The sequence below is a fragment of the Streptomyces sp. NPDC059917 genome (assembly GCF_042730635.1).
In the GTDB taxonomy this organism is placed as follows: Bacteria; Actinomycetota; Actinomycetes; order Streptomycetales; family Streptomycetaceae; genus Streptomyces.
In genome coordinates, this window is sequence record NZ_JBHWLC010000002.1 from 168233 (window position 1) to 225455 (window position 57223).

General features: G+C 72.9%; 48 protein-coding genes and 1 pseudogene (2 of these 49 cut by a window edge). 19 read left to right on the forward strand and 30 right to left on the reverse strand.

The annotated features are described in order from the left end of the window. On the reverse strand, positions 1-1167 hold the 5' portion of the coding sequence (locus tag ACFWAR_RS01980) for an alkaline phosphatase family protein (protein WP_385772372.1). The gene continues 900 nt to the left of window position 1, outside the view; the window shows 1167 of its 2067 coding nt (coding positions 1-1167); it begins with the start codon at positions 1165-1167; its stop codon lies beyond the left edge, outside the window. Between the two features lie 221 nt (positions 1168-1388). Beyond that, complete coding sequence (locus ACFWAR_RS01985; protein ID WP_385772313.1) at positions 1389-1793, reverse strand: hypothetical protein; 405 nt, start codon at positions 1791-1793, stop codon at positions 1389-1391. Positions 1794-1952: 159 nt separating this feature from the next. Here ACFWAR_RS01985 and ACFWAR_RS01990 point away from each other — a divergent pair, with 159 nt between their 5' ends. Continuing rightward, a complete protein-coding gene (locus ACFWAR_RS01990; RefSeq protein ID WP_385772314.1) occupies positions 1953-2726 on the forward strand; it encodes an MBL fold metallo-hydrolase in 774 nt (257 codons plus the stop codon). 2 nt (positions 2727-2728) lie between these two features. Further along, on the forward strand, positions 2729-3355 hold the full coding sequence (locus tag ACFWAR_RS01995; RefSeq protein WP_385772373.1) for a DedA family protein: 627 nt from the start codon (positions 2729-2731) through the stop codon (positions 3353-3355). Positions 3356-3405: 50 nt separating this feature from the next. Here the strand turns inward: ACFWAR_RS01995 and ACFWAR_RS02000 are convergent, their stop codons facing one another. From ACFWAR_RS02000 to ACFWAR_RS02010, 3 genes are all read right to left on the reverse strand, one after another. After that, positions 3406-4470: an MBL fold metallo-hydrolase gene (locus tag ACFWAR_RS02000; RefSeq protein WP_385772315.1), complete on the reverse strand. Its 1065-nt coding sequence runs from the start codon at positions 4468-4470 to the stop codon at positions 3406-3408. A 77-nt stretch (positions 4471-4547) separates the two neighbouring features. Continuing rightward, the gene (locus ACFWAR_RS02005) at positions 4548-5765 is read right to left on the reverse strand and encodes an aminotransferase class I/II-fold pyridoxal phosphate-dependent enzyme (protein WP_385772374.1); all 1218 of its coding nucleotides are present in this window, start codon (positions 5763-5765) and stop codon (positions 4548-4550) included. 163 nt (positions 5766-5928) lie between these two features. Further along, a complete protein-coding gene (locus ACFWAR_RS02010; protein ID WP_385772316.1) occupies positions 5929-6513 on the reverse strand; it encodes a TIGR03086 family metal-binding protein in 585 nt (194 codons plus the stop codon). 215 nt (positions 6514-6728) lie between these two features. Here ACFWAR_RS02010 and ACFWAR_RS02015 point away from each other — a divergent pair, with 215 nt between their 5' ends. Then, positions 6729-7556: a class I SAM-dependent methyltransferase gene (locus ACFWAR_RS02015; protein WP_385772317.1), complete on the forward strand. Its 828-nt coding sequence runs from the start codon at positions 6729-6731 to the stop codon at positions 7554-7556. Between the two features lie 45 nt (positions 7557-7601). Here the strand turns inward: ACFWAR_RS02015 and ACFWAR_RS02020 are convergent, their stop codons facing one another. The 7 genes from ACFWAR_RS02020 to ACFWAR_RS02050 all read right to left on the reverse strand — a co-directional run bounded on the left by ACFWAR_RS02020 (position 7602) and on the right by ACFWAR_RS02050 (position 16077). Then, complete coding sequence (locus ACFWAR_RS02020; RefSeq protein WP_385772318.1) at positions 7602-9572, reverse strand: DUF5107 domain-containing protein; 1971 nt, start codon at positions 9570-9572, stop codon at positions 7602-7604. Between the two features lie 65 nt (positions 9573-9637). Further along, a complete protein-coding gene (locus ACFWAR_RS02025) occupies positions 9638-10537 on the reverse strand; it encodes an arginase family protein (protein ID WP_385772319.1) in 900 nt (299 codons plus the stop codon). A 4-nt stretch (positions 10538-10541) separates the two neighbouring features. Then, positions 10542-11168, reverse strand: coding sequence for a GNAT family N-acetyltransferase (locus ACFWAR_RS02030; protein WP_385772320.1), 627 nt, complete (start codon positions 11166-11168; stop codon positions 10542-10544). A gap of 79 nt (positions 11169-11247) precedes the next feature. Next, positions 11248-13269 carry a prolyl oligopeptidase family serine peptidase gene (locus ACFWAR_RS02035; RefSeq protein ID WP_385772321.1) on the reverse strand — a complete coding sequence of 674 codons (2022 nt, stop codon included), beginning with the start codon at positions 13267-13269 and terminating at the stop codon, positions 11248-11250. Beyond that, on the reverse strand, positions 13269-14636 hold the full coding sequence (locus tag ACFWAR_RS02040; RefSeq protein ID WP_385772322.1) for a M20/M25/M40 family metallo-hydrolase: 1368 nt from the start codon (positions 14634-14636) through the stop codon (positions 13269-13271). The genes ACFWAR_RS02035 and ACFWAR_RS02040 overlap by 1 nt, the downstream gene beginning before the upstream one ends. A 1-nt stretch (position 14637) precedes the next feature. Continuing rightward, positions 14638-15471 (reverse strand): M55 family metallopeptidase, encoded by an 834-nt coding sequence (locus ACFWAR_RS02045; RefSeq protein WP_385772323.1) that lies wholly within the window; start codon positions 15469-15471, stop codon positions 14638-14640. A gap of 159 nt (positions 15472-15630) precedes the next feature. Then, a complete protein-coding gene (locus ACFWAR_RS02050; protein ID WP_385772324.1) occupies positions 15631-16077 on the reverse strand; it encodes an SRPBCC family protein in 447 nt (148 codons plus the stop codon). A gap of 250 nt (positions 16078-16327) precedes the next feature. On the opposite strand from ACFWAR_RS02050, the gene ACFWAR_RS02055 reads away from it, so the two are divergent. Beyond that, complete coding sequence (locus ACFWAR_RS02055) at positions 16328-17866, forward strand: alpha/beta hydrolase (RefSeq protein WP_385772325.1); 1539 nt, start codon at positions 16328-16330, stop codon at positions 17864-17866. 24 nt (positions 17867-17890) lie between these two features. Here ACFWAR_RS02055 and ACFWAR_RS02060 read toward each other — a convergent pair whose 3' ends face one another. Continuing rightward, complete coding sequence (locus tag ACFWAR_RS02060; protein WP_385772326.1) at positions 17891-18448, reverse strand: HEAT repeat domain-containing protein; 558 nt, start codon at positions 18446-18448, stop codon at positions 17891-17893. 353 nt (positions 18449-18801) lie between these two features. Between ACFWAR_RS02060 and ACFWAR_RS02065 the strand changes: the two genes are divergently transcribed. From ACFWAR_RS02065 to ACFWAR_RS02115, 11 genes are all read left to right on the forward strand, one after another. Beyond that, positions 18802-20622 (forward strand): 3-hydroxyacyl-CoA dehydrogenase family protein, encoded by a 1821-nt coding sequence (locus ACFWAR_RS02065; RefSeq protein WP_385772327.1) that lies wholly within the window; start codon positions 18802-18804, stop codon positions 20620-20622. 175 nt (positions 20623-20797) lie between these two features. Continuing rightward, positions 20798-21610 carry a TetR family transcriptional regulator gene (locus ACFWAR_RS02070; RefSeq protein ID WP_385772328.1) on the forward strand — a complete coding sequence of 271 codons (813 nt, stop codon included), beginning with the start codon at positions 20798-20800 and terminating at the stop codon, positions 21608-21610. A gap of 397 nt (positions 21611-22007) precedes the next feature. After that, on the forward strand, positions 22008-23345 hold the full coding sequence (ccrA, locus tag ACFWAR_RS02075; protein WP_385772329.1) for a crotonyl-CoA carboxylase/reductase: 1338 nt from the start codon (positions 22008-22010) through the stop codon (positions 23343-23345). Between the two features lie 29 nt (positions 23346-23374). Then, positions 23375-25444: a protein meaA gene (locus tag ACFWAR_RS02080; RefSeq protein ID WP_385772330.1), complete on the forward strand. Its 2070-nt coding sequence runs from the start codon at positions 23375-23377 to the stop codon at positions 25442-25444. Beyond that, positions 25441-26415 (forward strand): HpcH/HpaI aldolase/citrate lyase family protein, encoded by a 975-nt coding sequence (locus ACFWAR_RS02085; protein ID WP_385772331.1) that lies wholly within the window; start codon positions 25441-25443, stop codon positions 26413-26415. Before ACFWAR_RS02080 ends, ACFWAR_RS02085 begins: the two co-directional genes overlap by 4 nt. Before the next feature lie 5 nt (positions 26416-26420). Next, positions 26421-26933, forward strand: coding sequence for a MaoC family dehydratase (locus tag ACFWAR_RS02090; protein ID WP_354383139.1), 513 nt, complete (start codon positions 26421-26423; stop codon positions 26931-26933). A 4-nt stretch (positions 26934-26937) separates the two neighbouring features. Next, entirely contained in the window at positions 26938-28143 is a 1206-nt protein-coding gene (locus tag ACFWAR_RS02095) for an acyl-CoA dehydrogenase family protein (protein ID WP_385772332.1), read from the forward strand. Positions 28144-28330: 187 nt separating this feature from the next. After that, positions 28331-28987 carry a phosphatidylserine decarboxylase gene (locus ACFWAR_RS02100; protein WP_330333490.1) on the forward strand — a complete coding sequence of 219 codons (657 nt, stop codon included), beginning with the start codon at positions 28331-28333 and terminating at the stop codon, positions 28985-28987. Continuing rightward, positions 28974-29864, forward strand: coding sequence for a CDP-diacylglycerol--serine O-phosphatidyltransferase (gene pssA / locus ACFWAR_RS02105; protein WP_385772333.1), 891 nt, complete (start codon positions 28974-28976; stop codon positions 29862-29864). Before ACFWAR_RS02100 ends, pssA begins: the two co-directional genes overlap by 14 nt. Before the next feature lie 405 nt (positions 29865-30269). Beyond that, complete coding sequence (locus ACFWAR_RS02110; RefSeq protein ID WP_385772334.1) at positions 30270-31757, forward strand: AlkA N-terminal domain-containing protein; 1488 nt, start codon at positions 30270-30272, stop codon at positions 31755-31757. Between the two features lie 66 nt (positions 31758-31823). After that, on the forward strand, positions 31824-32366 hold the full coding sequence (locus tag ACFWAR_RS02115; protein ID WP_385772335.1) for a methylated-DNA--[protein]-cysteine S-methyltransferase: 543 nt from the start codon (positions 31824-31826) through the stop codon (positions 32364-32366). A gap of 34 nt (positions 32367-32400) precedes the next feature. On the opposite strand, the gene ACFWAR_RS02120 is transcribed toward ACFWAR_RS02115, so the two are convergent. From ACFWAR_RS02120 to ACFWAR_RS02130, 3 genes are all read right to left on the reverse strand, one after another. Continuing rightward, a complete protein-coding gene (locus ACFWAR_RS02120) occupies positions 32401-32829 on the reverse strand; it encodes a hypothetical protein (protein ID WP_354383135.1) in 429 nt (142 codons plus the stop codon). Between the two features lie 68 nt (positions 32830-32897). Continuing rightward, the gene (locus ACFWAR_RS02125) at positions 32898-33392 is read right to left on the reverse strand and encodes an NUDIX domain-containing protein (RefSeq protein ID WP_385772336.1); all 495 of its coding nucleotides are present in this window, start codon (positions 33390-33392) and stop codon (positions 32898-32900) included. Positions 33393-33436: 44 nt separating this feature from the next. Continuing rightward, positions 33437-35155 carry a BCCT family transporter gene (locus tag ACFWAR_RS02130; protein ID WP_385772337.1) on the reverse strand — a complete coding sequence of 573 codons (1719 nt, stop codon included), beginning with the start codon at positions 35153-35155 and terminating at the stop codon, positions 33437-33439. A 143-nt stretch (positions 35156-35298) separates the two neighbouring features. Between ACFWAR_RS02130 and ACFWAR_RS02135 the strand changes: the two genes are divergently transcribed. Further along, positions 35299-36447 carry a glycerate kinase gene (locus ACFWAR_RS02135; RefSeq protein WP_385772338.1) on the forward strand — a complete coding sequence of 383 codons (1149 nt, stop codon included), beginning with the start codon at positions 35299-35301 and terminating at the stop codon, positions 36445-36447. Positions 36448-36904: 457 nt separating this feature from the next. Here the strand turns inward: ACFWAR_RS02135 and ACFWAR_RS02140 are convergent, their stop codons facing one another. The 3 genes from ACFWAR_RS02140 to ACFWAR_RS02150 form a co-directional block, all read right to left on the reverse strand. Continuing rightward, positions 36905-37420: an O-acetyl-ADP-ribose deacetylase gene (locus ACFWAR_RS02140; RefSeq protein WP_385772339.1), complete on the reverse strand. Its 516-nt coding sequence runs from the start codon at positions 37418-37420 to the stop codon at positions 36905-36907. Continuing rightward, entirely contained in the window at positions 37420-38841 is a 1422-nt protein-coding gene (locus tag ACFWAR_RS02145; RefSeq protein WP_385772375.1) for a phytoene desaturase family protein, read from the reverse strand. Before ACFWAR_RS02145 ends, ACFWAR_RS02140 begins: the two co-directional genes overlap by 1 nt. A gap of 66 nt (positions 38842-38907) precedes the next feature. After that, on the reverse strand, positions 38908-39732 hold the full coding sequence (locus ACFWAR_RS02150) for an inositol monophosphatase family protein (RefSeq protein WP_385772340.1): 825 nt from the start codon (positions 39730-39732) through the stop codon (positions 38908-38910). Between the two features lie 228 nt (positions 39733-39960). Between ACFWAR_RS02150 and ACFWAR_RS02155 the strand changes: the two genes are divergently transcribed. The 3 genes from ACFWAR_RS02155 to ACFWAR_RS02165 all read left to right on the forward strand — a co-directional run bounded on the left by ACFWAR_RS02155 (position 39961) and on the right by ACFWAR_RS02165 (position 42599). Then, positions 39961-41121 carry an alpha/beta hydrolase gene (locus ACFWAR_RS02155; protein ID WP_385772341.1) on the forward strand — a complete coding sequence of 387 codons (1161 nt, stop codon included), beginning with the start codon at positions 39961-39963 and terminating at the stop codon, positions 41119-41121. A gap of 58 nt (positions 41122-41179) precedes the next feature. Continuing rightward, positions 41180-41773 (forward strand): TetR/AcrR family transcriptional regulator, encoded by a 594-nt coding sequence (locus ACFWAR_RS02160; RefSeq protein ID WP_385772342.1) that lies wholly within the window; start codon positions 41180-41182, stop codon positions 41771-41773. A 70-nt stretch (positions 41774-41843) separates the two neighbouring features. Next, on the forward strand, positions 41844-42599 hold the full coding sequence (locus ACFWAR_RS02165) for an SDR family NAD(P)-dependent oxidoreductase (RefSeq protein ID WP_385772343.1): 756 nt from the start codon (positions 41844-41846) through the stop codon (positions 42597-42599). Between the two features lie 20 nt (positions 42600-42619). On the opposite strand, the gene ACFWAR_RS02170 is transcribed toward ACFWAR_RS02165, so the two are convergent. From ACFWAR_RS02170 to ACFWAR_RS02220, 11 genes and pseudogenes are all read right to left on the reverse strand, one after another. Further along, positions 42620-43051, reverse strand: a complete 432-nt coding sequence (locus ACFWAR_RS02170) for an SsgA family sporulation/cell division regulator (protein WP_385772344.1) — start codon at positions 43049-43051, stop codon at positions 42620-42622. 37 nt (positions 43052-43088) lie between these two features. Next, complete coding sequence (locus ACFWAR_RS02175) at positions 43089-43871, reverse strand: L,D-transpeptidase family protein (RefSeq protein WP_385772345.1); 783 nt, start codon at positions 43869-43871, stop codon at positions 43089-43091. After that, positions 43868-44386, reverse strand: a complete 519-nt coding sequence (locus tag ACFWAR_RS02180) for a winged helix-turn-helix domain-containing protein (RefSeq protein WP_385772346.1) — start codon at positions 44384-44386, stop codon at positions 43868-43870. Before ACFWAR_RS02180 ends, ACFWAR_RS02175 begins: the two co-directional genes overlap by 4 nt. A 10-nt stretch (positions 44387-44396) precedes the next feature. Beyond that, positions 44397-45440, reverse strand: coding sequence for an SPFH domain-containing protein (locus ACFWAR_RS02185; RefSeq protein ID WP_385772347.1), 1044 nt, complete (start codon positions 45438-45440; stop codon positions 44397-44399). A 4-nt stretch (positions 45441-45444) separates the two neighbouring features. Next, positions 45445-46296 carry a hypothetical protein gene (locus ACFWAR_RS02190; RefSeq protein ID WP_385772348.1) on the reverse strand — a complete coding sequence of 284 codons (852 nt, stop codon included), beginning with the start codon at positions 46294-46296 and terminating at the stop codon, positions 45445-45447. A gap of 238 nt (positions 46297-46534) precedes the next feature. Continuing rightward, positions 46535-47200 (reverse strand): response regulator, encoded by a 666-nt coding sequence (locus ACFWAR_RS02195; protein WP_385772349.1) that lies wholly within the window; start codon positions 47198-47200, stop codon positions 46535-46537. Beyond that, on the reverse strand, positions 47197-48456 hold the full coding sequence (locus tag ACFWAR_RS02200; protein ID WP_385772350.1) for a sensor histidine kinase: 1260 nt from the start codon (positions 48454-48456) through the stop codon (positions 47197-47199). Before ACFWAR_RS02200 ends, ACFWAR_RS02195 begins: the two co-directional genes overlap by 4 nt. 70 nt (positions 48457-48526) lie before the next feature. Beyond that, on the reverse strand, positions 48527-49666 hold the full coding sequence (locus tag ACFWAR_RS02205) for a peptidoglycan-binding protein (protein ID WP_385772351.1): 1140 nt from the start codon (positions 49664-49666) through the stop codon (positions 48527-48529). Between the two features lie 275 nt (positions 49667-49941). Continuing rightward, positions 49942-50205 (reverse strand): annotated as a pseudogene (locus ACFWAR_RS02210) (LLM class flavin-dependent oxidoreductase); the annotation flags it as partial. Between the two features lie 220 nt (positions 50206-50425). Further along, entirely contained in the window at positions 50426-50884 is a 459-nt protein-coding gene (locus ACFWAR_RS02215; protein ID WP_385772352.1) for a hypothetical protein, read from the reverse strand. Further along, positions 50884-57223: the 3' portion of an RHS repeat-associated core domain-containing protein gene (locus ACFWAR_RS02220; protein ID WP_385772353.1), read on the reverse strand. The gene runs 164 nt beyond the window's last position; 6340 of the gene's 6504 nt are visible here — the last part of the coding sequence; its start codon lies beyond the right edge, outside the window — the gene reads right to left on this strand; its stop codon occupies positions 50884-50886. The genes ACFWAR_RS02215 and ACFWAR_RS02220 overlap by 1 nt, the downstream gene beginning before the upstream one ends.

Genomic DNA, 57223 nt, shown 5'->3' on the forward strand with positions numbered 1-57223 from the left:
GGCGAGCACCTGGTCGGTGTCGTGGCCGTGCGGGCCCGAGTGGTGGGCCACCTCGTCGTAGGCGACCAGGTCGGCGTAGACCGCGGCGCGCCCCGCGAGCATGTCGCCGATCACCGCGGCCACCACCACGTCCCGCTCCACCACCGTCGCGAAGGCCCGGATCACCGGGTACAGGCCGCCGCGCGACACCCGGGGGCCCGCCCCGCGCAGCCGCGCCCGCACCGACTGGCCGATCTCCCGCGCCACCTCGGCGGCGAAGGACAGGAAGGTGCGCACCGCGTTGGCCGGGTCGGAGAAGTAGGCGAAGTACCCGGCCCGGGAGCGGTTGCCGGGCCCGCGCCGGGCCGACACCGACAGGACCAGCGCGAGCTGGTCCGCGCCGCCGCTGAAGAGGTTCCCCCGGCTGGCGCCGTCGCGGGCGAGGAGCCCGCGCCCACCGGTGCGGGCGCTCGCCCGGCGCTCCAGCGCGGCGGCGCTGCTGGGCCGGTTGCAGACCACGACCTCCCCGGTGTCCTTCTCGTACCAGCGGAAGGCGGGCACGTCGAAGGTGGAGCCGTGCAGGATGCCGAGCTGGCTGGCGCCGGTCTGGCTCGACCAGTCGGTGCGCCAGGACGTGACCCGGTGGCTGCGGTCCAACCACCCGGCCACCGTCGGCATCACCGCGGCGCCCGCCGCGCGCCGCAGCACCTCGTACCCGACGCCGTCGAGCTGGAGGAAGACCGTTCCGGGCGCGGATTCGGCGGCTCCGGGCGCGCCCCGGCGCTCCTGGCGGCGGCGCTTGCGGTCGGCCAGCCGGTAGAGCCGTCGGCGGTAGGCCCCGTCGTCACGGACGGCCAGCGCGGTGGAGGTGGCGGAGGCGACCGCGGACATCACGGCGGCCACGACGACCGCGGTCTCGGGGGCGGCCTCGCCGCGGCCGTTCGGGATCAGGTAGAGGGCGAGCAGCAGCAGCGAGCCGTTGAGGAAGAACACCAGCAGGCCGAGCACCAGCGCCGGCACCAGGAGCAGGGCCCGGACCACGACGGGCCAGACCAGCGCGCTGAGCAGGCCGAAGGCTCCGGCGCCCCAGGCGGCGGTGAGCCCGATCCGGGTGATGCTGTCGCCGCCCGCGCCCCCGGGGTCCGGTTGGAGGTGGAAGTCCGGCAGGACCGCGGCCAACACCAGCATGGTCAGGGTGGACACCGCCCAGACGAGGATCACCCGCGCCAGGGCGCTGCCCGCGGTCCGCCATCGGCCTCGCAGCACGCCGTACCCACCTCGTGTCCCGGCCCGCGCCGAGCTCGCGGGCCCCGCCCCAGCGTCGCACAGCGAAGGTGACCGGGTCGGGTGACGCGGGAGGCGTACGGACGTACGGACGGCGGCCCGGGCGCGACGTCGGGCGCCCGGCGTCAGGTGCCGTCGTAGCCCGCGGTCGGCATCGACATCCTGCGGTGCACCTCGGCCTTCATCCCCGAGGTGTACGCGGGCTCCTCGTGCCCGGCGGTCTCCAGCCGGACGCCGCGCCGCTCGCACTCGGCGGTGAACTCCTCGACCGAGCGCAGCGCCCGGCGCAGGACCCGGTGGTTGGGGACGACGAACAGGTCGACCTGCCCGGAGTCGACGTCGGACCACAGCCCGCAGTGATCGGCGCGCAGCCCGTAGACCAACAGTTTCCGGGTCACGACGTAGCCGTGGTCGGCGGCCCAGCGGGCGCACATGGCGTGCTGGGTGCGGGTGTCCACGACGAACGGGTCGGCGTCCAGTTCCTCGAGCGGGGTCAGGCTGGCGATTGCGGCGACGCGCAGCTCATCCATGCCGACCGACCCTACTCCGATCCGGCCGCCACGAGGAGGGGGCCTTCGGCCACTGCGGGCGCGGGAGTGCGGGCGGTTCGGCCGGTGACCGCCTAGGCTCGCGGGGGACGTCCGGGGTAGGAGCCCTCCGGAGCGGGGCCGAGGCAGGGAGGGTCCGGGGTGCCGGTGGAGATCACGTGGTGGGGGCATGCCACCTGCACGATCGAGGATTCCGGGGTGCGGCTGCTGACCGATCCGCTGTTCGCCCGGCGGCTCGCCCACCTGCGGCGCCGGCGCGGCGCGGTGCCGCCGGCGGAGGCGGCCGTCGCGGACGCGGTGCTCGTGTCGCACCTGCACGCCGACCACCTGCACCTGCCCTCCCTGGCCCGGCTGGCGCCGGGGACCCGGCTGGTGGTGCCGCGCGGGGCCCGGCGGGCCGTGCCGGGACTGGCACGGGTCGCGGGGGCGCGCCGGTTGCGGGTCACCGAGGTGGCGCCGGGCGAGGAGACCGCCGTGGGGCGGGTCCGGGTCCGGGCGGTCGCCGCGCGGCACGACGGACGGCGGCTGCCCTTCGGTCCGCAGCTCGCGCCGGCGCTCGGGTACGTGGTGACGGGCGCGGCGACGACGTACTTCGCCGGGGACACCGGGCTCTTCGACACGATCGCCGAGGAGGTCGGACCGGTGGACGTGGCGCTGCTCCCGGTCGGCGGCTGGGGCCCGTACCTCGGGCCGGGCCACCTGGACCCGGGGCGGGCGGCGCGGGCGCTGGCCCTGCTGGCGCCCGCGGCGGCGGTGCCGGTGCACTACGGGACGTACTGGCCGATCGGCATGGACGCGGTGCGCCCGCACGAGTTCCACGCTCCGGGCGAGGAGTTCGCGCGGGCGGCGGGGCTGCGGGCACCGGGGGTGGCCGTGCGGGTGCCGGAGCACGGGGAGCGGGTGCGGCTGCCGTGATCCTGCACGAGGCGGTGCACCAGGTGCAGCAGGTTCCGGCGGAGAGCACCCAGCAGGTGGTGGGCTATCCGGCGCTCTTCGTGCTGGTGGCGCTCGGGGCGCTGGTGCCGGTGATCCCGACCGGGGCGCTGGTGAGTTCGGCGGCCGTGGTGGCCTTCCACCAGCGGTCGCTGCCCTTCGGGGTGGTGCTGGTGTGCGGCGTGGCGGCGCTGGGCGCGTTCCTCGGGGACGTCGCGCTGTACTGGCTCGGGCAGCGCGGGGTCCGCTCGCGCAGCGGTTCGCGGTGGTTGGAGGCCCTGCGCGGGCGGGCCACCCCGGAGCGGCTGGAGCAGGCGACGCGGAAGCTGGACGAGCACGGGGTGCTGGTGCTGGTGGTGTCGCGGCTGGTTCCGGCCGGGCGGATCCCGGTGATGCTGGCGTGTCTGCTGGCCCGGTTGCCGCTGGCCCGGTTCGCGCGCGGGGACGCGCCCGCGTGCCTGGCGTGGGCGGCGACCTACGGCCTGATCGGGATCGTGGGCGGGTCGCTCTTCTCCGAACCGTGGAAGGGCGTGGCCCTGGCGGTCGGCCTCACCCTGCTGATCAGCGCCGCCCCACCCCTGTGGCGCCGGGCCCGCAACACCACGACCTGACCGTCCGGCACCTTCAGCCCCGCCGGCGTTCGAGGCGCCCCCGGAGGGACCTAGAAGGAGCGGGAGGAGCCGATGGGCAGGTCCCAGAGGTCCTCCCGGGGCAGGGCCGCCCGGCTCCAGGCGGTGCGGGCGCGCAGCAGCGGCTCCAGGACCGGTTCGGCGGACAGCACGAAGGTGGCCCAGTGCATCGGGGCCATCCGCCGGGCCCCGAGGTCGAGGCAGGCCCGTACGGCCTCCTCCGGGTCCGCGTGCACGTCGCGCAGCCACCAGCGCGGGGCGTAGGCGCCGATCGGCAGCAGGGCCAGGTCGATCCCGGGATGGCGGCGGCCGATCTCGCCGAACCAGTGCCCGTAGCCGGTGTCGCCCGCGAAGTAGACCTTCTTGCCCGCGGCGAGATCGGTGAGGACCCAGCCGCCCCACAGGGTCCGGCAGGTGTCCAGCAGGGAGCGCTTGGACCAGTGGTGGGCCGGGACGAAGTCGAAGCGCACGCCGCCCAGCTCGACGGACTCCCACCAGTCCAGCTCGGTGACCCGGGTGAATCCGCGGCGGCGGCACCAGCGGGCCAGTCCGGCCGGGACGAACAGGGCGGTGTGCCGGGGCAGCCGTTTGAGCGTGGCCGCGTCGAGGTGGTCGTAGTGGTTGTGGCTGATCACGACGGCGTCGACGGGCGGCAGGTCCTCCCAGCGCACCCCGACGGGGGTCAGCCGGGCGGGCGTGCCGAGGATCCGGCGGGACCAGACCGGGTCGGTGAGCACGGTCAGCCCGCCCAGGCGCAGCACCCAGCTGGCGTGCCCGGCCCAGGTGACGGCGACGGTGCCGGGGGCGGCGGCGGGCAGCGGCCCGGGCTCGTAGGGCAGGTCGGGGATCCCCCGCAGGCCCTCGGGCCGGGGGCGCAGCGCGCCCTCGCGCGCGAGCCGCGCGAAGGCGCGCAGCCCGGGCAGCGGAGTGGTCAGCCGGTCGGCGAAGGACCGCGGCCACCGCCGCACCTCCCCCAGGGCCCGCACGCCGCCGGGCGCCCGCGCCTCCCCCGACGGCCGGGCCCCCCGCGACGGACCCGGCCCGCCGGGGCGCGGGGGCGCGGAGGCGCCCGCGCGGTGTTCCGTCTGATCCCTCATCAAGGATTCTCCGTTCACCGGCACATCGGGTGCGGGGTGGGTCGGTGGCGCGGCGGCGGCCGGTCGGGCCGGTCGGATCAGGTCAGCTCGGCGAGCACCGAGGCGAACCGGTCCAGGGACCGCCGTACGTGCGGGAGCGCGAGGGGGTCGGGGGCCAGCAGGGCGGCCAGCCGCTCCTCGGCGGTGGCGCCCAGCAGCGGGCCGGTCGACAAGCGGAAGCGCAGCGCGCCCAGTTCGTCGTCGAAGCGCTGTCCGCCGGGCGCGGGGGCGCCGAGCCGGGCGCCGAGGTGGTCCTCCAGCTCCATGGCGTCGCCGACGCCGTGCCGGGCGAGTCCGGCGCGCAGCGGGGTCAGGTCGGCGTAGAGGTGGCGCCCCGCGCGCGGGGGCCGGGCCAGGGCCCCGACGGCGAGCAGCTCGCGGTGCGCGGCCGCGGCCACCGCCGCGTGCAGGGCGGCGGCGGAGCGGGTGCGGGCGACGACGGCGGCCGGTTCGTCCAGGGCGTGCGCGGCGGCCACGGCGACGGGACCCGCCACGAGCGCTCCGGTGGCGGTGAGCACGTCGAGCGTACGGGCGCGCAGCCAGGTGCCGCGCGCGGTGCCGGGGAAGCGCACGACGGCCGCGGGCCATCCCCCGGGCAGCAGTGCGCCGGAGAGGTCGAGCAGCACGGCGGCCTGGTCGGGCAGCATCTCGGCGGGGCTGAGGACCGCGTCCTCGTGGGGTCGGTGCAGGGTGTCGCGCCAGGTCTCGTCGCTGATCACGAACAGCCCGGCGGACTCGGCCGCCTCGCACGCCTCGCGCAGGACCTCCGGCGGCGGCACGGTCGCGGTGGGGTCGTCGGCCACCGACAGCAGCAGCACCCGGGGGTCGCCGCCCTCGGCGCGCACCCGCCGTACGGTCTCCAGCAGGGCGTAGGGGTCGGGCACGCCGCCGCATTCCGCCGGGGTGGGCACGTGGTAGGCGCGCCGTCCCAGAAGTCGGATCTGCGGGGTCCACCAGGCGGGACAGGGGCGGGGCAGCAGCACGTCCCCGCCGTACGCGCCGAGCAGCGCGAGCAGCAGCGCGGGGCCGCCCGGTCCGGCGGCCACGGCGTCCGGCTCGACCGGCAGGCCGCGGCGCGCCCAGTGGCGGCAGGCGGCCTCGCGCACGGCCGCGCCGCCTCCCGGGGGCTCGGGGGCCGAGCGGCCCGCGGCGGCCGCGAGGACGGCGGTGAGTTCCGGGAGCACGGGCAGGCCCGGTTCCGGGGCCGGGGGACCGTACCGGACCGGACCACGTCCTTCTGCCGCCGTGCGCCGCATCCCCGCCACCGCCCGCATCACCGCTTCCGTCCGACCTCCGGCGGTCGGCCGCCACGGCCGACCCGACCTTTATACGGTTATTTGACCCGATCTGCCGCTCATCTGGATGTCCCGCCCACCGCGCGCCTCGCGCGCCCGCGCGGTCGGCGCGGCCCGGACCGGTTCAGCCCGCGCGCCCGACCAGCGCCAGCAGCCGCGTCTGGGCGTCCGCGCCCGCCGGCACCTCCAGAGGGGCGGCGTACGCTCCACTGGCCGCCAGCCCGTCGGCGTACGGCATGACCTCCTTGATGGAGAACTCGACGAGGCCGTCCGGGAGCCGGTCGTCGGCCCCGATGCCCCGCGCGAGGTCCCAGGCGTGCACGACGCAGTCGGCGGTCAGCTCCGCGCAGTACGCCGCCGCGCGCGTCGGCCCGTAGGAGAGCAGCACGGTCCGCTCCAGCGCGCCGGGGGCGGTGAAGGCGGCGTGGGCGGCGGCCGCGGCCAGCTCCCAGGCGGCGCCCGGGTCCGCGCCGAGCACGTCACCGGAGAGGGACTCGCCGACCTCCTCGACGGTCCGCCCCTCGGTCACCAGCGGCGGGATCCACAGCTGTTCGCCGGTGACGTGGTTGACCAGCTCCCGCACGGTCCAGTCGGTGCAGGGGGTCGGCGCGCCCCATTGGCCGTCGTCGATCCTGCGCACGTACGCGCCGAAGAGCTCCAGCGCCTTCGCGTGCTGGTCCAGCAGCGCGTCCGGCCGATGTCCTCCCACGGGTCCCACCGTCCTCTCACAAGGCGCTCCGCCTCCTGTGGCCCACTGTCCTCGCACCTCGTTTCCCCGGCTACCGGACCGCCCAATCCCCTTTTCCCACAGGGACCGTGTCCACATGGCAATACGCATATCTCATACTCCGACATGATCCCCTACGGTGGTGACACGCCTTCGCCACCCCTGCGAGAGCGCTTCGACGACGAGGAGTCACCGCCATGGAGAGCGCGCCCGAGGCCGCCCGCGAGAGCGCCGTCTACACCCACGGACACCACGAATCGGTGCTGCGCTCGCACCGCTGGCGCACCGCCGCGAACTCGGCCGCCTACCTGACCGGATCACTGCGCCCGGGCATGAGCGTCCTGGACGTCGGCTGCGGGCCGGGCACGATCACCGCCGACCTGGCGGAGCTGGTCGCGCCGGGCCGGGTCACCGCCGTGGACGCCGCCGAGGACGTGGTCGCCCAGGCCCGGGAGTACGCGCGCGAACGCGGGCTGGACGGCATCGAGTTCGCCACGGCCGACGTGCACGCGCTGGACTTCCCCGACGACTCCTTCGACGTGGTCCACGCCCACCAGGTGCTGCAGCACGTGGGCGATCCGGTCCGGGCCCTGCGCGAGATGCGGCGCGTGTGCCGCCCCGGCGGGATCGTCGCCGTGCGCGACGCCGACTACGCGGCGATGACGTGGTTCCCCGAGGTCGCGGGCCTGGACGACTGGCAGGCCCTGTACCAGCGGGTGGCCCGCGGCAACGGCGGCGAGCCGGACGCCGGGCGGCGCCTGCTGTCCTGGGCCAAGGCGGCCGGATTCACCGACATCACGGCGACGGCCACCTCGTGGTGCTACGCGACGCCGCAGGAGGTGGCGTGGTGGAGCGGACTGTGGGCCGACCGCACGACCGCGTCCTCCTACGCCCGCGTCGCCACGGAGGGCGGCCACGCCACGGCCGCCGGCCTGGCCGGGATCGCCGCGGCGTGGCGCGCCTGGGGCCGGGAGCCGGACGCGTGGTTCTCGGTCCTGAACGGCGAGGTCCTGTGCCGCGCCTGACGGGGCCCGCGGCCGACCCCGCCGGCCGCGGCCCGGCCCCGCCCGTCAGGTCCGCGACGGGCGCATGCGGAAGTCGTAGCGGCGGGGCAGCGGGCGGTCGGTCAGGGCCGTCCACACCTCGCCCAGCTCCTCGTCCCCCTCGCGCAGGTCCGCGACCTCGAAGCCCTCCTCGAAGACCCGCAGCGCCGCGCCCACATGGCCCTCCGCCGCCAGCATCCGGGCGGCCAGCAGCAGGAAGCGGCCCTGTTCGCGCAGGGCGGGGCGCAGCCGCTCCCAGACCGCGCGGGCCCGGGCCGGGCGGCCCGCCGCCAGCAGCGCGGTCATCGCCTCCCGGCCCAGGGCGGCCTCGGCGGCCGTCCAGGCCGCACCGCCCCGGCTCTCCTCCACCAGGTCGTCGAAGGCCTCCGCGTACCGCTGGGCCGCCCGCTCCTTGTCGCCCGCGAGCCGGTCCGCGACCGCCATGCAGCGCAGCAGCGGCCAGCGCGAGGGGGCCAGTGCCAGGCCGCGTTCCCAACTGCGCACCGCCTGGGCCACGTCGCCCGCGTGCCACTGCGCGACGCCGAGGTGGTATTCGGTCAGCGGGTCCGCCGGGGCGGTCTCCAGCATGTCCCGCCAGTGCGCGGCGACCAGGCTCGGCCCGGGCGGTGCCACCCGGCGCGGACTCGGGAACACCCCCGTGCGCCACAGCTGCGACCAGGGTTCCTGGGCCTCCCCCAGGTCCGCTTCGACGAAGGGGGTGCCGGGCAGTTCGTGGCCGCCGCACAGCACCTCCAGCGCGCCCCAGCCCGACCCGGCGGCCAGGCGCTCCCCCGGTTCGTGGTCGGCGTACGGCAGCCACCGCGCGTACGCCGCGTCCACCCGCTCCCGGGGCAGCGCCGCCTCCAGCGCCCGCCCGGCCTCGCCCCGGGCCGCCGCCCAGTCGTCGCCGTGCACCGCCCCGGCCGCCGCGGCCAGTGGCCCGTACGCCTCCAACCAGCTGAACTCGGCGCCGCCCTCCAGCCGTACGTGCTCCAGCTGGGTCCGCGCGAGCCCGGCCTGGATCTCCGCGTACCCCGACGTCCCGGGCTCGGTCAGCCACTCCTGCCAGCGCCGGCCGCCCCGCCCCGCGCCCCACACGAAGAGCTTGCGCCCGCGCAGCCGCGCGGTGGAGGTCTGCGCCAGCCCGTACCCCCCTTCGTCGAGCGACGCGATCCAGGGCCGCTCCCCCTCGGCCACCTCGTAGAAGTAGTCGGCGGGGTACTCGCCGCGCAGCGGGTAGGTGCGGTCCGCGCCCTCCCACCGCGGTACGGGGATCCGGCGCAGCGCGCGCTCGTAGCCGAAGTGCCAGGCCTCGTCGGCCGGAGCGAGCACCCGGGTGCCGGGGTCCTCCGGTACGGCGATGTTGGACCACCAGTACACGGGGGCGGGCCGCTCGTGCGGGTTGCGCACCCGGACGCCGACGAAGAGGAACTCCGAGTCCTCGGGCAGCCACAGGTCCACCTGGAAGGGCAGGTCGCGCAGCCGCTCCCACTCCCACATCCGGACCATGGGGGTGCCGTCGGGCGCGGGGACGAGCGCCGCGTGCAGCGGGGCGCAGGACAAGGTGGTGTGTCCGGTGGCGCCGATGTTCCACTCGATGCCGCCGGAGAACCAGGCCCCGTTGAGTGCGAAGGCCGCGGGCTGGAACACCGGGTTGCGGTAGAGCAGTTCGCGTCCGGTCGCCAGGTGGACGATCGAGTGGACGCGGCCGCCGAGGGAGGGCAGCACGGTGACCCGCAGGTGGGCGTTCTCCAGCACGACGGACTCGAACTCGCCCTGCGCGCGCTCGCGCCGGTAGCCGTCGAGCATCCGGACCGGCAGCAGCGATCTGAGCGGTTCGTAGCCGATCTGCCGCACCATCTCGCGGGGCAGACCGCCCTGGGCGCGCTCGTCGAGCGCGTGGACCTCGGCGGGCCCGCCCAGGGTGGGCAGCGGGTTCTCGGGCCCCAACGGGGCTGCGGGCAGCGTCACTACGGAGCGTCGGACGATCGTGGCCATGAGGGAAATGGAACACGCCACGGCGACCGAAGCACAGCCATACGGAGGATCACACCCGGTCAGGATTACGCAAAGGCCCCGGCCACCAGGTCGGCGAGGAGCGCGCCCGCACTGGCGTCCGGGTCGCGGTCGGGGTCGTAGACGGTGACGTTGAGCCCGACGCAGCGCGGGGACTTCACGAGGACGGCGAGCAGCTCGCCCAGTTCGTCCGGGAGCAGCCCGCCCGGCTCGGGGCTGTCCACGGCGGGCATCACCCCGGGGTCCAGCGCGTCGGCGTCCAGGTGCACCCAGAAGCCGTCGGTGACCGGCGGCCGCAGCCCCTCCAGCGCCACCCGCGCCACCGGCCCGGCCCCGGCCTCCCGGATCTGTCCGACGGTGACGGCCATGATCCCGGCGGCGGCCAGTTCGGGGAGGTCCGCGTCCCCGTCCCGGAGCCCGAAGAGCCGTACGTCCTCGTCCCGCAGGTAGGGCGAGCGGCCCTCGATGTCGCTGAGGTCGGCCTGCCCGCGCCCGGTGGCCAGGGCCAGCTCCTCTCCCCCGGCCGCCCCGACCGGGCCGTTCAGCTCCTCGTTGCCGGGATGGCGGAAGTCGGCGGAGCCGTCGATGGCGGCCAGCCCGAACCGGCCGAGTCGGCGCATCGCGAGGGAGGCGCCGAGCTGGATCGAGCAGTCCCCGCCGAGGACGACCGGGAACTCCCCGGCCCGCAGGTGCCGCTCGATCCGGTCGGCGAGGACGACGGTGTAGGCGGCGAGGGAGCGGGCGTGGAAGACGCCGTCGCCCTCCCGCCAGTCACCGAGGTCGTAGCGCGGCGGTACGACGACCCCGCCTTCGCGCGCGCCGAGCCGGGCCAGCAGGCCCTGTTCGCGCAGCGCCCCGGCGAGTTTGTGGACCCCGGGCACGGCGCCGGGGACGGGAGGGCGTAGACCGAGGTTGGACGGGGCGTCGAGGAGCACGATCGTTCGCATCTCCTCATCCTGCGTGATGCGGCACCGTCGGGTCGAGCATCTCCCGGGTGATGGCCCAGCGTTCGTGGTCGCGCCATTCCCCGTCGACGTGCAGGAAGGCGGGCGAGAGGCCTTCCAGGCGCAGGCCGAGGCGGCGTACGAGGGCGAGCGAGGCGGTGTTGCCGGGCTGGACGTTCGCCTCCAGCCGGTGCAGGCCGAGCCCGTGCGCGGTGGGCGCGCCGGGAGCGCTCAGCGCGTGCCGGAGCAGCAGCCCGAGCCCTTCGGTCAGCAGGCCCCGGCCGGCGGCGTGCGCGAAGGCGCCGTAGCCCAGGGCTCCGCACTGGAACGCTCCGCGCACGATGTTGTTCACGTTGACGAAGCCGGCGATCGCCCCGCCGTCGCGCTCGCACACCAGGAATCCCGCGCCGACGGCGTCCGCGCCGGTCAACCGGGCCGCGTAGGCCGCGTACTCCTCGGGCGTCGCCGGTGGGAACAGCCACGGTCGGTGGAGCGTCCGGCTCTCGCGCACGCGCCGGGTGAACTCGGGCCCGTCGGCGGGGCGCAGGGGGCGCAGGCCCACCCGGGGGCCCTCGGCGAGGTAGCGGGGATCGGGATCGGCGGGATCGGCGGGAACACCCTCGGCTTCGGACATCCGCCCAGGCTAGTGCCGTGCCGGGCGCCGTGGCACGGTGGGTCTTTCCGGTCCCGGCACGGGACGGCCGAAGCGGTGCTCAGTCGCGCAGCTCCAGGCGCGGCACGTCCCCGCGCTCGAAGCCGAAGGTCTGGGCGTACAGGGACAGTTCGGCCTCCAGCGCGCGGACCAGGGTCTCGGCCCGGCGGAAGCCGTGTCCCTCGCCCGCGAAGGCGAGGTAGGCGTGGGGCACCGAGCGCCCGCGCATGGCGGCGAGGAAGCGTTCGGCCTGTGCGGGCGGGCACACCGCGTCGTCCAGGCCCTGGAGCAGCACGAAGGGTGCGGTGATCCGGTCGGCGCGGGCCAACGGCGAGCGGTCCCGGCAGCGGACGGCCAGGGCCTCGGGCGGTCCGGCGAGGCCGTCGACGTAGCGCGATTCCAGGTCGTGGGTCTCGGCGGCGAAGCCGGTGAGGTCGAGGACCGGGTAGATGACCGTGCCGCAGGCGTAGAGGTCGGTCGCGGCGAGCGAGGCCGCCGCGGTCCAACCGCCCGCGCTGCCGCCCCGGATGGCGAGCCGCCGCGGGTCGGCGGTGCCCTCGGCGGCCAGCGCGCGGGCCACCGCGGCGCAGTCGTCCACGTCGACCACGCCCCACTGTTCGCGCAGCCGCTCCCGGTAGGCCCGCCCGTAGCCGCTGGAGCCGCCGTAGTTGACCTCGGCCACTCCGATGCCGCGGGAGGTGAAGTAGGCGATGTGCAGGTCGAGCACGGGCGGCACGTGGTCGGTGGGGCCGCCGTGCGCCCACACCACGTACGGCGGGAGTTCGTCGGCGGGGGCCCGCAGGGTGGGGTGGTGGGGCGGGTAGACGTGCGCGTGGATCTCGTGGTCGTCGGGGCCGAGGAAGGTCCGGCTCTGCGGCTCCGGGTAGTACGCCGGGTCCACCGGGCCGGGCCGACGGGCGCCGCCTTCGCTCACCAGGGGCCGGGCGTGGCCGCTCGCCGTGTCCAGCTCGACCACCTCGTACGGGCTGCGCGGGCTGGCCGCGACGCCGTAGACGCGGGTGCCGTGCGCGGCGAGGGTGGGCTGCCAGGCGGTCCAGGGGCCGGCCGCGTCCACCAGGTCGCCGGTCTCCGGGTCGAGGACGCCGAGCACCGAGGAGCCCTGTCCGTGCAGGACGGCGACGGTCCCTTCCGCCAGGGGTGCGAGCCACGCGAGGCCCGGCTTCCAGAGCGGGCCGCCGAACTCCTCCTCGCGCGGGCAGAGGTTGACGGGGGCGCCGCCGGTGGGGCTCACCCGGTACGGGTTCCACCAACCGCCCCGGTCGCTGACGGCCAACAGGCTTCCGTCGGCGGCCCACGCGACCTGGGCGACGGCCTCGTCGGGGCCGCCGAGCACGGTGCGGACACCGGCGAGGCCGCCCTCGTCGGTGACCTCGGCCAGCAGCAGTTCGGTGCCGTCCCAGGGCATCCGCGGATGGTCCCAGACCAGCCACGCGGCCCGCCGCCCGTCCGGCGAGAGCCGCACGCCGGTGCTGAACCGGTGGCGGTCGTCGGTGAGTTCGCGCACCGCCGAGCGGTCCTCGGCGGCGGATCCGTCCAGCGGTACGGCCGCCAGGACCCGGCGCACGTCGGTCGGCGCGGGTCCGGTGAACTCCTCCATGACGCACCACACGGCGCCCTCGCGCAGCACCGGGTCCACCCAGCGCAGCCCGGCGCCGACCGTGCCGAGGGGGGTCAGCGGGCGGGGGCGGGCGCCGGGCGCGTCCGGCTCGTACGCGTACATCCGCTGGTCGGCGAAGTGCGTGAAGACGATCAACGGGCCCTCGCCCGGGCCGCGTTCGCGCCCCGTCCAGGGCCGACCACCGTATTCGGTGAAGCCGCTGCGCACGTTCCACGGCGCGGGCAGCGCGGGGGCGGCGGGGCCGCCGTCGGCCGGTCTGCGGACCAGAATGCGGCGGCCGCCCTCGTCCGGGCGCGGTTCGGTCCACCACACCTCGGCGCCGACCGTGCCCAGGTACTCGGGGCGACCGTCGTGCGCGGCGGCGAGCGCGGCGGTGACGGGTGAGGGCCAGGTGCCGTAGGGCGCGGTCGGCACGGCGGGCTGCGCGGGTACGGAGGGCGCCATCACAGGGTCCGCAGCGCGCGGTCGAGGACCTTGACCCCGAAGTGCAGGGCCTCGACGGGGACCCGCTCGTCCACCCCGTGGAAGAGCGACCAATAGTCGAAACCGGGAGGCAGCTTGAGCGGGGAGTAGCCGTAGCCGGTGATCCCGAGGCGGGAGAACTGTTTGGCGTCGGTGCCGCCCGCCATGCAGAAGGGGACCACCCGGCCTTCGGGGTCGAAGTGTTCGACGGCCTCCCGCAGGACGGCGAAGGTCCGGCCGTGGACCGGCGCTTCGAGGGCCACCTCGCGGTGGTGGAACTCCCATGCGACGTCGGGACCGGTGAGCGCGTCCAGGGTCGCGCGGAACTCCGCCTCGCCGCCGGGCAGCATCCGGCCGTCGATGTGGGCGGTGGCGCGCCCCGGGATGACGTTGACCTTGTAACCGGCGTTGAGCATGCTGGGGTTGGCGCTGTTGCGCAGGGTCCCCTCGACCAGGGCGCGGACGGGTCCGAGCCGTTCCAGCAGGGCGTCGAGGTCGAATCCGGGGGCCTTCGGGTCGACGGACATCCCCTGGTGCGCGGCGAGTTCGGTGAGGCAGGCGGCGACGGTGTCGGTGATCCGCACGGGCCATTCGTGCGCGCCGATCCGGGCGACGGCGGCGGCGAGCCGGGTGACGGCATTGGCCCGGTTCGGCTTGGATCCGTGTCCCGCGGTGCCGTGGGCGGTCAACGTCAGCCAGGCGGTGCCGCGTTCGCCGGCCGCGACCGGGTAGAGGGGCCCGCCGGACGCGGCGTGGACGGTGAAGGCACCCGATTCGCTGAGTCCTTCCGTACAGCCCTCGAAGAGGTCCGCGTGCCGGCGGACGAGGAAGTCGGAGCCGTCGACGGCGCTGTCCTCCTCGTCGGCGGTGAAGGCGATCACGATGTCGCGGCGCGGCTTGACCCCGGCCCGGGCCCAGGCCCGGACGACGGCGAGGACCATCGCGTCCATGTTCTTCATGTCGACGGCCCCGCGACCCCACACCACCCCGTCGCGGACCTCGCCGGAGAAGGGGTCCACGCTCCAGTCGGCCGCCTCGGCGGGCACGACGTCCAGGTGGCCGTGGACGAGCAGCGCGTCGGCCGCGGGATCGGAGCCCGCGATCCGGGCGACCACGTTCGAGCGGCCCGCGGTGCGCTCCAGGATCACGGGCTCCAGCCCGGCCGCGGCGAGGCGTTCGGCGGCGTACTCGGCGGCCGGGCGTTCCCGGCAGTCACCGCCGCCGCGGTTGGTGGTGTCGATGCGGATGAGGCCGGAGGTGAACTCGACGACCTCGTCGAGCGCCAGCCGGTCGACGGCCGCCTCGTCCCGCACGTCCATCGGGACCAGAGAATCCAGAACCTGTTCCATGTCACCCATACTGCTCCTCCACCGCTGCGGAGACGATCGTCGTGACCGTCTTGAAGGTCCGGATCCCCTCGTACATCGCCCCGCTGGTGTAGGCGATCCTGCGCTCCCCGGCCCGCTCGACCCCCGGCACGACGGTCGCGGCCATCGCCAGGTGCTCGGCGTCGAACTCGACCTCGACGGTGAAGGGGCCGCCGGCCACCGGTGCGTGGCGCACGGCGAGGGCGGTGGCCGCCTTGGCGGCGGAGCGGATGTCGGCGGCGGTCCGGGCGGGGGTGCGGCACACCGCGGCGTAGCGCGAGACGTGGTCCTTCACCGCGACGCTCCGGGCGCGCGGGGCGTAGCCGGCCGCGTCCACGCAGGTCAGGTCGTCGCCGGTGACCAGGACGACCGGGACGCCGTACTCGGCGACCACGAGGGAGTTCAGCCGCCCCTCGCTCGCCCGGACGCCGTTCACCCACACCCCGGTGATGGAGTTGGCGAGGTAGGTATGGGCGAGGACGCCCTCCTCGCCCGCGCCCGTGTGGTAGCCGACGAAGGCGATCCCGTCGACGTCCCCGTGCTGGACCCCCTCGACCATGGAGAGGGCCTTGTGGCGGCCGGTGAGCATCTGGACGCGCTCGTCGAGCCGCTCCAGCAGCAGGTTGCGCATGGTCCAGTGGGCTTCGTTGACGAGCACTTCGTCGGCGCCGCCGTCGAAGAAGCCGAGGGCGGCCGCGTTCACGTCGGAGGTGAACAGCGCCCGGCAGCGCTCCCACTGGGGGGTGCCGGGCAGGACGTCCGCGGGCCAGGTGACGCCGGTGGCGCCTTCCATGTCGGCGGAGACGAGGATCTTCATCAGGGCCCCCGGGCGGTCGGTCGCGACGCAGGGGTCCCAGCCTATCCACGGCCCCCGCCCGCGCCCAGGGTGCGGCGCGCCGGTCGGCGCCGGTCCGGGAAGTCCACTCGAACCGGTGAGCCGCCCAGGGCGTGCCCACCGGTCCGGGGGGGGCGGGTACTAGCCCTTCTCGACCTCGGCGGCCAGGTTCGCCAGCACGCTGTCGTAGATGCGGCCCAGGCCCTTGGGCGCGAAGGTCCGCTCGAAGAAGCCGCCGATGCCGCCGGCGCCGTTCCACACGGTGCTGACCACGGCCCTGGACGAGCCCTCGCCCGCCGGGGTGACGGTCCAGGTGGTGACCATGGAGGAGTTGCGGTCCTTCTCCACGAGCTGTCCGTCGGTGGGCTCGGTGACCTCCAGCAGGCAGTCGCGCACGCGCTTGCTGGTGGCCTGGAGCTTCCAGTGGACCAGGGTGCCCTCGCCGTCGCCGCCCTCGCGCACCTCGTACTCGCTGAAGTGCTCGGGGAGCAGCTTGCCCCGGGTGCCGCTGTAGTCCGCCAGCGCGTCGAACACGGTTTCCGCGTCAGCCGCGATGATCCGCTCCGTGGTGGCCTCGACCTGCGCCATAGCTGTTCCTCCAGCAGTTGTGTTCACTCGTCCCGCGCAAGCCAATCACCTCCGCCCCGGGCGCCCAAATCCGCCTCCGGGCCGGGGCCGGGGCAGCGCGGACGCCACGGCCGTACTCCATCTGCGGCCGGGCCCGCCGCTGAAGCGTCATCAGATCGGGCCAATACGTCGCACAATCCCGTCTTCCACCCCCCTGTTCCGGGACGATTCCGCCCAGAACCCTCGGCTGGGAGGCCCCATGATCCGCCCCTTGACGAAGCGCGCCGCGATGCTGCTGTCCGCCGCCACCGTCGCCACCGCCCTCGCGAGCCCGCCCGCCGCCGCGGCCCCGGCCGCCGCGACCCTGCGCTGGACCGACTGCAAGACCGCGCGCTACCCGACCCTGCAGTGCGCGTCGCTCGCGGTCCCGCTGGACCACGAACGGCCCGCCGGTCGGCAGATCTCGCTGGCCCTCACCCGGGTTCCGCACACCGCCAGGACCTCCCAGGGACCCCTGTTGGTCAATCCCGGCGGCCCCGGCGGCAGCGGGCGCTCCCTCGCCGGGTACGTCGCCTCCGCGCTCCCCAAGGCGGTGGCCGCCCAGTTCGACGTCATCGGCTTCGACCCGCGCGGGGTCGGCAGGAGCGAACCGGCCCTGGACTGCGGCGCGGGCCACTTCAAGCCCGTGCGCCCGGACTCGGTCCCCTTCGACCCGGCCGTCGAGCAGGCCAACCTGGAGCGGGTGAAGTCCTTCGCCGAGTCCTGCCGCACCAAGCACGCGGACGTCCTGCCCTACATCGACACCGTGTCCGCCGCGCGCGACATCGAGCTGCTGCGGGTCGCCCTGGGCGCCCCGCGGATCAGCTACTTCGGCTACTCCTACGGGACCTACCTGGGCGCCGTGTACGCCAAGCAGCACCCGGAGCGCGTGCACCGGCTGGTGCTGGACTCCATCGTCGATCCCGGCGGGGTCTGGTACGGCGACAACCTCGCGCAGGACCGGGCCTTCGACGCCCGCCACAAGGCCTTCCTGGCCTGGGTGGCCCGGCACGACGCCACCTACCACCTGGGCACCGATCCGGCGCGGGTCGAGCGGCGCTGGTACGCCATGCGCGAGGACCTGCGCACCGCCCCGGCGGGCGGCACGGTGGGCCCGGCCGAGCTGGAGGACACCTTCATGCCGGGCGGCTACTACAACGGCTACTGGCCGAACCTCGCGGAGGCCTTCGCCGCCTACGCGCAGGGCGGCGACACCAAGCCCCTGGTCGCCGCCTACGCGCGGTTCGGCGCGGTCGAGCCGTCCGCCGGCAACAGCTACAGCGTCTACACGGCGGTCCAGTGCCGGGACTCGGCCTGGCCGAAGGACTGGAACCGCTGGCGCGCCGACATGTGGCGCACGCACGCCGAGGCACCCTTCATGACCTGGAACAACGCCTGGTACAACGCCCCGTGCGCCTTCTGGCCGACCGAGCAGCTGGCCGCGCCGGACGTCACCAACGCCGAGCTGCCGCCCGCGCTGCTCTTCCAGGCCACCTTGGACGCGGCGACCCCCTTCGAGGGCGGCAGGAGCATGCACGAGAAGCTCAAGAACTCGGCCCTGGTCGTCGAGGAGGGCGGCGGCAACCACGGCATCGCGCTGAGCGGCAACACCTGCCTGGACGAGAAGCTGGCCACCTACCTGACGACGGGCAGGGCGGCCGACGCCACCTGCGCCGCCCGCCCCGACCCCCAGCCGGCCGCGGCCACCCGCGCCGTCGCGCCCACGGCCGGCGGCGCGACCCTGCACGGAATGCTGGGCTTCCGCGGCTGACCGCGCGGCCCGCGCCGCGGGGCCCTACGCGGGGGCGTCCAGCTCCCGCAGGGCCCGCGTCGCGGCCACCGCGAGACGTGGATGGGACTGGGCCCGGGTCAGCACGTCCCGGCCCCGCGGGTCGGCGAGGGCGCCCAGCCCCTCCACACAGGCGAGCGCCACCCGCCAGTACGGATCGTGCGGCCCCAGCAGCCGGGCCAGCGTGGCGATCAGGGCGGGGGCGGATTCGGGAGCCCGCAGCGCCACCAGGAGCCGGACCGGGTGCAGCGCGTAGGCCGTGCGCAGTTCGTTGGTGGCCAGGGCCGCCGCCGCGCGGGCGGTCCGGGGGTCGTTCAGCACCGCCAGGGCCTGCGCGGCGGCCTCGCAGCGCGGCGGGTCCCGGTGGTTGAGCAGCAGCACCAGCGACTCGAAGGCCCGCCGGTCACCGGCCAGCCCCAGCCGGTAGGCCGCCAGCTCACGGGCCCACAGCGGGCGGCCCGCCGCCGTCAGGGACGCGGCCAGGGCGTCCGGCCGCGCCGTCAACAGCGCCTCGTACTCCGGCGCTTGGTCCGCCTCTTCCCGCAGCCGCTCCAACACGTTCACCCGACCCACCCTAGGGCGGTCGGCGCGCGCGGGAGCGGCGTACGTCACATCTCCCGTGCTCTGGCCAACTGGTTACCGACGGGTTACTGTCCTTCTCAACACGTACGAGGGCGGCCTGGTGACGCAGCCGCCCCCGTGTCAGTCGGTCCGGTGCTCCGATCTCCTCGGGTACCGATGTTCTTACGGCGCGGCCCCGGGACAGGGTCCGCCGCTCTCCGCCCCGCACGGCACCGCCCTGCACGGCATCCGCCCGCCCGGGCCCAGGCCCGTACCGGCGCCCCGCCCCGCACGGCATCCGGCGCGCCCCAGCCGCGCGCCCTCCCTCAGTCGTCACTCTTCACTGGAGTCCCGCGATGGACCGTCAGTCCAGTCAGCCCACCCCGTCCCCTTCCGGCCCCGCCGCCCTGCAGACGATCGCCGTCGTCGGTCTCGGCACCATGGGCGCCGGCATCGCCGAGGTCCTCGCCCGGGCCGGCCGCGAGGTCATCGGCATCGACACCGACGAGAGCGCCGCCCGGCGGGCCACCGCCGCCCTGGCCTCCGCCACCGCCCGCTCGGTCGCCCGCGAGCAGCTCACCGAGCAGGAGCGGGACGCCGTCCTCTCCCGCTTCCGCACCTTCGGCGAGCTGTCGGCCGCCGCCGACGCCGATCTCGTCATCGAGGTCGTCCCGGAGTCCTACGAGCTCAAGCAGCAGGTCTTCGCCGCGCTGGACACCATCGTGCGCCCCGACACCATCCTCGCCACCGGTACGAACGCGCTGTCCGTGACCCGGCTCGCCGCCGAGTCGCTGCGCCCCGAGCGGGTGCTGGGCCTGCACTTCTTCAACCCGGCCCCGGCCATGAAGCTCGTCGAGGTCGTCTCCTGCGTGCTCACCGCGCCGACCGCCGTCGAGGCCGTCACGACGCTCGCCCGCGAGCTCGGCAAGGAGCCCGTGGCCGTCGGCGACCGGCCCGGTTTCGTCGCGGACGGGCTGCTCTTCGGCTACCTGAACCAGGCCGCCGCCATGTACGAGGCCAAGTACGCCTCCCGCGAGGACATCGACGCGGCCATGAAGCTGGGCTGCGGCCTGCCGATGGGCCCGCTGGCCCTGCTCGACCTGATCGGCGTCGACACCGCCCGTACGGTCCTGGAGGCCATGTACGCCTCCTCCGGCGACCGCCTGCACGCCCCGGCCCCCATCCTCGGCCACCTCGCCGAGGCCGGTCTGACCGGCCGCAAGTCCGGGCGCGGCTTCTACACCTACGAGGCGCAGGGCAGCCCGGTCATCGTGCGCGACCTGCAGACCCCGCTCGACGGGGCCGTGATCGCCTCCAGCCGTCCCGTGTCCACGGTTGGCGTGGCCGGTTCCGGCACGATGGCCAGCGGCATCGCCCAGGTCTTCGCGCAGGCGGGCTACTCCGTGGTGCTGGCGGCCCGCAGCCAGGAGAAGGCGGACGCGGCGAAGGCCGCGATCGGCAAGTCCCTGGCCCGCGCGGTGGACAAGGGCCGCCTCACGGCCGAGGCCGCCGAGCGGACCCTGGAGCGGATCTCCCCGGCCGGTTCGCTGGACGCCTTCGCCGAGGTGGACATGGCCGTCGAGGCGGTCGCCGAGGACCTGGCGGTCAAGCAGGAGCTCTTCGCGACCCTGGACAAGGTGTGCCGGCCGGGGGCGGTGCTGGCGACGACCACCTCGTCCCTGCCGGTGATCGCGATCGCCCGCGCCACCTCGCGCCCGCAGGACGTGATCGGCATGCACTTCTTCAACCCGGCCCCCGCCATGAAGCTCGTCGAGGTGGTCCGTACGGTCCTCACCGCCGACGACGTGCACGCCACGGTCCGCGGGATCTGCCTGAAGGTGCGCAAGCACCCGGTGGACTGCGGGGACCGCGCCGGTTTCATCGTGAACGCGCTCCTGTTCCCGTACCTGAACAACGCGATCAAGATGGTCGAGCAGCACTACGCGAGCCTGGACGAGATCGACGCCGCGATGAAGCTGGGCGGCGGGTACCCGATGGGTCCCTTCGAACTGCTCGACGTGGTCGGTCTGGACGTCTCCCTCGCCATCGAGAAGGTCCTCCACAAGGAGTTCCGGGACCCGGGCCTGGCGCCCTCCCCGCTCCTGGAGCACCTCGTCGCCGCGGGCTGCCTCGGCCGGAAGACCGGCCGCGGTTTCCGTGAGTACGCCCGCCGGTAGGCCACGGCCCGACCGGCGGGCATCCGAGCCGGATGCGTGGGGAGGGCTGCTCGGGACTGCCGGACCCTCACGGCGGGACATACCCACCGAGCCCAGTGCGGGCCCTCCCCCGCATCCACCCCCGTCCCCGGCCCCACAGGCGCGCCCCGCCGCGCGGATGAAGTACTTTCGGTCTATGTCCCAGCCCGCCAAGACCTCGACCCGCGCCGCCTCGGCCTCCGACACTCCGGAGAGCCCCGCGGGTACCCGGGCGGCCGCCCAGCGCCTCAAGATGCGCCGCGAGCTGGCCGCCGCGGCCATGGAGCTGTTCGCGACGAAGGGGTACGAGGCCACCACGGTCGACGAGATCGCCGCGACGGCGGGGGTCGCGCGACGGACCTTCTTCCGCCACTTCCGGTCCAAGGAAGAGGCGATCTTCCCGGACCACGACGACACCCTGACCCGGGCCGAGGCGGTCCTGGACGTGGCCCCGGCGCACGAGCACCCGCTCGACACGGTGTGCCGCGGGATCAAGGAAGTCATGAAGATGTACGCCGCCTCCCCGGCGGTGTCGGTGGAGCGCTACCGGCTGACCCGCGAGGTCCCGGCGCTGCGGGAGCGCGAGATCGCTTCGGTGGCCCGCTACGAGCGGCTGTTCACGCGCTACCTGCTGGCCCACTTCGACGAGCAGGACCACCACGCCGGCAACGACGATCCGCTGCTCGCCGAGGTGGCCGCCTCCGCGGTGGTCACCGCCCACAACCACGTGCTGCGGCGCTGGCTGCGGGCGGGCGGCCAGGGGGACGTGGAGGGCCAGCTGGACCACGCCTTCTCGATCGTGCGCAAGACCTTCGGTTCCGGGATCGGCGCGGGGCGCTCCCAGGTCGGGGCGCCAACCCCGGCCGCCGCCGTCCGCACCGAGGGCGAGGTACTGGTCGCGGTGGCCCGTACGGACGCGCCGCTCGACGAGGTCATGCGCACGATCGAAGAGGCGCTGCGCAACAGATAGCCACTGGCGTCACAAGGGCCGCTCCCGCTGTGGGGGCGGCCCTTTCGTTGTGTCCGCCTTGCCCCTACTCGTGGGTAACTCTGATCGATCATCGCTCATCCGTGCAGGTCAATCGGCAAATGAGAGAAGTTTTTGGCACGCAGTGCCTTGCCGAGTGACACGGGGTGCCATACGTTGAATCTCGTCCGGATGTCCCCGCGATCCACGCCCACCACGGCACGGAACGCGCCCCGGACGCCTGCGTCACAGGCACCCTCCGCGCCACCCGCGCGTCGCCACGCACCACCCCCGCCGGACCGACGGCACACGCTCAGCACCCTCAGCACCACCACCCTCGCTCTTGCTCCACCTTCGTTGACCCCTCAGCGTTCCCTCAGCGCTAGCCGGAGGCACCACCGTGAAGGACATCCTGGACGCGATCCAGTCGCAGGCCGCGACGGCCGCCGACTTCGCGGCCCTGCCGCTCCCCGACTCCTACCGCGCGATCACCGTGCACAAGGACGAGGCGGACATGTTCGCGGGACTCACCACCCGCGAGAAGGACCCGCGCAAGTCCCTGCACCTGGACCAGGTCCCGGTGCCCGAACTCGGCCCGGGCGAAGCCCTGGTGGCCGTCATGGCCTCCTCGGTCAACTACAACTCCGTGTGGACCTCGATCTTCGAGCCCGTGTCCACCTTCAGCTTCCTGGAGCGCTACGGGCGCCTCTCGGAGCTGACCAAGCGGCACGACCTGCCGTACCACGTGATCGGTTCCGACCTCGCGGGCGTCGTCCTGCGCACCGGCCCCGGCGTCAACGCCTGGCGGCCCGGCGACGAGGTCGTCGCGCACTGCCTCTCGGTCGAACTGGAGTCCTCGGACGGCCACAACGACACGATGCTCGACCCCGAGCAGCGGATCTGGGGCTTCGAGACCAACTTCGGCGGCCTCGCCGAGATCGCGCTCGTCAAGTCCAACCAGCTGATGCCCAAGCCGGATCACCTCAGCTGGGAGGAGGCCGCCTCGCCGGGCCTGGTCAACTCCACCGCCTACCGCCAGCTGGTCTCCCGCAACGGCGCCGGCATGAAGCAGGGCGACAACGTCCTGATCTGGGGCGCCAGCGGTGGACTCGGCTCCTACGCCACGCAGTTCGCCCTGGCCGGCGGCGCGAACCCGATCTGCGTCGTCTCCAGCGAGCAGAAGGCGGACATCTGCCGCGCCATGGGCGCGACGTCGATCATCGACCGCAACGCCGAGGGCTACAAGTTCTGGAGCGACGAGCACACCCAGGACCCGCGCGAGTGGAAGCGCTTCGGCAAGCGCATCCGCGAACTGACCGGCGGCGAGGACATCGACATCGTCTTCGAGCACCCGGGCCGCGAGACCTTCGGCGCCAGCGTCTACGTCACCCGCAAGGGCGGCACCATCACCACCTGCGCCTCCACCTCGGGCTACATGCACGAGTACGACAACCGCTACCTGTGGATGTCACTCAAGCGCATCATCGGCTCGCACTTCGCGAACTACCGCGAGGCGTGGGAGGCCAACCGCCTGGTCGCCAAGGGCAAGATCCACCCCACCCTGTCGAAGGTGTACTCCCTGGAGGACACCGGCCAGGCCGCCTACGACGTCCACCGCAACCTGCACCAGGGCAAGGTCGGCGTCCTCGCGCTGGCCCCCTCCGAGGGGCTGGGCGTGCGCGACCACGAGATGCGCGAGACGCACCTCGACGCCATCAACCGTTTCCGCGACGTCTGAGACGCCAAAGGGCTTAAGGATCGCTTGAGATGACAGAGCGCCAGAAGGACCGGCCGTGGCTCATGCGGACGTACGCCGGTCACTCCACGGCCGAGGCGTCCAACGAGTTGTACCGCCGCAACCTCGCCAAGGGCCAGACGGGTCTGTCGGTCGCCTTCGACCTGCCGACGCAGACCGGATACGACCCCGACCACATCCTCGCCCGCGGCGAGGTCGGCCGGGTCGGCGTTCCCGTCTCCCATCTCGGCGACATGCGGCGGCTGTTCCAGGACATCCCCCTGGAGCAGATGAACACCTCGATGACGATCAACGCCACCGCCATGTGGCTGCTGGCGCTCTACCAAGTGGCCGCCGAGGAGCAGGGCGCGGACATCGCCCAGCTCCAGGGCACCACGCAGAACGACATCGTCAAGGAGTACCTCTCGCGCGGGACGCACGTCTTCCCGCCCGGGCCCTCGCTCCGACTGACGACGGACATGATCGCGTACACGGTCAACCACATCCCGAAGTGGAACCCCATCAACATCTGCAGCTACCACCTGCAGGAGGCGGGGGCCACTCCGGTCCAGGAGATCTCGTACGCGATGTCCACGGCCATCGCCGTGCTGGACTCGGTCCGCGATTCGGGCCAGGTCCCGCCGGAGCGCTTCGGCGAGGTGGTCGCCCGCATCTCCTTCTTCGTGAACGCGGGCGTCCGCTTCATCGAGGAGATGTGCAAGATGCGCGCCTTCGGCCGGATCTGGGACCGGGTCACCCGCGAGCGCTACGGCATCGAGAACGACAAGCAGCGCCGCTTCCGCTACGGCGTCCAGGTCAACTCCCTCGGACTGACCGAGGCGCAGCCGGAGAACAACGTCCAGCGGATCGTGCTGGAGATGCTGGCGGTGACCCTCTCCAAGGACGCCCGCGCCCGCGCCGTGCAGCTGCCCGCCTGGAACGAGGCGCTGGGCCTGCCCCGGCCCTGGGACCAGCAGTGGTCGCTGCGCATCCAGCAGGTGCTCGCGCTGGAGAGCGACCTGCTGGAGTACGAGGACATCTTCGCGGGCTCGCACGTCATCGAGGCCAAGGTGGACTCCCTGGTCGCCGAGTGCATGGCGGAGATCGAGCGGATCCAGGAGATGGGCGGGGCCATGGCCGCCGTCGAGTCCGGCTACCTGAAGTCCCAGCTGGTCTCCTCGCACGCCGAGCGGCGGGCCCGGATCGAGGACGGCGAGGACAAGATCGTCGGCGTCAACTGCTTCCAGCAGACCGAGCCGAACCCGCTGACCGCCGACCTGGACGGCGCGATCATGACGGTGGACGGCGCGGTGGAAGCGCTGACCGTCGAGCGCATCGGGCGCTGGCGCGCGGAGCGGCAGGAGTCCTCGGAGCGCCAGGGCGGCGGCGACCCCTTCGTCTTCCCGACCGTCGGGCAGTCCCTGGACCGGCTCAAGGAGGCCGCGGCCGGGACCGAGAACCTGATGGAGGCCACCTTGGAGTGCGCCCGCGCCGGTGTCACCACCGGCGAGTGGGCCAGCGCCCTGCGCGAGGTCTTCGGCGAGTTCCGGGCGCCGACCGGGGTCTCCTCGGCGCCGGTCGCGGTCACCGCCGAGCCGGGCACGCCGATGGCGGAGGTCCGCGCCAAGGTGACCCGTACCGCCGAGGACCTGGGCGCCGGGCGGCTGCGCCTGCTGGTCGGCAAGCCGGGCCTGGACGGGCACTCCAACGGGGCCGAGCAGATCGCCGTGCGGGCCCGCGACGCCGGGTTCGAGGTGGTCTACCAGGGCATCCGGCTCACCCCCGAGGAGATCTCCACGGCCGCGCTGGCCGAGGACGTGCACTGCGTGGGGCTGTCGATCCTGTCCGGCTCGCACTGCGCGCTGGTCCCCGACGTCCTGGAACGCCTCCGGGCGGCGGGGGCGGGTGACATCCCCGTCATCGTCGGGGGCATCATTCCGAACGCCGATGCCGTCACCCTGAAGGCGGCCGGCGTCGCCGCCGTCTTCACCCCGAAGGACTTCGGCATCACGGAGATCATCGGCCGTATCGTCGACGAGATCCGCAAGGCGAACAAGCTCCACCCACTAGAGAACGTCGCAAGCACGGAGGTCCCCGCATGACCACGCCCTCTTCCCCGGTCAACCGGCTGCGGCCGCGCCGCTCCTGTCTCGCGGTGCCGGGTTCCAACCCGCGCTTCCTGGAGAAGGCCCAGGGCCTGCCGGCCGACCAGGTCTTCCTCGACCTGGAGGACGCCTGCGCCCCGCTCGCCAAGGAGGGCGCCCGCCACACGATCGTGGACGCGCTCAACAACGGTGACTGGACCGGCAAGACCCGGGTCGTGCGGGTGAACGACTGGACCACGCACTGGACCTACCGCGACGTGATCACGGTCGTCGAGGGCGCGGGCCAGAACCTCGACTGCATCATGTTGCCCAAGGTCCAGGACGCCCAGCAGGTGGTGGCCCTCGACCTGCTGCTGACGCAGATCGAGAAGACCATGGGCTTCGAGGTCGGCAAGATCGGCATCGAGGCGCAGATCGAGAACGCCAAGGGCCTGGTGAACGTCGACGCGATCGCCGCCGCCTCGCCGCGCCTGGAGACCATCATCTTCGGCCCGGCCGACTTCATGGCCTCGATCAACATGAAGTCGCTGGTCGTGGGCATGCAGCCGCCCGGCTACGGCGCGGACGCCTACCACTACATCCTGATGCGGATCCTGATGGCGGCCCGCATGCACGACCTCCAGGCGATCGACGGCCCCTTCCTCCAGATCAAGAACGTGGACGGCTACCGCGAGGTCGCCGGCCGCGCCGCCGCCCTCGGCTTCGACGGCAAGTGGGTGCTGCACCCCGGTCAGGTGGACGCGGCGAACGAGGTCTTCTCCCCCTCGCAGGAGGACTACGACCACGCCGAGCTGATCCTGGACGCCTACGACTGGTGCACCTCGGAGGCCGGCGGCAAGAAGGGCTCCGCGATGCTCGGCGACGAGATGATCGACGAGGCCAGCCGCAAGATGGCGCTGGTCATCTCCGGCAAGGGGCGCGCCGCGGGCATGCAGCGCACCACCAAGTTCGAGATCCCGGAGGGCTAGGCACCATGCAGTTCGGACGCACCTACGAAGAGTTCGAGATCGGCGCGGTCTACAAGCACTGGCCCGGAAAGACGGTCACCGAGTACGACGACCACCTCTTCTGCCTGCTGACCATGAACCACCACCCGCTGCACATGGACAGCAACTACGCCGAGAACACGACCGACTTCGGCAAGAACGTGGTCGTGGGCAACTACATCTACTCGCTGCTGCTCGGCATGTCCGTGCCGGACGTCTCCGGGAAGGCCATCGCCAACCTGGAGATCGAGTCCCTGCGGCACGTGGCGCCGACCTTCCACGGCGACACGCTCTACGGCGAGACCACGGTCCTCGACAAGACCCCGTCGAAGTCGAAGGACGACCGCGGCATCGTCTACGTCGAGACCAAGGGATACAAGCAGGACGGCACCCTCGTCTGCGTCTTCCGGCGCAAGGTGATGGTCCCGACCGAGACGTACATCACGGAGCGCGGCGGCGAGCAGCCCGGCCGGCCCACGCTGAAGGAACAGGGGAAGTAGCACCATGACCCGACTTGCCCAGACCGCCGGCCTCAACGACGTCCAGCGGGAGATCCTCAAGACCGTCCGCGAGTTCGTCGACAAGGAGATCATCCCGGTCGCGACCCAGCTGGAGCACCGCGACGAGTACCCGCAGCAGATCGTCGACGGCCTCAAGGAGCTCGGCCTCTTCGGCCTGATGATCCCGGAGGAGTACGGCGGTCTCGGTGAGTCCCTGCTCACCTACGCGCTGTGCGTGGAGGAGATCGCGCGGGGCTGGATGTCCGTCTCGGGCATCATCAACACCCACTTCATCGTGGCGTACATGATCAAGCAGCACGGCACCCAGGAGCAGAAGGACCACTTCCTGCCGCGGATGGCGGCGGGCGAGATCCGCGGCGCGTTCTCGATGTCCGAGCCGGGTCTGGGCTCGGACGTGTCGGCCATCACGTCCAAGGCGGTGAAGGACGGCGACGAGTACGTCCTGAACGGCCAGAAGATGTGGCTGACGAACGGCGGCACCTCCACGCTCGTCGCCGTCCTCGTGCGCAGTGACGAAGGCCACCCGGAGGGCACGGCCCCCCACAAGTCGATGACGACCTTCCTGATCGAGAAGGAGGCCGGGTTCGGCGAGGTGCGTCCCGGTCTGACCATCCCGGGCAAGATCGACAAGATGGGCTACAAGGGCGTCGACACGACCGAGCTGATCATGGACGGCCTGCGCATTCCGGCCAATCGGGTCCTCGGCGGGGCAACCGGTCGCGGGTTTTACCAAATGATGGACGGCGTCGAGGTCGGCCGCGTCAACGTGGCGGCACGTGGCTGTGGCGTCGCTCAGCGTGCGTTCGAGTTGGGTGTCTCATATGCCCAGCAACGTCACACTTTCGGTAAGGCCATCGCCGAGCACCAGGCGATCCAGTTCAAGCTGGCCGAGATGGCTACCAAGGTCGAGGCCGCCCATGCGATGATGGTCAATGCAGCACGCAAAAAGGACTCCGGGGAACGAAACGACCTCGAAGCAGGGATGGCGAAGTACCTCGCCTCCGAGTACTGCAAGGAGGTGGTCGAGGACGCCTTCCGCATCCACGGCGGCTACGGCTTCTCGAAGGAGTACGAGATCGAGCGCCTCTACCGGGAGGCCCCGATGCTGCTGATCGGTGAAGGTACCGCCGAGATCCAAAAAATGATCATTGGGCGACGCCTGCTCGAGGAGTACCGACTCCAGGGCTGAAAGTACGCCTTAGCCCCGAAATGTCCGAATCATTTCGGGGAAAAGGTCACATCCAGTCACTGGCCGACGGACATCGACTCGGCTTCTGGCTTGCCCAGTTGTTGCGTGCAACCGATAGCATTCCAGTAAAGCCGCCGTCCCGTCCCCCAGTTTGCGGCGCGGCAATCACCCGCTACGAAGGTCATCCATGCCCCACAGCCAAACCTCTGCACCTCGCGTCGGCCTCCTCGGTGGACGCCTCGCGCGCGGAGCATCGCCGTGGCTTCTGCCGACCGTCGCCACCGCTGCGCTCAGCCTCACCCGGGCCCGCAAGTCCGGCCGCTGGGCCGCCGTGGCCGTGCCCACCACTGCGCTGGCGGCGGGCATGCTGTGGTTCTTCCGCGACCCCGAGCGAGAGATCGCCCAGGGCCGCGTCATCTCGCCCGCCGACGGAGTGGTGCAGAGCATCATGCCGTGGAAGGACGGGCGTACCCGGGTCGCGATCTTCATGAGCCCGTTGAACGTGCACGTCAACCGCGCGCCCCTCGCGGGCACGGTGACGTCCGTGGAGCACATCCCCGGCGGATTCGTTCCGGCGTTCAACAAGGAGAGCGAGAACAACGAGCGCGTCGTCTGGCACTTCGACACCGAGCTCGGCGACATCGAGATGGTGCAGATCGCGGGAGCGGTCGCCCGTCGTATCGTTCCCTACCTGCCGGCCGGCACGAAGGTCGAGCAGGGCGAGCGCATCGGTCTGATCCGCTTCGGATCGCGCGTCGACATCTACCTTCCCGAGGGTGTCGAGGTCGCGGTCGAGGTCGGGCAGGCCACCACCGCGGGGGTGACTCGAATTGACCGTGACTGATCCCGAATCACCGGCGAGCCGGGCGGACCAGAGCACCGGCCCCGGCCGGTCCGACTGGGTGCCCGAAGCCGAGGAGGAGACCGACGGCGAGGAGATGCCCCTCTCGCTGCGGCTGTCGATAGCGGACACCCTCACCCTCGGCAACGCGACCTGCGGATTCATGGCGGTGTACTTCACCACCACCGGAATCCTCATTCCGCACCTCACCGGTAGTGACGAGTCGGGCATGGCGCGCCACAGCGCCGCGACCGCCGTGATACTGATGCTGCTCGCCGCGGTCTTCGACCTGTGCGACGGCCTGGTGGCGCGGAAGCTGCGCAGCTCGCCCATGGGCGCCGAGCTGGACAACCTGTCCGACCTGATCAGCTTCGGGCTGGCCCCCGCGTACTTCGTGCTCGTCTACGGCATGGTCGCCGACGACGCGCACCAGCGGGTGTCGGCGCTGGCCGCGATCGTGGTGCTGCTCGCCGTCGTGCTCAGACTCGCCAGATTCAGCTGCGTGACGATGAAGGACGGCATGTTCCAGGGCATGCCGAGCCCCTTCGGCGCGCTCACGGTCGTCTCGATCGTGCTGTTGGAGCTGCCCTTCGTCCCGACCACGATGGCGATCATCGGCGTGGCCTGGCTGATGGTGAGCCGGGTCGAGTACCCCAAGCCGCGGGGCGTCCTCGCGGTGGCGATGCTCAGCTGGATCGTCGGTGCGATGGGGCTGCTGGCGGCCTGGGCGTTCGACGCCCCGGGTGGTCAGCTGCTGCTCCAGACGGGCTGTGCGCTCCAGATCGCCCTCGCGGCGACCATCCCGCTCTTCGCGACCACGCGGCGGGCCAACACCTTCCGCCACAACCGGCGCGAGGCACGCGCGGGACAGCTGCCCTAGCGGGCGGCACCCGGACACGGGGCCCCGGACACCGACACGGTGACCGGGGCCCTTCGCGTTGCCCGCCGCGCCGCCCCGGAGGACCGTGAGCCCGCGCCCGTCTGCGGATCCGACGCCGCCCGCCGTGCCTCCGGCGGCGCCTCAAACGCCGGCGAGGCTTGATTCGGCCGCATCCGGCCCTGCCCGGGACGGCCCAGCCACACCCAGCCCCGCCGGCGTTTGAGGCGCCCCCGGAGGGCCGGAGACCCGCCCCACGCGGCCCAGCCACACCCAGCCCCGCCGGCGTTTGAGGCGCCCCCGGAGGGGCGGGGGCGCGGCCTGGGGCCCGTGGCGGGCGGGGGCGGGGGCGAAGTCCATGTCGGAAAACCGCCAGCCCGGTCCTCCGGAATGTCCGATCCTTGAGGCATGCACACCGACACCGAGCGCTGCGTGCGGGCCGTCCGATCGAAGGACGCCCGCTTCGACGGATGGTTCTTCACCGCCGTCAGGACGACCGGGATCTACTGCCGCCCCAGCTGCCCGGCGGTGCCGCCGAAGGTGGCGAACATGACCTTCCTGCCCAGTGCGGCCGCCTGCCAGCAGGCCGGCTACCGGGCCTGCAAGCGCTGCCGCCCCGACACCAGCCCCGGCTCCCCCGAGTGGAACGCCCGCGCCGACGCCGTCGCCCGGGCCATGCGGCTCATCCAGGACGGGGTGGTCGACCGCGAGGGCGTCCCCGGGCTCGCCGCCCGCCTCGGCTATTCGACGCGGCAGGTGGAGCGCCAGCTCAACGCCGAGCTGGGGGCCGGTCCGCTGGCCCTGGCCCGGGCCCAGCGCGCGCAGACCGCGCGGTTGCTGGTGGAGACCTCCGAGCTGCCGATGGGCGACGTCGCCTTCGCCGCCGGCTTCTCCTCCATCCGGACCTTCAACGACACCGTGCGCGAGGTCTTCGCCCTCGCCCCGGGCGAACTGCGCCAGAAGGCGCGCGCGGACCACCGCGGCGCCGCGGAGCCCCGCGTCCCCGGCTCGCTGTCGCTGCGGCTGCCCTTCCGCGCCCCGCTCACCCCCGACAACCTCTTCGGGCACCTGGTGGCGACCGCCGTCCCCGGGGTCGAGGAGTGGCGCGACGGGGCCTTCCGACGCACCCTGCGGCTCCCCCACGGCACCGGCGTGGTGGCCCTGAGCCCGCGGCCCGACCACATCGCCTGCCAGCTGTCCCTGACCGACCTGCGGGACCTGACGATCGCGATCAGCCGCTGCCGCTGGATGCTCGACCTGGACGCCGATCCGGAGGCCGTGGACGAGCAGCTGCGCCAGGACCCGCTGCTCGCGCCGCTGGTGGACAAGGCCCCCGGGCGCCGGGTGCCCCGTACCGTCGACGCGGCGGAGTTCGCCGTACGGGCGGTGCTCGGGCAGCAGGTGTCGACGGCGGCCGCGCGCACCCACGCGGCCCGCCTGGTGACGGCGTACGGGGAGCCGGTCACCGACCCCGACCCGGCGGGCGGGCTGACCCACCTCTTCCCGTCCCCCGAGGCACTGGCCGCGCTGGACCCCGAGACCCTCGCCCTGCCGCGCAGCAGGCGCACGACCCTGACCACCCTGGTCGGCGCCCTGGCCGACGGGTCGCTGCCGCTCGGCCTGGGCAGCGACTGGGAGGCGGCGCGGGCCCAGCTCGGCGCGCTGCCCGGTTTCGGCCCCTGGACCACCGAGGTGATCGCGATGCGGGCGCTGGGCGACCCTGACGCGTTCCTGCCCTCCGACCTGGGGGTGCGCCGGGCCGCGCAGGGGCTCGGCCTGCCGTCCACCCCGGCCGCGCTGACCGCCCGGGCGGCGGGCTGGCGGCCCTGGCGGGCGTACGCAGTCCAGTACCTGTGGGCGACGGACGACCACCCCATCAACCACCTGCCGGGCTGACCCGGCCGCCCCGACGACGACACCCACCACCCGCACCCGCACCCGCGCACGAGGAGACACCACCCTATGAACACCGACACCGACACCGACACCGGCAGGCAGCACACCGTCGTCGACAGCCCCTACGGGCCGCTCACCCTGGTCGCCACCGGCGGCACCCTCAGCGGCCTCTACATGACCGACCAGCGGCACCGGCCGCCGGAGGAGTCCTTCGGGGAGCGGGTGGCGGCCACCGAGGAGCCCTTCCCCGCCGTCACCGCGCAGCTGACCGCCTACTTCGCCGGGGAGCGCACCGATTTCGACCTCCCGCTGCGGCTGGAGGGCACCGACTTCCAGCGCGGCGTGTGGGACCAGCTGACGCGCATCCCCTACGGCGAGACCTGGTCGTACGGGGAGCTGGCGGCCAAGCTGGGCAAGCCGAACGCCTCGCGCGCGGTGGGCCTGGCCAACGGGAAGAACCCGATCAGCATCATCGTCCCCTGCCACCGGGTGATCGGGGCCTCGGGCGGCATGACCGGCTACGGCGGCGGGGTCGAGCGCAAGGTGCGGCTGCTGGAGTTCGAGTCCGGCCGCGCGGGCACGGCGACGCCGACCGACGGCCTGTTCTGACCGGCGACCGTGTCCCCCGTGCGTGGTTGCCTTCCTAGAGCACCATCAGGGGGACCAGGAGGGCGAAGGCGGCGCCGGCCTCGACCGCGTACCCGTACAGCGAGGGGTGCGGCACCGGGGCGGCGAGCAGCACCAGGCTCTGCTGGGACGCGGCGGCCTCCACCCACTCGGCGGGGGCGCCGAGGTTGCCCTGGTACCAGCCCTCGCAGGCGCCGGGCCCGCTGACGAAGAGGACGTCGTCCTCCCGGCGGTAGGCCGCGGTCCAGCCCTCGGCGGGGGCCGCCCAGCCGTCGTAGTCGGTGAAGTGGGCCCAGCCGCCGTCGCGTATCGCGGTGTCGAACAGCCAGACGGGCACGCCGTCGGGCGTGACGTCGGCCCCGGCCTGCTCCTCGGTGGTGAAGTGGACCATGGGCAGGGCGTCAGGCCCATCGGCGGTGCTGGGCCAGGCGTACATCGTGATCATCGGGCAATTGTGACCCGTCCCGTGTAGGCACCGTGTGATGGGTCACCCTCCGGGCCCTTCGGGCCCCGCTACAGGGGTCGGCGGCCGTTCTCCAGCTCCGCCGCGCCCTCGCCCGTTCCCAGGACCCGGTAGGCCTCCGCGGTGCGCAGCCCGAGCGCGCCGGGCAGGTAGTCGGTGAGTTCGGCGGGCTCGACCAGCCGCCAGGAGAGCAGTTCCTCCTCCTGGAGCCGGACGGCGGCCAGCTGCTCCGCGTCCAGCACGCCGCCGTCGAAGAGGTAGGCCACGAGCGGCGGGCGGGCCGGCCCGAGCGTCCAGTCCACCGCGAGCAGCCGGCCGAGCGGCAGGTCGAGGCCGATCTCCTCGGCGCTCTCGCGGCGGGCCGCCCCGCGCGGGGACTCGCCCCGGTCCGACTCGACGGTCCCGCCGGGCAGCGCCCAGCCCTCGCGGTAGTTGGGCTCGACGAGCAGCACCCGGCCCGCGGCGTCCCGGTAGAGCGCGGCCGCACCGGCCAGCACGCGGGGCAGGCTCGCGATGTAGGCGGCGTAGTCATCCGTGGTGGTCACGGCGCCAGCCTACCGAGCCGCCGGGGGCCGCTCGCCGCTCCCGGTCAGGCCGTGCCGTCGCCGTCCTCGCGGTCCCGGGAGCGGGAGGACTCCGCCACGCGCCGCAGCCGGGGGTGGCGGGCCGGGCCCTGCTCGGTGAGGGCGTCGCCGACCATGGCCCGTACGGCGTCGCGCACCCCGTGCAGGGGGTGGTGGCGGGCGGGACCGGCGCCCGGGTCCGCCCGTAGCTCCTTCACCAGTGCCCAGCACACCAGGAGCATCACCAGGACGAAGGGCAGGGCGACGAGGATCGTGGCGGTCTGGAGGGACTTCAGCCCGCCTGCGACGAGCAGCACCGCGGCGACGGCCGCCATCAACACGCCCCAGGTCACCACGAGCCAGGTGGGCGGGTGCAGCGAACCGCGGCTGGTGAGCGAGCCCATGACGAGGGAGGCGGAGTCGGCGCTGGTGACGAAGTAGGTCATCACCAGCGCCATGGCGACGTAGGAGGTGACCGTGCCCAGCGGCAGGGCGTCGAGCATCGCGAAGAGGGAGGCCTCGGTGCCGTCCTTGATCTTGGCGGCGAAGTCGACGGCGCCGGTGGATTCCAGCCGGATCGCGGTGCCGCCCATCACGCAGAACCAGATGACGGTGGCCCCGCTGGGCACCAGCAGCACCCCGACCAGGAACTCGCGGATGGTGCGGCCGCGCGAGATCCGCGCGATGAACGTGCCCACGAAGGGCGCCCAGGAGAGCCACCAGGCCCAGTAGAAGATCGTCCACGCGCCGAGCCAGGCGCTGTCGGTGAAGGCTCCGGTGCGGCTGGCCATCGGGAGGAGCTGGTGCAGGTAGCTGCCGACGCTGGCGGGGATCACGTCGAGGATGTAGACGGTCGGGCCGAGCAGGAAGACGAAGAGCATCAGGACGGCGGCCAGCACGATGTTGATGGTGCTGAGCCACTTCACCCCCTTGTGCAGGCCGGAGAAGGCCGAGAGCACGAAGGCGGCGGACAGCGAACCGATGATGATCAGTTCGAGGGTGGTCGAGTCCTCGACGCCGGTGGTGATGTTGAGGCCCTTGGCGACCTGGAGCGCGCCGAGGCCGAGGCTGGTCGCGGTGCCGAAGACGGTCGCGAAGACGGCGAGCAGGTCGATGGCGCGGCCCGGCCAGCCGTCGGCGCGCTCGCGCCCCATCAGCGGGACGAAGGCGGAGCTGAGGCGGTTGCCGCGGCCCTTGCGGAAGGTCGCGTAGGCGAGGGCGAGGCCGGCGATGCCGTAGATGGCCCAGGGGGTCAGGGTCCAGTGGAAGAAGGAGTACTCCAGGGCCGCGCGGGCGGCGTTGCCGGTGCCGGGGGCCGCGCCGCTGGCGGGGGGCGGGGTCAGGAAGTGGGTCAGCGGTTCGCCGACCCCGAAGAACATCAGGCCGATGCCCATGCCCGCGCTGAACATCATCGCGATCCACGCGAGGTTGGTGAACTCCGGTTCGGAGTCGTCGGCGCCGAGGCGGATCCGGCCGAAGCGGCTGATCGCGAGGACGACGCACATGACCAGGAAGATGTCGGCGGCGATCACGAACAGCCAGGCGAAGTTGTTCAGCACCCAGGCCAGCGCGGTGCTCGACGCCGTGTCGAAGGAGTGCTTGCCGAGCGCCGCCCAGGCGACCACGGCCAGCACGGCGATCACCCCGATGATGACGACCGCGTGGTCGGGCGAGTCGTCCCCGGGGGTCCCGGGGGCGCCCTCCGGGGTGTCCGGGCGTGGCTGTTCCAGTGAATCCGCACTCATGTGGCCCCACTATGCGCGGGAATGTCGGTATTAATGACCATGGCGCGCCGGGTGTGTCCCAGGCCACCCATGGGCATTGGAGAATCCTCCGGATAGGCTCAGGGTGGCGCGACTGCACTGTTCGATAGCAAGGGATTAACAAGGTGACGGACGGAGCAGTAACTGAGACCGCGCGCGTGCTCATCGCCGCGGACAAATTCAAGGGCTCGCTCACGGCCGTGCAGGTCGCCGAGCGGGTGACGGCGGGCCTCCGCGAGGCCGTACCGGGCGTGGAGATCGAGACCCTGCCCGTCGCCGACGGCGGCGACGGCACGGTCGCGGCCGCGGTGGCGGCCGGGTTCGAGCGCCGGGAGGTACGGGTCACCGGACCGCTCGGTGACCAGGTCACGGCCGCTTTCGCGCTGCGCGGGGACACCGCCGTGGTCGAGATGGCGGAGGCCTCCGGCCTCCAGCTGCTGCCGGCGGGCGTCTTCGCCCCGCTGACCTCGACCACCTACGGCTCGGGTGAGGTGCTCAAGGCGGCCCTCGACGCGGGCGCGCGCTCGATCGTCTTCGGTGTGGGCGGCAGCGCCACCACCGACGGCGGCGCGGGCATGCTGTCCGCACTGGGCGCCGTGTTCCTGGATGCGAACGGTGAACCGGTCGGTCCGGGCGGTGGCGCCCTCGCCTCGCTGGCCACGGCCGACCTGTCCGGGATCGACCCGCGCTTCGCCGAGGTGGAGTTCGTCCTCGCCAGCGACGTGGACAACCCGCTGACCGGTCCGAAGGGCGCGCCGGCGGTCTACGGTCCGCAGAAGGGTGCGAGCCCCGAGGACGTAGCGACGCTGGACGCGGCGCTGGCGCACTTCGCGCTGGTGCTGGAGAAGGCGATCGGCCCGAAGGCGGCCGAGTGCGCGCTGGCTCCGGGTGCGGGCGGTGCGGGTGGCATCGGCTACGGCGCGCTGCTGCTGGGCGCCACCTTCCGGCCGGGCATCGAGCTGATGCTGGAGGTGCTGGGCTTCGCCCCGGCCCTGGAGCGGGCCACGCTGGTGATCACCGGTGAGGGCTCCCTCGACGAGCAGACGCTGCACGGCAAGGCCCCGGCGGGCGTGGCGGCCGCCGCGCGCGCGGCGGGCAAGGACGTCGTCGCGGTGTGCGGGCGGCTCGCGCTGACCGAGGAGGCCCTGCGGGCCGCCGGGATCCGGCGCGCGTACCCGCTGACGGAGATCGAGCCGGACACGGCGAAGTGCATCGCCAACGCCGGTCCGCTGCTGGAGCGGGTCGCGGCGAACATCGCCGCCGACGTGCTCTGACCCACCGCCGCACGGGCCCCCGCTCCCCCACCGGAGCGGGGCCCCCGGCCCCGGCGGGCCCTCAAACGCCGGGCGGGCTGAAATTGGCCCAGCCAGGCCCCCCGGCTGACGCCGCCCCCCCTCAAGCCCCGGGCAGGCCGGATTTGACCCCGTCAGAGCTCCCGGCTGACGCCGCCACATCTTCGAGCGCCGCCGCAGGCGCGCCGTGCCTCCGGCGGGCCCTCAAACGCCGGGCGGCTGAAATTGGCCCCGCCAGGGCCTGAAGGCGCGGGCAGGCTCGAAGGCCCCCCTCAAGCCCCGCCGGCGTTTGAGGCGCCGCCGGAGGCGCGGGGACCGCCACGGGCGGGCGCTGAGAGGCGTGCGGGGTCGAGGACCACCCTCAGAAGCCCCGCCGGCGTTTGAGGCGCCGCCGGAGGCAGGGGAAACGGCGCAGGCGGGCGCTGGGAGCGGCGGGCGGCTACGCCGCGGACGCGGCCTCGAAGGCGGCGTACGCCTGCGCGTCGAAGAGGACGAAGCGGACCTCCTCCACCGATCCCCCCGCCGCGGAGCGAACGGTCGCGAGCGCGATCCGCGCACCGTCGTCCATCGGCCACCCGTAGACACCGGTGGAGATGGCCGGGAAGGCCACCGTACGGGCCCCCAGCTCGGCCGCGACCCGCAGGGACTCCCGGTAGCAGGAGGCCAGCAGCGCGGACCGGTCCTCCTCCCGGGAGTAGACCGGCCCGACCGTGTGGATCACGTGCTCGGCCGGCAGCAGCCCCGCCGTGGTCGCGACCGCACGGCCCGTCGCGAGCCCCTTGCCGTAGTGCGAGGCCCGCAGGGCCCGGCAGGCCTCCAGGATCCGCGGACCGCCGCGCCGGTGGATGGCGCCGTCCACCCCGCCCCCGCCGAGCAGGGAGGAGTTCGCCGCGTTGACCACGGCGTCCACGCGTTCGGCCGTGATGTCGCCTTGGACCAGGGTGATCCGGACCATCAGGAGGAGCCCTTTCTCAGGTGGCGCCAGACCGCCTTCGCCGCGTTGTGGCCCGACATGCCGTGCACGCCCGGGCCGGGCGGAGTCGCGGAGGAGCACAGGAAGACGGCCGGGTGGGCCGTGGTGTAGGGGGACAGGGTGAGCTTGGGGCGCAGCAGCAGTTGGAGGCCGGAGGCGGCGCCGCAGGCGATGTCCCCGCCGACGTAGTTCGGATTGCGGGCGGCGAGCCGCGCCGGGCCCGCGGTGGCGCGGGCGAGGACCAGGTCGCGGAAGCCCGGTGCGAAACGCTCCAGTTGGCGTTCGACGGCGTCGGTGAGGTCGCCGTCCCAGCCCGCGGGCACGTGACCGTAGGCCCAGAAGACGTGCTTGCCCTCGGGCGCGCGGCTCGGGTCGACGAGGCTGGGCTGCGCGGTGATGAGGAACGGGGTGCGCGGGGCCCGGCCACTGGCGGTCAGTTGCAGGGCGGCGTCGATGTCGCGGGTGCGCGGGCCGACCTGGACGGTGCCGGCCCGGCGCGCCGCCGGAGCGGTCCACGGGACGGGCCCGTCCAGCGCGTAGTCGAGCTTGAACACCCCGGCGCCGTAGCGGTAGCCGTCGTAGGCGCGGCCCAGTCGGGCGATCCGGGCGAGCGCGGTCGGCGAGGTGTCGAAGACGTAGGCCCGGGCCGGGGGGAGGTCGTCCAGCCGCTTGACCTCGAAGCCGGTGTGGACGGCGCCGCCGAGGTCGCGCAGGTAGGCGGTGAGCGCGTCGGAGATGGACTGGGAGCCGCCGCGCGGCATCGGCCAGCCGCCCGCGTGCGCGGCCAGGGCGAAGACCAGCCCGACCGCGCCGGTCGCGATCCCGCCGAGCGGCGCGATGACGTGTGCGACGAGCCCGGCGAACAGGGCGCGCGCCCGTTCGTCCCGGAAGCGCCGCATCAGCCAGGTGGACGGGGGCAGCCCGACGAGCCCGAAGCGGGCCAGGGTGAGCGGGTCGACGGGCAGCGCGGTGGACGGCAGGGACATGAAGTCCCGGGCCAGGGTGTCCCATCGGCCCAGGTACGGCGCGACCAGGCGGCGGTAGGCGCCCGCGTCCCGGGGCCCGAAGGACGCGGCGGTCTCGGCGACCGACCGCGAGAGCACGGCGGCGCTGCCGTCGTCGAAGGGGTGCGCCATCGGCAGCGGGGCGTGCAGCCACTCCAGCCCGTACCGCGCGAGCGGCATGGTCGCGAACACGGGCGAGCCCGCGCCCAGCGGGTGGACCGCGGAGCAGGGGTCGTGCCGGAAGCCGGGGAGGGTCAGCTCCTCGGTCCTGGCCCCGCCGCCGACCGTGTCGGCGGCCTCGAAGACGGCCACCGAGAAGCCGCGCCGGGCCAGTTCGACGGCGGCCGTGAGCCCGTTGGGACCCGCGCCCACGACGACCGCATCGAGAATCGACGACACCATGCGACTCCTTCGTCCGGTGGCGGCACCGCCCCAGGTGCCCCAGGATATTGCGCGGCCGCGGTGCTACGCGCCGCGCAGGAGGTCGCGGATCCGCAGCGCCGTCGTCTCGTCCCGGCCGACCGCGAAGGGCAGGGCGTTGTCCCGGTCCACCCGGTAGGGCTCGCCCGCGACGGTGCTCTGCGCGCCGCCCGCCTCGGCGACCAGCAGGAGTCCGGCCGCGTGGTCCCAGGCCGAGGGCCAGGTGAAGGCCAGGCCGTCCATCTCGCCGCGGGCCACCTTCAGGTACTCCAGGCCCGCCGAGCCGCAGGGGCGCGCCGCCACCCCGGGTACGTCGAGGCGGCCGAGGGTGCGCTTGTCCTCCTCGCTCGTGTAGAGCGGGTGGGCCATGGCGACCCGCAGCTCGGCGCCGGGCGCGGGGGAACCGCTGCGTATGGCCTCGCCGTTGACGAAGGAGCCGCCGCCGCGCACCGCGGTGGCGATCTCCTCCAGGGCGGGTGCGAAGGTCCAGGACGCGAGGATCTCACCGCGTACGGCCAGGGCCACCAGCGTGCAGAAGCCGGGGTCCCCGGCCACGAACTGCCGGGTCCCGTCGACCGGGTCCACGATCCACACGGGGGCCTCGCCGCGCAGCGCTTCGTAGACGGCGGGGTCCGCGTGCACGGCCTCCTCGCCGACCACCACCGAGCCCGGGAGCAGCCGGGTCAGGGAGTCCGTCAGGTGCTCCTCGGCGCGCCGGTCGGCGACGGTCACCAGGTCGTGCGGGCCGCTCTTCTGGTCGACCTCGTGGTCGGCGAGCTGCCGGAACCTCGGCATGATCTCGACCGCGGCGGCCTTGCGGACGGCTTCCTCGACATCGGACAGGTCACGGGCCAGAAACTCTTCGATCATGCCTCCATCAGACCATGCCGGACCGACAATCCCCACTGACATGGGCGGGCTCCCGGATGGACCGCGGGTGAACGGGGTCCGGCGGCCCGGCCCCGCCCGTGGCTCCGGGGTGACCGGAGGGGCGCGTACCGCCTGGTGGGGTGGGTGGGCCCGTGCTATACCGGCGCCGGGACGTCACAGCAGCACGCCGTCGCAGCCGCGGCGCGCACACCGACCAGGGGGATCTCCATGCGCGGAACGCGCGGATCGGCCGGCCCGTCGTCACCACGCCGTACCCGCCGGGGAGCGGCGCTGCTCGCCTGCGCCGCGGCCCTGGCCCTGGCGTTCGTGGCGGCGCCCGCGCCCGCGCCGGCCGCGGCCGCCGCCGCGCTCCCCTCGCTGCCCGCGCCCAACGCCTCGGGGTTGACCCTGCGGAGCTGGTCCGCCGCATCCGGCCAGAGCGGGCTGATGGGCGAGGCGTCCTTCACCACGCCCGCCCTCTTCGCCGCGCACGGCGGCGCCCCGACGACGGGTCAGGTGCCGGTGCGCGTACGGATCCTGCTGCCCGAGGACTACCGGCGGGACCCGGCGCACCCGTACCCCGTGCTGTACCTCCTGCACGGCGGCACCGGGGACGTCGAGCAGTGGTCGAAGAGCGACCAGGGCAACATCGCGGCGGCGGTGCGGGGTTCGGCGTTCAAGGGCATCGTGGTGATGCCGGAGGCGGGCCAGGCGGGCTGGTACAGCGACTGGCCCGGGCACACCGACGGCTTCTTCGCACCGCAGTGGGAGACCTTCCACGTCAAGCAGTTGCTGCCGTGGATCGACGCGAACTTCAACACCGTCGGGTCGGCGTCGGGCCGCGCCGTGGCGGGCGTGTCGATGGGCGGCTACGGAGCCCTGCGCTACGCGGGTCGCTACCCCGAACTCTTCTCCGCGGTGGGCGCGTTCTCCGGCGGTACGGACATCTACCCTTCGGCCGCACAGGAGTTGATCGCGCAGTCCACCTGGACGGTGGGGGCCTCGATCCAGTGGACCGGGCTCCTCGACGGGAAGTACCGGGTCACCGGCGACACGGCGTACCGGATGGCGACGGTCTTCGGCGCGCCGGAGACCTGGCCCGGCCAGAACCCGGCGAACCTGGCGCTGGACGGCAGGTACGGCACCTACGGCGGCAGGATGGCCCTGTACGCGGGCGGCGCCGACGGTGCGGGCGAGGTCGAGATCGGCGCCTGGAACGCCGCCCTCCACCAGGACCTCGCGGACCGCGCGGTCACCCACCGCTACTGCCGGGGCGCGGGCGAGCACACGTGGCCCTTCTGGGGTCCGGAACTCCAGGACTTCCTGTCGTACGCCTACGCCACCACTGCGCCGACCTGCCCGAACGGCTGGGGTCCGCCGGCCCCGTGACCGGCGGGCACCCCTGCATTCTTGACCGAGCGTTCCAGAGTTGCCTATGATCTTGCCCATGGCCAGGACCAAGGAATTCGATCCGGACGCCGCGCTGCAGTCAGCCCTGGAGCTGTTCTGGCGCCGCGGCTACGAAGCCACGTCGGTGGCCGATCTGGTCGAGCACCTCGGGATCGGCCGGGCCAGCCTCTACGCCACCTTCGGCACCAAGCACGACCTGTACCTCAAGGCGCTGGAGCGCTACTCCGAGTCGACCCTCCCCGGGCTGCTCGCCGAGCTCTCCCGGCCGGGCCCCGCCCTGCCCGCGGTGCGGGGCGTCGTACGCCGCTTCGCGGCCGAGGCGGGCTCCCCGGAATTCCGGCTGACCGGCTGCTTCCTCACCAACACCGCCGCCGAACTCGCCCCGCACGACCCGAAGGCCGCCCGTCGGGTCGAGAGCGACTGGGACCGCCTCGAAACACTGCTCCACGCGGCCCTCTCCCGGGCCCGGGACCAGGGCGAACTCCCGCCGGACCGCGACCCCCGCACCCTGGCCAGGCTGCTCCTGGTCCTGATGCAGGGGATCCGGGTCGTCGGCAAGGCGACCGAGGACCCGGCGCGCGTCCGGGACGCGGCCGAGCAGGCCCTCGCCCTCCTGGACCCGCACGCCTGATCCACCCGGGCACCCAGCCCCTTTTTTGCTGCCCTCATATTGAACCGATCGTTCCAATAAGGAGATTTCGATGAGCCGCTTCACCGACAAGAGCGTCCTGGTCACCGGCGCGGGCACCGGTCTCGGCCGCGCCATCGCCCTCGCCTTCGCGGCCGAAGGGGCCCGCGTGGTCGTCGCCGGACGCACCGCGGCCACCTTGGAGGAGACCGTCGCCCTGGTCCGGGCCGCGGGCGGCACCGCGGAGGCCGTCACCGCCGACGTCACCGACTCCGACCAGGTCCGCGCCCTCGTCGAGCGCGGCGTCGCCCTCTTCGGCGGCCTCGACATCGCCGTCAACAACGCCGGGATACTCCGCGGGACCGCCCCGACGGCCGACATCACCGAGGAGGACTGGACGGCCGTCCTGCACACCAACGTCACCGGCGTGTGGCTGGCGATGAAGCACCAGATCGCCCAGATGCGCACCAGCGGCGGCGCGATCGTCAACGTCTCGTCCAACCTCGGCACCCACCAGCGCATCCCGAACGCCGCCGCCTACCTCACCTCCAAGGCGGCCGTCACCACCCTCACCCGCGCCGCGGCCCTCGATCACATCGGCGAGGGGATCCGCATCAACGCCGTCAGCCCGGGCGCCTCGGCCGGTCCGATGTCCCTGCTCCCCGGCGAGAGCGACGCCGACCGCGCCGAGCGGGTCAAGACGCAGAACCCGCTCGGCCGCGTCGCCGAGGCCGAGGAGATCGCCGCCGCCGTGCTCTACCTGGCCTCCCCCGCCGCCGGCGCCGTCGTCGGCGCCGACCTGGTCGTGGACAGCGGCTCGTCCGCCTGAGGCGGGCGGGGCGGGCGCCGTCACCCGAGGAACTGGCGCAGTTCCTCGTCCATGTCGCAGTGGTGGGACTCCCGTCCCCGGGGGACGAGGTCGACCATCCGCCGGCACCACAGCGCCACGTCGGTCTCGGCCACGGTGAGCCGGCACTCCCCGTCGGGGGAGCTGAGGCCGATGCAGATGCGGCGCTCCGCGCGGTCCCCCCGGTCCGTGCGGGCCCACACCGGGCCGACGAGGACGTCCCCCTCTCCGGCGAACGACGTGAGCCCGTCCAGCAGCAGATCGCGGGCGAAGACCCACGTGGTGATCGGCCTTCGCCCGCTGAAGAAGGTCATCGTCACTTCGAAGGCCCGGTCCGCCCGGTAGTCGATCCGCGCGCTGAGCGGGATCCGCACGTCCCCGTCGTCCAGCAGTACGGGCCAGACCGCCTCCACACACCCGCTCACACCGCTCACCTCTCGTTCTTTCGCGCACACGGTTGTCGAGCCCTGCTCAGAAGCCGCGCGGGCCCATGACGACGACCGGCTGCGCGGCCGGGTCGAGGGCCTGCAGGATCCGCCGCATCGCCTCCCTCGGGACGCCGACGCACCCTTGGGACGGACCGCCGTGGTCCACGTGCAGCCAGATGTTGCCGCCCGGCCCCGGCCCCTCCGGTCGGCCGGGGTCCAGGGGCGAGGTACCGCGGTTCCGGTTGAAGTCGATGGCGACGACGTGGTCGAAGGACCCGGCCAACGGCTCCCCCTCCACCCCGCGGCCCGAGGCGACGAAGGCCGCGTCCTCGTCGTACGGCAGCCGGGTGCCGGGCGGCTGCGGCAGGAGGCCCCCGGCGTCGGTCAGCGTGAACACCCCGACCGGGGAGGTCAGATCGCCGTAGCCGCGCGCCGCCGACCACCCCCGCGCGCCGTTGCGGGCCGGCCAGCGGTCCGCACAGGACCAATCGGCGTCGGCGTCGGGTCGGGTGCACAGGGCGGCCGTCGCCCGGCTGGATTCCCAGGACGGGCCCTCCACCAGCAGCAGTTGACGCGTACCGGCGCCTATCCGGGACCTGGTCGCCGCGCTCACGCCCGGTAGGCCACGGGCCGGATCCGGGCTCGCGCCGTGGTCGGCGGGCGCCGTCACCGGGGCGGTGGGCGCGGACGGCGGCGCGGGCGGGCTGCGATCGCCCCGGCGTTCGGTGCCCACGACGGCGCCGATGGTGAGGGCGACGGCCGCCAGCCGGGCGGCGGCGCGCACCGCGCGCGACCTGCGGGCGGCGCCGCCGCCGCGCCCGCTCACGCGGGCGGCTCCGCGCCGGGGGGCGGGGTGGCCCCGGTCACGCGCGTGCCCTGCGCGCCGGCCGTGTGGAGCAGCCCTTCCCGGGCCAGCTCCTGGACCGCCCGGCTCACGGTGTCGATCGACACGTCGTACCGCAGGGCGAGTTGGCGTTGCGTCGGCAGCCGTCCCCGGAACTCGCCGGAGCGGATGCGGCGGCGCAGATCGTCCGCGATCCCTGCCGAGGTCCTCGGCCGGGCGCTCTCCACGGGGTCGCGGGGCGGGCTCAGGGCCCGCAGCTGGGTCATCAGGGAGCGCCGGGCGAAGCGCGCCGTGGTGAGGCAGGTGCCGTAACGACGGGCGATCTCGAAGACGTCGGGCACCCACGACGGCCCGGGATCCGCGCCGTGCGCCCGTGCGCGCAACAGCTCGCCCGCGATGGCGCGGTAGCGGGGCTGGCCGCCCTGGTCGCCGGCGAACGACGGCCGTGCGCCGCGGCGCTCCGTACCGGTCGGGTGGAACGGGTCGGTAGTTTCCATCGGGTCCTCGTCAGTGATCGGGGAGGGAGGGCGCACAGGAGGCGGCGCAGAGGGCCACCGTCAAGTCCGCGACCAGCGTCTTGCGTTCGGTGTCGTCGAGGTCGACGACACCGCTGCGGTCCAGCAGTTCCACGGTGGTGCGGACGGAGTCGACGGCGGTGGCGAGCAGTCGCTCGCGCTGCTCGGATGCCAGGTCCGCGAGCACCCTCCGGCGCATCGCGCCCCCGAACTCCGGCGCGTATTCGATCCTGGTGGGCTGGGCGGAGTAGACCTCGATGCCCACCGCGGCGCAGTCGGCGGCGAGTTCCGCCCGGAGCTCCGCGGCCACGGACTCCGTGTCGCGCAGGCAGGCGGAACGGCCCGGGCCCGCGTCGACGGGCCGCCGCGAGAGCACCCTGACCGCCGTCGATTCGACCTGCGCGCGCAGGTACGCGGCGTGGTCGCGCACGGCGAACCGGGCCCGCGCGGTGTCCTTGACCTGCCACACGACCAGGACGACCGCGTGCAGGGCGACGCCCCGCGCGTCGGTGGCGGCCATCGGTTCGCTGCGCCAGTGCCGCAGCCGTACGTCGATGCGCCGACGCCGCAGGAGGGGCCGGACCCAGACCAGCCCGGTACGGCGCACGGTCCCCCGGTAGCGTCCGAACAGGGAGAGCGTCCGCGCCTCCCCCGCCCGGACCCGGAGCAGGCCGCCGACGACGCTCGCGCAGATCGCCGCGAGGACGCAGACCAGGGCCAGTCGGCCGGGGCCCGCGCCGAGCGGCCCGAGGAACGCCTCCGGTCCGCGGCCCGCCCCGGTCGCACGGGGCCACAGCAGGGCCGCCCCGGAGGCCGCGCAGCCGGAGCCGACGACCAGGGCGATCCAACCGGGCACGGCGGGCGCGGTCCGTTCCCGGATCGCGGCCAGCGGGGCGGGCCGTACGAGTCGGCGGGCGGGGGGCGTGGTGGCGGGCGGCCCGGCCGGACGGGGCCGGGCGGCGGCGCGCCGCGCGGACAGGTCGAGGACCGGGACGGGCCGGTCCTTCCAGGCCGGGCGCTGACGGTTGGCGCTCACGGCGTCAGGCCACGGTCGGGCAGGTCGGGGTGTTCGGGACGGCCGGGATGGTCGGGATCCGGTCGACGGGCCGCCCGCCCGGGACCCCTCGCCCCTCGGCAACCGCTCCGGTGGCCGGACGCCCGACGGGGGGCGCGGGGGCCGCGGGGGCGGCCGGGGCGGCGGGCCCGACGGAGCCGGTCGCGGCGACTGGCGCAACGGGGGTGACGGTGGAGGCGGCGGCGGGGGCCGCCGCGCCGACGTGCGCCGCGGATCCGGTCGGCCGCAGCCGTTCCCTGACCAGGGCCAGGTGCGCCGGCGCCAGTTGCTCACCGCCCGGCGCCGCCCGCCCGGCCGCCGGGGCCTGCTCGCGCGCCGCCTGGAGGGTCTGGACCGCCTCCACGGCCGCCGCGTCCGCCGCCCACCGGTGGCGTTCGGCCACCGCGCGCTCCTCCTCCGCGGAATCGGCCCGCCGGGCGGCTGCGTCGTGGGCGGCGACGGCCGCTTCGAGCGCGGCCTCCGCACGGGCGACGCGGACGCCGGACGCGTTCTCCATCTCGTACAAGTGGGCCAGCTGGCCGATCAGTTGCTGGACGTGACGGACCGCCTCGTCCAGCATGACGCGGGTCTCGTCCAGGGCCTGCCGGTAGCCGTCCGCCGACGGCGTCGGGGCGCCGGACAGGAGCGGCGCGGGCGCCGGGTCCGACGCGGAACCACGGCTCAGGATCCACCAGTTCTGCGCGGTGTGGAGGTCCCCGTCCTCGCCCAGCCGGTTGCAGTGGGCGGGGGACCGGCCAGGGGCCGCCCCCGGCCCCTCGGCCGGGTTGTCACAGTCCGGCCAACGGCAGAGGGCCTGCTGCCACGTCCATGGAGTCACTGACCTGCTCCTAGCGCACATCGATACGAGGAGCACCCGGCGGCGCTCCGACCGCGGGCGGCGGGGTGCGCGGTGGCCGGGTGCTCGGACACACATCAAGTCTTCGTGCGCGGGGCCGGGACTTTCGGCAGCCCTTCGGACCGGGAAGTCCGAAGGTCCGTGGACCTTCGACCCGGCGCCGGACGGGACCTTAGTCCCTTCGGTCGCGGCCGCCGCCCGGACCGGAGCCGGGCCCGGCTCAGCGTTCGGGAGTGCTCAGCAGGCCTTGGACGAGGATCGCGGCGCGCACCCGGTTGCCCACCCCGAGCTTGGACAGCACCCGGCTGACGTGCGCCTTGACGGTGGACTCGCCCAGGAACAGGCGCCCGGCGATCTCGGAGTTGGTGGCCCCCTCGGCGATCAGCGCGAGCACGTCGCGCTCCCGCCCGCTGAGGCCGTCCAGCTCCGCCCGCAGGGCGCGGGAGGGGTCGGCGGACCGTGCCGCACCGGCCCGGTACCCCTCGATCACCCGCGAGGTGACGGCGGGCGACAGCGCGCCGTGCCCCTCGGCCACCGCGCGCAGGGCCGCGACGATCTCCCTCGGGGGCGTGTCCTTGAGGAGGAAGCCGCAGGCGCCCCTGCTCAGCGCCCGGTGGACGTAGTCGTCGGCGTCGAAGGCCGTCAGGACGACCACCTTGGGCGGCCGGGGCAGCGCCAACAGGTCCTCGGTCGCGCTCAGTCCGTCCCGTACGGGCATGCGGATGTCGACCAGCGCGATGTCCGGGTTGCTCCACTCGGCCTGGGCGGCCGCGGCCCGGCCGTCACCGGCCTCGGCCACGACCGCGAACCCGCCGGCCGCCTCCAGGATGGTGCGCAGGCCCCGGCGGACGATCTCCTCGTCGTCGGCGAGCAGCACTCTGATCACCGTGTCTGTTCCTCCGTGGTGCGGCGCGCCGCTGGTGTGCGGTGCGCGTCGTCATGGGTCGGCAGGATCGCCGTCACCTCGAATCCGCCGTCGGGGCGTGCGCCGTGGCGCACCGTCCCGCCGAGCAGCTTCACCCGCTCGCGCAGGCCGAGCAGCCCGTAGCCGGTGCCGGGCGGGGACGGCTCGCGCGCGTCCGCGGGAGGCACCGTCGCCTCCGGAGCCCCGTTGCGCACGCTCACCCGCAGGGCCGCCGCGCCGCCGTGCTCCGCCCAGGCGCTCTCCACCCGTACCGGGCTTCCGGGCGCGTGTCTGATCGCGTTGGTCAGGGCCTCCTGGACGACCCGGTACGCCGTGAACTGGACGGTCCGGGGCAGCTCGTGGATCGCGCCGCCGGTCAGGTCCCGGCGCTCGACGCGGACGCCGGACGCTTCGCGGCAGCGGTCGAGCAGTTGGTCGAGGTCCTCCAGGGTCAGTTGGGGCGCGGCCACCTCCTCGCCCTCCGTCCTGATGACGCCCAGCATCTCGCGCAGCTCCGCGAGCGCCTCCCGCCCCGTGGCCCGGATCTCCGCGGCCCGGATCTCGGCGGCCGGGTCCGTGGTGGAGACCTCCAGGGCTCCGGCGCACAGGACCATCTGGCCCACCCGGTTGGCAACGATGTCATGCAGCTCGCGGGCGATCCGGGCCCGCTCCTCCGAGCGGACCCGGGCGGTCAGGAGCTCCTGTTCGTACCGGGCCCGTGCGGCCTTGGCGGTCAGCGTGCGGATCAAGCCGTGGTGGGCCCTGGTGTGGAAGCCGACGAGTACGGGGATCAGCACGTGCGTGAGCGCGCCGGTGACCGGGTCGAAGCCCGAGCTGGGGTCGTTGATCAGCACGGCCGCCACGTGGGTGGCCGCGGCGAGCAGCGTCCAGAGCCCGAGCACCCGCTTCCCGCCCTCGTGCAGGAAGCCGAGCGTGCCCATGGCCACCGTGAGGGCCAGCGGCGCGTGGGTGAGCAGATCGGCCGCCATCACCGCGAGGAGGACGGCGTGCGTGTGGCGCCGCCGCCACAGCAGGGCCGCTCCGGCCAGCACCTTGACGGCGATCTCCGGGCCCGTGTGGTCGGCCAGGGGACCCCAGCGCGGCTCGCTCATCGTCTTGAGCACGGCGTACAGGACGGCGCTGGCGGCGAGCAGGGCGCCCCACCGGTCGGCGGCGGGCAGGCACCGTTCCAGTGACCGGACGAGGCGCCGGGACGGCGGTGGGGCGGAGGCATTCACGATCAGCGAACAATAGGCAAAAATTCCGCAAAACGCACTTACATGATCATTACCTACCCGGCTGTCGAGGTCAGGAGAACAGTCGCCGCCAGGTCTCCCGACCGGGCAGCCCGTCCGCGTCCGCGCCGTTCCAGCCCTGCGCCAGCTGGAAGTCCCGCACGCCCCGGCGGTCGCTGTCCGACCAGCGGGGCCCCGGTCCCCGCGTGTAGTGACGGCCGTGACCGCGCTCGACCAGGCGCTCGCCGAGCCGCTGGACGTGGGCGTTCGACCGCCCCGGACCGAAGGCGTCGGCCCCCGGGTAGGCGGGCCCGCCGTCTCCGCGCCCGCTGCCCCGCCCCTCCCCCGGGCCGATGTCCTTCCCCCCGCCCGTCACCAGGAGCTTCCAGGTCGCCGGACCCGGCAGGCCGTCCGCGTCCGGGCCCGTCCACCCCTGCGCGCGCTGGAACGCCCGCGTCGCGCGCCGGTCGACGTCCCCCCAGCGGGGGCCCGGACCCGAGGTGTAGTACGAACCGGCGCCGCGCCGGACGAGCATCTCGCCGAGCCGGGTCACGTGGCGGTTGTCCGCCCCGGCGCCGAAGGAGCCGCGCCCCGGATAGTCGGCCTCGGAGGGTTCGCGGCCCCGGTCACCGTCGTCCCCGCCCCGGTCCAGCCCCTTGTGCCGGTAGGCGACGTACCCGTCGGCGTTGTTCCAGTAGGCGTAGGGCGTGCCGCGCGCGATCGTGTGCGGCCTCGTCTGCTCGTACGCCGTGTACCGCGTGCGGGCGGCGTCGAGCCAGCCGCCGAACAGCACCACGTGGGAGCCCGCGCCCGGATCGGCCGGGTCGTGGCGGAGCAGCATGTCCCCGGGCGCGAGCTCGCTCTTGGATATCCGCTCGCCGAAGGCGGCGAGGCTCCCCGTCCACTCGCTGCCGCCCAGCCGCCACGCCATCGACAGGAAGCCCGAGCAGTCCTGGCGGTACCCGTCCTTCCAGTACCGGCTCGTGCTGTACGGGACCTCGGCGTCGACCCAGACCTGCGCACGCCGCATGATCTCCTGGCGGGTGACGGGCCCGGCCGTCGCCGCGGCGCGGGCCCCCTGCTCCGCGTACGAGGACCGCCGGGCGGCGGTCGACCCCGCGTCCGGCTGCGTCGCGGGAGCCGCCGAGGCCACACCGCTCAGCACGGCCGAGGCCCCGACCAGCGCGCCCACCGCCGTCGCCGCGCCGCGCACCGTCAGGACCCGCGGCCCGCCCCCCTTCCCGGCCGCCGGCGGCCGGCTCCGACACCGGACGCACGGGCACGACTGCGGTTCCGGGTGGAACTCCTCAAAGGCGGGTGCATGCATCGCGATCGTCTCCCAGTCCGTTCGAGGCGGACCGGTGACGGAGCCACGGGCCCGCGATCTCCTCGCGTGGACCAAGATCATCACAAGGCCCCGGACCGCCCCCGCACGACGAAGGTCCCCCCAGCCGGGGACTTTCGACCCGAGGCCCACCCCGGCTCGCGTCAGGCGAGCGACGGGATGATCTGTGTGCCGTACGCGTCGATCACGGTCTCGCGGGCGTCGTGCATGGCGTAGAGGGCGAACTGGTCGACGCCCAGGGCGCGCAGGGCGCGGAGCTTGTCGATGTGGGCCTCGGCCGGGCCCAGGAGGCAGAAGCGGTCGACGATCTCGTCGGGGACGAAGTCGGTGGAGGGGTTCCCGGCGCGGCCGTGGTGGCTGTAGTCGTAGCCCTGGCGGGACTTGATGTACTCGGTGAGCGCCCGGGAGGCCGGCCCCTCCCAGCCACCTTCGGCCGCGTACTGCCACCTGCGCTCTGGCGTACTGAACCCGAGAGTACGACCGCCAGCCACGCTGCTCGTCCCAGCGGCCGATCAGGCCGTTCCTCACCCATTTCGCCCCGTCGGTCAAACGATCGACGGGGCGAAAGAGAGATCCATGGTAGCCGTATGCCCACGATGGGCTGGGTCGCCGTCTCGCGATGTCCGTCTACGAGGTGGGAGCCGGACCCTTCACAAGGAGAGCACTGTCGCCGTCGCCGACCCAGGCAGACAGAACCCTTACCTCGCCTTTCTGAACGACCTTCAAGGTTGCACCGCCACCACCGGCGAAGTCGATATTGACTTCAGGGCCAGCACCGTATTCACCGAAGCTCCAGGTGCCGCTGCCTTCGAGGAGTTCCTTGCCCAGGATTTTGATCCCCGCACCCTTGGTGAACGATGTGTGCAGTTTCACGGCGGCGAATGTACCGTCCTCGCGCAACGTCAGAAACGCCGCGTAGTCGCCTTGCCAGGAACCGACCAGCTCCTTCCGCTGGACACTTTGAGCCTTTTTGAGCGGCGGGGCATCACCAAAGCCACATCCCGCCACAGTCCACGTCACCACGAGGAAGCAGGCAAGTATTTTGAAGACAATACTCCACTTCCCACTCGCGCCAAGCGCACTCATCAGTACCTCAACTCCTCACGCCAGGCGACCAGATGATGCTTCGGTCCCATCATCCCGAAGATTCCAGTCCGGTCCAGCGCCTGAGCCTTGAACTCCCCAGGAGTTCCATATCCCGTGAACAGGTGGACCGCAGACGAGAAATCTGACGTCTCGTCCACCATGAACTGCACTTGTATCCCCTTGCTCGAAGACGCAAGGACCCGTCCCGTTATTTGAAACGACCCCAAAAGAACCTTGACCGAGTTGGCGTCACGCAAATTTGTCGTAGCGCTCAGTAAGTCTCTCAAGAACTGAAGGCCCAGCTCAGGAGCCGAAAGACTCTTGAGGGAATACGGGTCCCCGACGGCCTTCAGATCCTGCTTTCCAGTATCTTTCCATTTCTTCAGCGCGGCGACACGGGCACCTGCCGCTTCCTTGGTTCCGGCCATCAGCATGGCCATCTTGCTTCCATCGCCGTAGGTGGCATCGTCCGGGCCAATACCCAGCACCCAGTTCGCCAACAATTCCATGACTCCGGTCGCAGGCGCCAACGTGCTGGGCAAAGACTCCGTGCAGGCCAGCAGGATCGGGTCCGCTCGGCACATCTGGTCGTGGAGTTTGCGGTTCTCCGGCGCCGCCGCTGCATCCTGCCGTTCCATCTGATCAAAACGGATCGGAGGGTTGTAAAGCTTGGAGACGAATGGCGCAGGATCGCGGACTAGTTGGTGCCACTCAGGATAGTTGTAGAAGGCTTTTGGATCGGATCCCGTGTTGTACTCCAGCGCGGGCGAGTTCGCGGGCAGCGGGGTGTCATTGTGGCCGTTCGGGCCACGGGTAGGGCAGTCCAGCTCAGCACACATGCCTGACGGATCGGCGCTCGTGGTGGGGTTGTTACCCGCGTAGGTGTAGCCGTTCAGTGACTGGGCTGCGTTCGGCGTCAGGACCGGGTCGACGCTGAGAAACTGGCCGAGAGCCGCGTCGTACTCGCGGGCTCCGACATGGGTTAGGCCCGTGTTGGTGTCCTCAGGCTTGTCCAGGAAACGCTTGTCGTCCGGCCAATTCTCGGCGATCGGTCCGCGTGCGCCGCCAAAGGGGGTGGTGTACCGCTTCGACAGCGTTTGGCTGTCGTCGGCGGACACCGCCAGTGAGGAGGTGCCGTGTGCATCGGGGGCAACATAGGACAGTTTGGCGGTACCGGATTCGTTCGTCAGAACGCCGACCTTGGTACCAGCGATGCTGTAGGAGCGGGTTGCCCATTTTTTAGTGCCCTTGAGGTGGACCTCCGACGAGCCGGTATAGAGAACTGTTTCGCCAGCCGGGTCGCGGCGGATGAGGAGTTCGCCGTCCGCATCGTAGACATAGTCCGTGACGGTCGTACCCTCAGCGGTCTTGACGAGCTTGCCCTCCGTTCCCCAGGTCAGGTTCTGGGAGGTGGCGCTACCCGGAGTTTCGGCACGTTTGGTCGTGTTGCCCATGGCGTCGTAGGTGTACTGCGCCTGGACCCCCGAGCAGGTGGCGCCGATGGTGGTGGCCGCCAGCGCGTGCGGGCGGGTCGGGTCGTAGCAGTAGGTGCGGACCTGAGGGGCGCCGGTGTTGGTCTTCTCCGTGGCTCGCTGTCCAGAGGCGGTGTAGGTGTAGCCGGTCCAGTACGGGGCAGCACCGTCCAGGCTGGCGACGGTGCGGTTGGTGGCTGTGCAGTCTGGGTTTTTGGGGGTCCAGGCTTCGGTCAGACGCCGCTGGCCATCGTAGGAGAAGCACTGGTTGTCGGACTTGGTGAATCCGCTCTGCGGGGCTTGGTCGAAGATCGACAGGACGTTGCCGGCCTGGTCGTAGGTATAGGTCAATTCCTGGAGCAGGCCTGTGTGGCTCTGGTCGTTGACCGTTGACCGCAGCAGGCGTCGGGTGCCCTCCTCGTAGGTGTTGCCGATGAAGGTCTTGCGTACCCCAGCAGCCGCGGAGCGGGCGAGCGTGAGCTGTTGAACGTCCCCCAGCGGGGAGTACGCGAGGTCCTGGACGTAGTCGGTCGTGCCGCTTAGCGCATTGGGAAGTCCGAAGGCGTTGTAACGCACTTGGAGGATCTCAGCAGGCAGCCCGCCGACCGCCGGCGCGGAGGTGGTGTTCACCGTGCCGTCGAGTCGATAGTTCACCGTGTGCTCGGTGACGGCTGCAGTGGCGCCCGATACGACAAGCGGGTCGTCTGTCGGCAGGGCCAGCCGAGTCGTGGCGGGACGGCCCAGCGCATCGTAGGCAGTGATGGACTTGGTATAGGCCTTGCCCGTCAGACCGCCTTCGTAGCGTGTGGAGTCCGCTGGAGCGCCCTTGCGGACGCTGTCGTACGTCCACGCCGCGAGCCTATTGGTGTCGGACTTCGGGGATCTCCACAGGCCGGTCTTGCGTCCGAGTTCGTCATACCCGTACTCCAGGACCGTGTTGCGTGCGTCCGTAGAGGTCGCGATCTGGTCCAGGGCCGTGTATGTCGTGGCACCGTTCCCCTTGTCGGGGTCAGTAGTGGTGACGGCCCGGCCGAAGAGGTCGTAGCCGTACGTCCACTTCGCGTTGTCCGGCCCGGTGATCGTCGCCGGTTTGCCATCTCGTGTGTACTCGTGGCTCACGCTGGTGTACGGCGTGCCCCTCGCGGCACCACCGTACGCCGGGTCGTCCGGGGTGGTCCCGCCGTAGGTGCGAACCTCCGTTTCCCGACCGAGGGCATCACTGATCGTTCGGCTCGCCGTGCCGCCCTGGACTGCGGTCGTGGCTACGGAGTCACCGGTGTAGGTGGTGCTGGTGGTCTGCTTCTGTACCCCGTACACGAGGAGCGAGGAAGTAACGGGCCGGCCCAGACCGTCGAAGACGGTCTGCGTCTGGGCGGGTGTACTGCCGAACGCCGCGCGGGCGTAGAGGCCCTCCGGCGCCTTGTCCTTGTCCCAGATGTCGGCGTACGACTCGTAGGCCAGGCCACGCGAGTCGTATCGAGTGTCGGTCAGGACCCGGCCGCCGCCCGGCGACGGGGTCTGGATCTGGAGCGGGCGCAGCAGAGCGTCCGCGATCGTGTAGACCGTCCTGTAGCTTCCGTCGGCGGCGAGGGTGCCCACCGAGGTCCACGGCTGCTTGCCGCGTTCCAGTAGGTAGCCGTACCTGACGTTCGGGGACTGGGACTGGGCACGGTTGGGGAGCCAGGTGGCGGTGACGCGGCCGAGACCGTCGTAGGTGTTGAAGGTCGAAGCCATGTTGGCATCGATGCCGCGCACGATGGAGCCGCGCAGGTCCAGGTAGGTGTACGTCTTGTGCTGCTGACCATTGGAGGAGAGCTTCGGCGCGGTGATCACGGTGACTTCCAGCGGTCCGGACGCGGCTGGCGCGTAGCTGGTCGTCGTCATGTTTCCGGTCGCGTCCGTGCTGGTCAACGGTCGGCCGAGCCTGGCAGTGGTCGTGTCGTACGTCGTCTTCGAGAGGGTCTGCCAGCCGGCACCGCCGACCGGGTCACGGTCGGCGGTGCCGCTGCCTGCCGGATACGACTGGGCCCGGCCGGTCCAGGTGGCCAGGCCCAGAGTCGGTGTCTGGTTCGAGGTCCAGGCTGAGGCGGCGGTGTCGTCGTACACCGTGGCCGTGTCGGACAGGACGTCGCCGCGGGTCGCCGATGTGATCGGCAACGTCAGCTTGTCGTCGGTGACGGAGCAAGGGGCGCCAACCGTGCGGGTGCGCGACGTCAGTCTGGTGAGGCCCTTGGAGACGTTCCGGGCGTACCAGACGCGGGTGCAGGTCTCGTCACCAGTCTTGGCCGTGTCACCGGAGGACGACGTCTTCATCGGCATGCCGTAGTCGTCGTAAGTGCTTTCGGTGCGGGTGGTGCGCCAGGTGTTCGATGCGGTGAGGAAGGTGTGTTTGTAACTGGCCCCCGGGCGGACGTAGTAGGACTTGATGTCGGCGTACGACTTCTGCTGACTCGCGGTTTCCTTGCTCCACGGATCTGCGACGGTGACGGAGAGCGGGGTGGCTCCGTCATAGGCGATCTCCTGGCGCTGGGAGCCGGCGTACTGGTCGTCGTCGTTCATGTCGGGGATCGTCAGGCCGGGCACCGGGACAGCGGTGACGACGGTCGTGCGGGTGGCGCTCGTGGACTTGCGCTTGTCGCCGCGCATCCCCTGCATGAAGACCTTGACGGTCTTGGAGCGGGTCTTGCCCGTGGCTCCGGTGTAGGCGGTCACCTTGCCGTAGCCACGCCAATCGGACCAGGTCCGCTCGTCCTCGGGAGTGAGCGGGTCGTCGTTGTGGTGCCAGGCCGGGTTCTCGTACTCGTACGTGTACTCGACGAGGTCGTTCTGTCCTGCCGGATCGGCGACAGTTACGGCTCTGACGTTGTACTTGTGGAACCAGTCGAGTTTGGGGTCGCCGCCGTTGACGGGCCAGTAGACCGGGTAGCAGGACAGGGCGTTGTCATCCTCGGCCGTCGGCATCCTGCTGCCGCGAACACACTGCGGGTCGGAGAGCGTGACCGTGGTGATGGCACCGGTCTCGGAAGTGATGGTGTTGATGCGCGGACGACTGAGCGGGACCACATCGTCACCATCTGCGTCGACGCGGTTCGGGCGCATGTGGTAGGTGAAGTCGACGGGCGGGACCGCCGACGTCGACCCGTTTCGGCCAGTGCGCGTGAGGGACTTCAGGACCATTGTCTGGTCGCTGGTGTCACCTAGGTCACCCGCGTCCAGGTAGTCCTGGGTCAGGCCGAAGGTGTCGACGAGCGTGTAGTTGTCCGGCTCGGCTGCCGTGGACCACGCGTAGGTGTTGACGGCCGTCATGCGCTTGCGTGTGAAGAAGGCCGGTCCGGATGCCCGGCAGTCGGTTGCACTCGACAGGCAGATCGCGTCGAAGGGGACGTCGGGCCAGTTGTCCGAGGTGTCCCTGGTCAGGTCGTCGCACTTGGCCGCGAAGCAGCGCTCCTTGTAGTCGAAGGTGACCTTGTGGGAGGCCGTGCCGGTGAAGAGCGCGTCGGCCCGCTGACCGTATCGGATTTCGGAAAGGCTGCCGCCGCGGGTGTAGGGCAGGAGCGTGGCCTTGTCCCCGTTCTTGGCGTAGTTGTTGGTCTCCGTCGCGTACCAGTAGCTAGCGGCGTTGCCATGGACGTCCTGGACAAGGTCCAGGTTCCAGCGCCAGGCCTGGGTTTCGTGGCGGTTGGCGAAGGTGGATCCCTTGGTGTAGCCGGGCTCGCCGGCATCGTCGCCGAAGACGGGCACGGTCCAGGCAGAGTTGGTGCGCTGGGTTCCTGCGCCAGGGAGCCTGTTCAGGCCGAAGGTGTAGGTGGTGCCGTCACCGGTGACCACCTTCCAGTACTCTCCGTCGGCATCACCGTTGTCGGCACCGGTGCCCCAGGTGACCTGGGAAGCGTCGTCGTCCTTGAGCCTCCATTTGCCGCTGACATCGTCCTTGACCAACTCGGTGGACTTGCCGTTGAGGACCAGGGAGGCATTCTCGTACTTCCAGCAGAGGTCGAACTTGTCCTTCTGTCCGTCGTCGTCACAGGAGCCGTACTTCCGCTCGATGTACGAAGACGTCAGCTCGAAGCCCTCACCGACCTGCGACCCCTGGTTGTTCGAGTTGGCGGTCCGACCGTCGATGCTTCCGCTGCTGTACGAGAACGCCAGCGACGGCGCGGGGCCGGCCGCGGCGGGCGGGACCACCACCGGGTAGGACCAGGTGAAAGCGCCCCCGGATGAGCCGGACTCCCAGTTGGAGGAGGCCGAGAGCGGGGTCGCCTTGAAGTCGCCGCCGCCTTGGGGCGAACCGCTACCTGTGGCCATCACTGCAAAGACGGCAGCGGTCGTCGCCGGGCCCTTCGCCACCGCAGTGGGCCGGGCCGCGGTTCCGGCGGGGAGCGAGGTGACATCGGCCGTCACGGTGCGGTTCTTGACGCTGTTGGCCGAGGGCAGCGGGGTGGTCTTGCGACACTCCGCTTTCTCAGGGGTGGTCAACGCGCAGGCCGGCAGGCTGACCAAGCCAAGGCGAGTGGACCAGCCGCCGCCCACGGCGGAGGCGAAAGAATCGTAGTCAACGGTGACCTGTGCCGGACTGGTTGTGTCGTTGGTGGCGGTGAAGAGCACGCCGGTGATGCCGACCCGCTCCGCCGCCCTCTGGTCGAGCACCTTGACGACGGATACCGCGGCCGTGGTGGGCTGGGCCGCAGCGAAGGGGCCCGCGGGCACGGACGGGGAGAGCAGCAGGCTCCTGGGTTGCGCGGTCGAGCGCACGTCAACCAGTCGCCGGGAGGGCGCGCGACCGACGGAGGTGCCTTGGATCAGGGTGGTGGCCTTCGGCCATTCGGCCTTGGCCTCGGTGCGGGCGCGGTCTGCCTGGGCCCTGTTT

What these genes read in the sequence shown, in the direction of transcription:
- ACFWAR_RS02215 (WP_385772352.1), bottom strand. Translation starts at nt 50,884, where the DNA reads ATGAGTGCGCTTGGCGCGAGTGGGAAGTGGAGTATTGTCTTCAAAATA.
- ACFWAR_RS02045 (WP_385772323.1), bottom strand. Translation starts at nt 15,471, where the DNA reads ATGAAGATCCTCGTCTCCGCCGACATGGAAGGCGCCACCGGCGTCACC.
- ACFWAR_RS02165 (WP_385772343.1), top strand. Translation starts at nt 41,844, where the DNA reads ATGAGCCGCTTCACCGACAAGAGCGTCCTGGTCACCGGCGCGGGCACC.
- ACFWAR_RS02100 (WP_330333490.1), top strand. Translation starts at nt 28,331, where the DNA reads ATGCCCCACAGCCAAACCTCTGCACCTCGCGTCGGCCTCCTCGGTGGA.
- ACFWAR_RS02180 (WP_385772346.1), bottom strand. Translation starts at nt 44,386, where the DNA reads ATGGAAACTACCGACCCGTTCCACCCGACCGGTACGGAGCGCCGCGGC.
- ACFWAR_RS02095 (WP_385772332.1), top strand. Translation starts at nt 26,938, where the DNA reads ATGACCCGACTTGCCCAGACCGCCGGCCTCAACGACGTCCAGCGGGAG.
- ACFWAR_RS02065 (WP_385772327.1), top strand. Translation starts at nt 18,802, where the DNA reads ATGGACCGTCAGTCCAGTCAGCCCACCCCGTCCCCTTCCGGCCCCGCC.
- ACFWAR_RS02155 (WP_385772341.1), top strand. Translation starts at nt 39,961, where the DNA reads ATGCGCGGAACGCGCGGATCGGCCGGCCCGTCGTCACCACGCCGTACC.
- ACFWAR_RS02015 (WP_385772317.1), top strand. Translation starts at nt 6,729, where the DNA reads ATGGAGAGCGCGCCCGAGGCCGCCCGCGAGAGCGCCGTCTACACCCAC.
- ACFWAR_RS02140 (WP_385772339.1), bottom strand. Translation starts at nt 37,420, where the DNA reads ATGGTCCGGATCACCCTGGTCCAAGGCGACATCACGGCCGAACGCGTG.
- ACFWAR_RS02080 (WP_385772330.1), top strand. Translation starts at nt 23,375, where the DNA reads ATGACAGAGCGCCAGAAGGACCGGCCGTGGCTCATGCGGACGTACGCC.
- ACFWAR_RS02085 (WP_385772331.1), top strand. Translation starts at nt 25,441, where the DNA reads ATGACCACGCCCTCTTCCCCGGTCAACCGGCTGCGGCCGCGCCGCTCC.
- ACFWAR_RS02020 (WP_385772318.1), bottom strand. Translation starts at nt 9,572, where the DNA reads ATGGCCACGATCGTCCGACGCTCCGTAGTGACGCTGCCCGCAGCCCCG.
- ACFWAR_RS02110 (WP_385772334.1), top strand. Translation starts at nt 30,270, where the DNA reads ATGCACACCGACACCGAGCGCTGCGTGCGGGCCGTCCGATCGAAGGAC.
- ACFWAR_RS02115 (WP_385772335.1), top strand. Translation starts at nt 31,824, where the DNA reads ATGAACACCGACACCGACACCGACACCGGCAGGCAGCACACCGTCGTC.
- ACFWAR_RS02005 (WP_385772374.1), bottom strand. Translation starts at nt 5,765, where the DNA reads ATGCGGCGCACGGCGGCAGAAGGACGTGGTCCGGTCCGGTACGGTCCC.
- ACFWAR_RS02025 (WP_385772319.1), bottom strand. Translation starts at nt 10,537, where the DNA reads ATGCGAACGATCGTGCTCCTCGACGCCCCGTCCAACCTCGGTCTACGC.
- ACFWAR_RS02040 (WP_385772322.1), bottom strand. Translation starts at nt 14,636, where the DNA reads ATGGAACAGGTTCTGGATTCTCTGGTCCCGATGGACGTGCGGGACGAG.
- ACFWAR_RS02030 (WP_385772320.1), bottom strand. Translation starts at nt 11,168, where the DNA reads ATGTCCGAAGCCGAGGGTGTTCCCGCCGATCCCGCCGATCCCGATCCC.
- ACFWAR_RS02035 (WP_385772321.1), bottom strand. Translation starts at nt 13,269, where the DNA reads ATGGCGCCCTCCGTACCCGCGCAGCCCGCCGTGCCGACCGCGCCCTAC.
- ACFWAR_RS02000 (WP_385772315.1), bottom strand. Translation starts at nt 4,470, where the DNA reads ATGAGGGATCAGACGGAACACCGCGCGGGCGCCTCCGCGCCCCCGCGC.
- ACFWAR_RS02150 (WP_385772340.1), bottom strand. Translation starts at nt 39,732, where the DNA reads ATGATCGAAGAGTTTCTGGCCCGTGACCTGTCCGATGTCGAGGAAGCC.
- ACFWAR_RS02090 (WP_354383139.1), top strand. Translation starts at nt 26,421, where the DNA reads ATGCAGTTCGGACGCACCTACGAAGAGTTCGAGATCGGCGCGGTCTAC.
- ACFWAR_RS02160 (WP_385772342.1), top strand. Translation starts at nt 41,180, where the DNA reads ATGGCCAGGACCAAGGAATTCGATCCGGACGCCGCGCTGCAGTCAGCC.
- ACFWAR_RS02050 (WP_385772324.1), bottom strand. Translation starts at nt 16,077, where the DNA reads ATGGCGCAGGTCGAGGCCACCACGGAGCGGATCATCGCGGCTGACGCG.
- ACFWAR_RS02120 (WP_354383135.1), bottom strand. Translation starts at nt 32,829, where the DNA reads ATGATCACGATGTACGCCTGGCCCAGCACCGCCGATGGGCCTGACGCC.
- ACFWAR_RS02130 (WP_385772337.1), bottom strand. Translation starts at nt 35,155, where the DNA reads ATGAGTGCGGATTCACTGGAACAGCCACGCCCGGACACCCCGGAGGGC.
- ACFWAR_RS01985 (WP_385772313.1), bottom strand. Translation starts at nt 1,793, where the DNA reads ATGGATGAGCTGCGCGTCGCCGCAATCGCCAGCCTGACCCCGCTCGAG.
- ACFWAR_RS02070 (WP_385772328.1), top strand. Translation starts at nt 20,798, where the DNA reads ATGTCCCAGCCCGCCAAGACCTCGACCCGCGCCGCCTCGGCCTCCGAC.